This window comes from Sphingobacterium rhinopitheci (genome assembly GCF_022627575.1).
Classification (GTDB): Bacteria; Bacteroidota; Bacteroidia; order Sphingobacteriales; family Sphingobacteriaceae; genus Sphingobacterium; species Sphingobacterium rhinopitheci.
On sequence record NZ_JADEYQ010000008.1, the window covers coordinates 57,672 to 115,342 of the forward strand.

61 protein-coding genes (1 of these 61 only partly in view) are annotated in these 57,671 nt (G+C 35.1%); 34 read left to right on the top strand and 27 right to left on the bottom strand.

Annotation, left to right across the window (positions count from 1 at the left end):
- Positions 1 to 107: 107 nt before the first annotated feature.
- The 13 genes from mraZ (at position 108) to ftsZ (ending at position 15,817) form a co-directional block, all read left to right on the top strand.
- Positions 108 to 581, top strand: a complete 474-nt coding sequence (mraZ, locus tag IP023_RS09775) for a division/cell wall cluster transcriptional repressor MraZ (protein ID WP_241790094.1) — start codon at positions 108 to 110, stop codon at positions 579 to 581.
- Positions 574 to 1,494 carry a 16S rRNA (cytosine(1402)-N(4))-methyltransferase RsmH gene (gene rsmH, locus IP023_RS09780; RefSeq protein ID WP_241790095.1) on the top strand — a complete coding sequence of 307 codons (921 nt, stop codon included), beginning with the start codon at positions 574 to 576 and terminating at the stop codon, positions 1,492 to 1,494. The genes mraZ and rsmH overlap by 8 nt, the downstream gene beginning before the upstream one ends.
- 10 nt (positions 1,495 to 1,504) lie before the next feature.
- Positions 1,505 to 1,912, top strand: a complete 408-nt coding sequence (locus tag IP023_RS09785) for an FtsL-like putative cell division protein (protein ID WP_241790096.1) — start codon at positions 1,505 to 1,507, stop codon at positions 1,910 to 1,912.
- 19 nt (positions 1,913 to 1,931) lie between these two features.
- Positions 1,932 to 4,043, top strand: a complete 2,112-nt coding sequence (locus tag IP023_RS09790; protein WP_241790097.1) for a penicillin-binding protein — start codon at positions 1,932 to 1,934, stop codon at positions 4,041 to 4,043.
- Positions 4,044 to 4,045: 2 nt separating this feature from the next.
- A complete protein-coding gene (locus tag IP023_RS09795; RefSeq protein ID WP_241790098.1) occupies positions 4,046 to 5,500 on the top strand; it encodes a UDP-N-acetylmuramoyl-L-alanyl-D-glutamate--2,6-diaminopimelate ligase in 1,455 nt (484 codons plus the stop codon).
- 5 nt (positions 5,501 to 5,505) lie between these two features.
- Entirely contained in the window at positions 5,506 to 6,750 is a 1,245-nt protein-coding gene (gene mraY / locus IP023_RS09800; protein WP_241790099.1) for a phospho-N-acetylmuramoyl-pentapeptide-transferase, read from the top strand.
- Positions 6,750 to 8,123 carry a UDP-N-acetylmuramoyl-L-alanine--D-glutamate ligase gene (murD, locus tag IP023_RS09805; RefSeq protein WP_241790100.1) on the top strand — a complete coding sequence of 458 codons (1,374 nt, stop codon included), beginning with the start codon at positions 6,750 to 6,752 and terminating at the stop codon, positions 8,121 to 8,123. Before mraY ends, murD begins: the two co-directional genes overlap by 1 nt.
- A 13-nt stretch (positions 8,124 to 8,136) precedes the next feature.
- Complete coding sequence (locus IP023_RS09810; protein ID WP_241790101.1) at positions 8,137 to 9,342, top strand: FtsW/RodA/SpoVE family cell cycle protein; 1,206 nt, start codon at positions 8,137 to 8,139, stop codon at positions 9,340 to 9,342.
- A 12-nt stretch (positions 9,343 to 9,354) separates the two neighbouring features.
- Positions 9,355 to 10,455 (top strand): undecaprenyldiphospho-muramoylpentapeptide beta-N-acetylglucosaminyltransferase, encoded by a 1,101-nt coding sequence (murG, locus tag IP023_RS09815; protein ID WP_241790102.1) that lies wholly within the window; start codon positions 9,355 to 9,357, stop codon positions 10,453 to 10,455.
- 1 nt (position 10,456) lies between these two features.
- On the top strand, positions 10,457 to 11,809 hold the full coding sequence (gene murC, locus IP023_RS09820) for a UDP-N-acetylmuramate--L-alanine ligase (RefSeq protein WP_241790103.1): 1,353 nt from the start codon (positions 10,457 to 10,459) through the stop codon (positions 11,807 to 11,809).
- A 1-nt stretch (position 11,810) separates the two neighbouring features.
- Positions 11,811 to 12,629 (top strand): cell division protein FtsQ/DivIB, encoded by an 819-nt coding sequence (locus IP023_RS09825; RefSeq protein WP_241790104.1) that lies wholly within the window; start codon positions 11,811 to 11,813, stop codon positions 12,627 to 12,629.
- A gap of 22 nt (positions 12,630 to 12,651) precedes the next feature.
- Positions 12,652 to 14,016, top strand: a complete 1,365-nt coding sequence (ftsA, locus tag IP023_RS09830; RefSeq protein ID WP_241790105.1) for a cell division protein FtsA — start codon at positions 12,652 to 12,654, stop codon at positions 14,014 to 14,016.
- Positions 14,017 to 14,152: 136 nt separating this feature from the next.
- Entirely contained in the window at positions 14,153 to 15,817 is a 1,665-nt protein-coding gene (gene ftsZ, locus IP023_RS09835; RefSeq protein ID WP_241790106.1) for a cell division protein FtsZ, read from the top strand.
- Between the two features lie 60 nt (positions 15,818 to 15,877).
- On the opposite strand, the gene IP023_RS09840 is transcribed toward ftsZ, so the two are convergent.
- On the bottom strand, positions 15,878 to 16,522 hold the full coding sequence (locus tag IP023_RS09840) for a response regulator (protein WP_241790107.1): 645 nt from the start codon (positions 16,520 to 16,522) through the stop codon (positions 15,878 to 15,880).
- A 174-nt stretch (positions 16,523 to 16,696) separates the two neighbouring features.
- Here IP023_RS09840 and mscL point away from each other — a divergent pair, with 174 nt between their 5' ends.
- From mscL to tsaB, 5 genes are all read left to right on the top strand, one after another.
- Entirely contained in the window at positions 16,697 to 17,104 is a 408-nt protein-coding gene (gene mscL / locus IP023_RS09845) for a large-conductance mechanosensitive channel protein MscL (RefSeq protein WP_241790108.1), read from the top strand.
- Positions 17,105 to 17,251: 147 nt separating this feature from the next.
- Positions 17,252 to 17,410 (top strand): 50S ribosomal protein L34, encoded by a 159-nt coding sequence (gene rpmH / locus IP023_RS09850; protein WP_241790109.1) that lies wholly within the window; start codon positions 17,252 to 17,254, stop codon positions 17,408 to 17,410.
- Positions 17,411 to 17,466: 56 nt separating this feature from the next.
- Entirely contained in the window at positions 17,467 to 17,850 is a 384-nt protein-coding gene (rnpA, locus tag IP023_RS09855; protein WP_241790110.1) for a ribonuclease P protein component, read from the top strand.
- Positions 17,843 to 18,085 carry a membrane protein insertion efficiency factor YidD gene (gene yidD, locus IP023_RS09860; RefSeq protein WP_241790111.1) on the top strand — a complete coding sequence of 81 codons (243 nt, stop codon included), beginning with the start codon at positions 17,843 to 17,845 and terminating at the stop codon, positions 18,083 to 18,085. Before rnpA ends, yidD begins: the two co-directional genes overlap by 8 nt.
- Positions 18,086 to 18,099: 14 nt before the next feature.
- Positions 18,100 to 18,786, top strand: coding sequence for a tRNA (adenosine(37)-N6)-threonylcarbamoyltransferase complex dimerization subunit type 1 TsaB (gene tsaB, locus IP023_RS09865; RefSeq protein WP_241790112.1), 687 nt, complete (start codon positions 18,100 to 18,102; stop codon positions 18,784 to 18,786).
- A 4-nt stretch (positions 18,787 to 18,790) separates the two neighbouring features.
- Here tsaB and IP023_RS09870 read toward each other — a convergent pair whose 3' ends face one another.
- On the bottom strand, positions 18,791 to 19,696 hold the full coding sequence (locus tag IP023_RS09870; RefSeq protein ID WP_241790113.1) for a CorA family divalent cation transporter: 906 nt from the start codon (positions 19,694 to 19,696) through the stop codon (positions 18,791 to 18,793).
- 88 nt (positions 19,697 to 19,784) lie between these two features.
- Positions 19,785 to 20,408 (bottom strand): OmpH family outer membrane protein, encoded by a 624-nt coding sequence (locus IP023_RS09875; RefSeq protein ID WP_241790114.1) that lies wholly within the window; start codon positions 20,406 to 20,408, stop codon positions 19,785 to 19,787.
- 183 nt (positions 20,409 to 20,591) lie between these two features.
- Here IP023_RS09875 and gyrB point away from each other — a divergent pair, with 183 nt between their 5' ends.
- From gyrB to ffh, 7 genes are all read left to right on the top strand, one after another.
- Positions 20,592 to 22,550, top strand: coding sequence for a DNA topoisomerase (ATP-hydrolyzing) subunit B (gene gyrB, locus IP023_RS09880; protein ID WP_241790115.1), 1,959 nt, complete (start codon positions 20,592 to 20,594; stop codon positions 22,548 to 22,550).
- 130 nt (positions 22,551 to 22,680) lie between these two features.
- A complete protein-coding gene (locus IP023_RS09885; protein ID WP_241790116.1) occupies positions 22,681 to 23,481 on the top strand; it encodes a PorV/PorQ family protein in 801 nt (266 codons plus the stop codon).
- Complete coding sequence (locus IP023_RS09890; protein ID WP_241790117.1) at positions 23,471 to 25,525, top strand: helix-hairpin-helix domain-containing protein; 2,055 nt, start codon at positions 23,471 to 23,473, stop codon at positions 25,523 to 25,525. The genes IP023_RS09885 and IP023_RS09890 overlap by 11 nt, the downstream gene beginning before the upstream one ends.
- Positions 25,519 to 27,609 (top strand): ComEC/Rec2 family competence protein, encoded by a 2,091-nt coding sequence (locus tag IP023_RS09895; protein ID WP_241790118.1) that lies wholly within the window; start codon positions 25,519 to 25,521, stop codon positions 27,607 to 27,609. The genes IP023_RS09890 and IP023_RS09895 overlap by 7 nt, the downstream gene beginning before the upstream one ends.
- Before the next feature lie 5 nt (positions 27,610 to 27,614).
- Positions 27,615 to 29,510, top strand: a complete 1,896-nt coding sequence (locus IP023_RS09900) for a RecQ family ATP-dependent DNA helicase (protein WP_241790119.1) — start codon at positions 27,615 to 27,617, stop codon at positions 29,508 to 29,510.
- Between the two features lie 163 nt (positions 29,511 to 29,673).
- Positions 29,674 to 30,360, top strand: a complete 687-nt coding sequence (locus IP023_RS09905) for a zinc metallopeptidase (RefSeq protein WP_241790120.1) — start codon at positions 29,674 to 29,676, stop codon at positions 30,358 to 30,360.
- A gap of 824 nt (positions 30,361 to 31,184) precedes the next feature.
- Entirely contained in the window at positions 31,185 to 32,534 is a 1,350-nt protein-coding gene (ffh, locus tag IP023_RS09910) for a signal recognition particle protein (protein ID WP_241790121.1), read from the top strand.
- A 571-nt stretch (positions 32,535 to 33,105) separates the two neighbouring features.
- Here ffh and IP023_RS09915 read toward each other — a convergent pair.
- On the bottom strand, positions 33,106 to 33,453 hold the full coding sequence (locus IP023_RS09915; protein ID WP_241790122.1) for a hypothetical protein: 348 nt from the start codon (positions 33,451 to 33,453) through the stop codon (positions 33,106 to 33,108).
- Between the two features lie 94 nt (positions 33,454 to 33,547).
- Positions 33,548 to 33,973 carry a hypothetical protein gene (locus IP023_RS09920; protein ID WP_241790123.1) on the bottom strand — a complete coding sequence of 142 codons (426 nt, stop codon included), beginning with the start codon at positions 33,971 to 33,973 and terminating at the stop codon, positions 33,548 to 33,550.
- A 367-nt stretch (positions 33,974 to 34,340) separates the two neighbouring features.
- Between IP023_RS09920 and IP023_RS09925 the strand changes: the two genes are divergently transcribed.
- The 4 genes from IP023_RS09925 to purE are packed head-to-tail and all read left to right on the top strand — an operon-like array spanning position 34,341 to position 37,104.
- On the top strand, positions 34,341 to 34,928 hold the full coding sequence (locus IP023_RS09925) for an NADH-quinone oxidoreductase subunit A (protein WP_241790124.1): 588 nt from the start codon (positions 34,341 to 34,343) through the stop codon (positions 34,926 to 34,928).
- A 2-nt stretch (positions 34,929 to 34,930) separates the two neighbouring features.
- Complete coding sequence (locus tag IP023_RS09930; protein WP_241790125.1) at positions 34,931 to 35,434, top strand: NADH-quinone oxidoreductase subunit B; 504 nt, start codon at positions 34,931 to 34,933, stop codon at positions 35,432 to 35,434.
- 14 nt (positions 35,435 to 35,448) lie between these two features.
- The gene (locus IP023_RS09935; RefSeq protein ID WP_241790126.1) at positions 35,449 to 36,591 is read left to right on the top strand and encodes a 5-(carboxyamino)imidazole ribonucleotide synthase; all 1,143 of its coding nucleotides are present in this window, start codon (positions 35,449 to 35,451) and stop codon (positions 36,589 to 36,591) included.
- Between the two features lie 6 nt (positions 36,592 to 36,597).
- Positions 36,598 to 37,104, top strand: a complete 507-nt coding sequence (gene purE / locus IP023_RS09940; protein WP_241790127.1) for a 5-(carboxyamino)imidazole ribonucleotide mutase — start codon at positions 36,598 to 36,600, stop codon at positions 37,102 to 37,104.
- A 66-nt stretch (positions 37,105 to 37,170) separates the two neighbouring features.
- Here purE and IP023_RS09945 read toward each other — a convergent pair whose 3' ends face one another.
- The 6 genes from IP023_RS09945 to bshA all read right to left on the bottom strand — a co-directional run bounded on the left by IP023_RS09945 (position 37,171) and on the right by bshA (position 42,029).
- Positions 37,171 to 37,596 carry a hypothetical protein gene (locus IP023_RS09945; protein WP_241790128.1) on the bottom strand — a complete coding sequence of 142 codons (426 nt, stop codon included), beginning with the start codon at positions 37,594 to 37,596 and terminating at the stop codon, positions 37,171 to 37,173.
- A complete protein-coding gene (locus tag IP023_RS09950) occupies positions 37,587 to 38,141 on the bottom strand; it encodes a hypothetical protein (RefSeq protein WP_241790129.1) in 555 nt (184 codons plus the stop codon). The genes IP023_RS09945 and IP023_RS09950 overlap by 10 nt, the downstream gene beginning before the upstream one ends.
- Before the next feature lie 132 nt (positions 38,142 to 38,273).
- Positions 38,274 to 39,257 (bottom strand): sugar phosphate isomerase/epimerase family protein, encoded by a 984-nt coding sequence (locus IP023_RS09955; protein WP_241790130.1) that lies wholly within the window; start codon positions 39,255 to 39,257, stop codon positions 38,274 to 38,276.
- A gap of 266 nt (positions 39,258 to 39,523) precedes the next feature.
- Positions 39,524 to 40,087 carry a ribosome recycling factor gene (gene frr / locus IP023_RS09960; protein ID WP_241790131.1) on the bottom strand — a complete coding sequence of 188 codons (564 nt, stop codon included), beginning with the start codon at positions 40,085 to 40,087 and terminating at the stop codon, positions 39,524 to 39,526.
- Between the two features lie 23 nt (positions 40,088 to 40,110).
- Positions 40,111 to 40,815: a UMP kinase gene (gene pyrH / locus IP023_RS09965; protein ID WP_241790132.1), complete on the bottom strand. Its 705-nt coding sequence runs from the start codon at positions 40,813 to 40,815 to the stop codon at positions 40,111 to 40,113.
- 71 nt (positions 40,816 to 40,886) lie between these two features.
- Complete coding sequence (gene bshA, locus IP023_RS09970; protein WP_241790133.1) at positions 40,887 to 42,029, bottom strand: N-acetyl-alpha-D-glucosaminyl L-malate synthase BshA; 1,143 nt, start codon at positions 42,027 to 42,029, stop codon at positions 40,887 to 40,889.
- Between the two features lie 83 nt (positions 42,030 to 42,112).
- On the opposite strand from bshA, the gene arfB reads away from it, so the two are divergent.
- The 5 genes from arfB (at position 42,113) to IP023_RS09995 (ending at position 45,565) form a co-directional block, all read left to right on the top strand.
- A complete protein-coding gene (gene arfB / locus IP023_RS09975) occupies positions 42,113 to 42,520 on the top strand; it encodes an alternative ribosome rescue aminoacyl-tRNA hydrolase ArfB (RefSeq protein WP_241790134.1) in 408 nt (135 codons plus the stop codon).
- 123 nt (positions 42,521 to 42,643) lie between these two features.
- Positions 42,644 to 43,012 (top strand): BlaI/MecI/CopY family transcriptional regulator, encoded by a 369-nt coding sequence (locus tag IP023_RS09980; RefSeq protein WP_241790135.1) that lies wholly within the window; start codon positions 42,644 to 42,646, stop codon positions 43,010 to 43,012.
- 33 nt (positions 43,013 to 43,045) lie between these two features.
- A complete protein-coding gene (locus IP023_RS09985; protein WP_241790136.1) occupies positions 43,046 to 44,344 on the top strand; it encodes an energy transducer TonB in 1,299 nt (432 codons plus the stop codon).
- Positions 44,345 to 44,490: 146 nt separating this feature from the next.
- Complete coding sequence (locus IP023_RS09990) at positions 44,491 to 44,730, top strand: hypothetical protein (protein ID WP_241790137.1); 240 nt, start codon at positions 44,491 to 44,493, stop codon at positions 44,728 to 44,730.
- Between the two features lie 7 nt (positions 44,731 to 44,737).
- Positions 44,738 to 45,565 carry a hypothetical protein gene (locus IP023_RS09995; RefSeq protein WP_241790138.1) on the top strand — a complete coding sequence of 276 codons (828 nt, stop codon included), beginning with the start codon at positions 44,738 to 44,740 and terminating at the stop codon, positions 45,563 to 45,565.
- A 2-nt stretch (positions 45,566 to 45,567) separates the two neighbouring features.
- On the opposite strand, the gene IP023_RS10000 is transcribed toward IP023_RS09995, so the two are convergent.
- The 16 genes from IP023_RS10000 to IP023_RS10075 all read right to left on the bottom strand — a co-directional run.
- Entirely contained in the window at positions 45,568 to 45,840 is a 273-nt protein-coding gene (locus IP023_RS10000) for a chaperone modulator CbpM (protein WP_241790139.1), read from the bottom strand.
- 4 nt (positions 45,841 to 45,844) lie between these two features.
- On the bottom strand, positions 45,845 to 46,747 hold the full coding sequence (locus IP023_RS10005; protein WP_241790140.1) for a DnaJ C-terminal domain-containing protein: 903 nt from the start codon (positions 46,745 to 46,747) through the stop codon (positions 45,845 to 45,847).
- Between the two features lie 83 nt (positions 46,748 to 46,830).
- The gene (locus tag IP023_RS10010; RefSeq protein ID WP_241790141.1) at positions 46,831 to 47,631 is read right to left on the bottom strand and encodes a hypothetical protein; all 801 of its coding nucleotides are present in this window, start codon (positions 47,629 to 47,631) and stop codon (positions 46,831 to 46,833) included.
- Position 47,632: 1 nt separating this feature from the next.
- Positions 47,633 to 47,986, bottom strand: a complete 354-nt coding sequence (locus IP023_RS10015; RefSeq protein ID WP_241790142.1) for a GntR family transcriptional regulator — start codon at positions 47,984 to 47,986, stop codon at positions 47,633 to 47,635.
- Between the two features lies 1 nt (position 47,987).
- On the bottom strand, positions 47,988 to 48,824 hold the full coding sequence (locus IP023_RS10020) for a hypothetical protein (protein ID WP_241790143.1): 837 nt from the start codon (positions 48,822 to 48,824) through the stop codon (positions 47,988 to 47,990).
- A gap of 2 nt (positions 48,825 to 48,826) precedes the next feature.
- Complete coding sequence (locus IP023_RS10025; RefSeq protein ID WP_241790144.1) at positions 48,827 to 49,636, bottom strand: ATP-binding cassette domain-containing protein; 810 nt, start codon at positions 49,634 to 49,636, stop codon at positions 48,827 to 48,829.
- A 201-nt stretch (positions 49,637 to 49,837) separates the two neighbouring features.
- Positions 49,838 to 50,926 (bottom strand): peptide-methionine (R)-S-oxide reductase MsrB, encoded by a 1,089-nt coding sequence (gene msrB, locus IP023_RS16015; RefSeq protein ID WP_241790145.1) that lies wholly within the window; start codon positions 50,924 to 50,926, stop codon positions 49,838 to 49,840.
- 4 nt (positions 50,927 to 50,930) lie between these two features.
- Positions 50,931 to 51,353 (bottom strand): DUF417 family protein, encoded by a 423-nt coding sequence (locus IP023_RS10035; RefSeq protein WP_241790146.1) that lies wholly within the window; start codon positions 51,351 to 51,353, stop codon positions 50,931 to 50,933.
- Between the two features lie 109 nt (positions 51,354 to 51,462).
- The gene (locus IP023_RS10040; protein WP_241790147.1) at positions 51,463 to 51,735 is read right to left on the bottom strand and encodes a hypothetical protein; all 273 of its coding nucleotides are present in this window, start codon (positions 51,733 to 51,735) and stop codon (positions 51,463 to 51,465) included.
- A gap of 14 nt (positions 51,736 to 51,749) precedes the next feature.
- Positions 51,750 to 52,295 carry a sigma-70 family RNA polymerase sigma factor gene (locus IP023_RS10045; protein ID WP_241790148.1) on the bottom strand — a complete coding sequence of 182 codons (546 nt, stop codon included), beginning with the start codon at positions 52,293 to 52,295 and terminating at the stop codon, positions 51,750 to 51,752.
- 151 nt (positions 52,296 to 52,446) lie between these two features.
- A complete protein-coding gene (locus IP023_RS10050) occupies positions 52,447 to 54,036 on the bottom strand; it encodes a M28 family peptidase (protein WP_241790149.1) in 1,590 nt (529 codons plus the stop codon).
- Between the two features lie 22 nt (positions 54,037 to 54,058).
- A complete protein-coding gene (rpiB, locus tag IP023_RS10055; RefSeq protein WP_241790150.1) occupies positions 54,059 to 54,490 on the bottom strand; it encodes a ribose 5-phosphate isomerase B in 432 nt (143 codons plus the stop codon).
- A 10-nt stretch (positions 54,491 to 54,500) separates the two neighbouring features.
- Positions 54,501 to 55,367 (bottom strand): twin-arginine translocase subunit TatC, encoded by an 867-nt coding sequence (gene tatC / locus IP023_RS10060; protein ID WP_241790151.1) that lies wholly within the window; start codon positions 55,365 to 55,367, stop codon positions 54,501 to 54,503.
- A gap of 80 nt (positions 55,368 to 55,447) precedes the next feature.
- Positions 55,448 to 56,806: an acetyl-CoA carboxylase biotin carboxylase subunit gene (gene accC / locus IP023_RS10065; protein WP_241790152.1), complete on the bottom strand. Its 1,359-nt coding sequence runs from the start codon at positions 56,804 to 56,806 to the stop codon at positions 55,448 to 55,450.
- Between the two features lie 83 nt (positions 56,807 to 56,889).
- Positions 56,890 to 57,357, bottom strand: a complete 468-nt coding sequence (gene accB / locus IP023_RS10070; protein ID WP_241790153.1) for an acetyl-CoA carboxylase biotin carboxyl carrier protein — start codon at positions 57,355 to 57,357, stop codon at positions 56,890 to 56,892.
- Positions 57,358 to 57,425: 68 nt separating this feature from the next.
- A protein-coding gene (locus IP023_RS10075) for a beta-ketoacyl-ACP synthase III (protein WP_241790154.1) crosses the window boundary here: on the bottom strand, positions 57,426 to 57,671 show its 3' portion. The gene runs 744 nt beyond the window's last position; only the last 246 of its 990 coding nucleotides appear in the window; the start codon falls outside the window, past its right edge — the gene reads right to left on this strand; the stop codon is at positions 57,426 to 57,428.

Consider the following 57,671-nt stretch of genomic DNA (forward strand, 5'->3'; position numbering starts at 1 on the left):
TTTTAGTGGCGATTTTGTTATGTGGAAAACTTTTTTGTGGGAGTTTGTGGGAGTATGTGGGGGAAAGTGGTTACTTTTACATTAGTTTTATTAGGAGTATAGACTAAATGATTTATTTAATCGGAGAATACGAATGCAAGTTGGACACCAAAGGTAGAATGGTGGTTCCTGCAGCGCTAAAACGTCAGTTGCCTGATGTTGAGCGTGAAGGGCTTGTCGTGAATCGTGGATTCGATGGTAATTTGGTCATCTATACCCGAAATGAATGGAATAAAATATTGACACAGCTATCACGTTTGAATCAATTTCAAGCTAAGAATAGAGATTTTGTTCGCAAGTTTACTAGTGGCGCTACCGAATTGATGCTGGATTCAGCAGGTAGAGTGCTATTGCCAAGAGTGTTGTTGGATTATGCCCAGGTGGCAAACGAATTAGTATTGGTGTGTAATTTGAGTAAAGTAGAGTTATGGTCCAAAGCTAAGTATGAAGAGAAGATGGCTTCCATTTCGGAAGAAGATTTTTCGGACTTAGCGGAATCCGTAATGGGTGATTTTGATTTAGAAGGAGGTTTAGATGTCTGAAGATAGTGTGTATCACGTTCCTGTGATGCTTCAAGAGTGTATTGAGGCTATGGATATTAAGCCGGATGGCGTTTATGTGGATGTTACTTTTGGTGGTGGTGGTCATTCGCGTGAGATAATTAAGCATTTGGGGCCTCAGGGAAGATTGATTGCTTTTGATCAAGATCCTGATGCGTTGAATAATGTTATTGATGATCCTCGTTTTGTATTGGTTCACCAAAATTTTCGTTTTATTAAAAATTTTCTGCGTATCGAGGGTGTTAAGCAAGTGGATGGCATTCTGGGTGATCTTGGTGTTTCTTCTCATCAATTTGATGATGCAGAGCGTGGTTTTTCGATTCGTTTTGATGCCGATCTAGATATGCGCATGGATCAGGTTTCTGATTTGGATGCAAAGAAGGTTTTGAATACGTATAATGAAGAAGATTTGCACAGAATTTTCGGGATGTACGGTGAAGTGCAAAATGCTAAATCTCTAGCCAAAACTATTGTTACTGCTCGATTAACAAAAGAAATTCAAACGGTAGCAGAATTGAAAGAGGTTATCAAGAAGTTGGTTCCTCGTGGCAAAGAACATAAGTATCATGCGCAAGTGTTTCAGGCATTGCGTATCGAGGTGAATAAAGAATTGGATGCTTTGCAGGAGTTTTTGTTGCAAACTATTCCTGTTTTGAAAGAAGGAGGAAGATTGGTTATTATGTCATATCATTCTTTGGAAGATCGATTGGTTAAAAATTTCATGTTGAAAGGAAAATTTCGCGGCGATGTAGAGAAGGATTTCTTTGGTAATGAAATTAAGCCATTTAAAGTGTTAACAAGGAAAGCAATCACGGCAACAGCTGAAGAGTTAGCTCTCAATAATCGTTCTCGTAGTGCAAAATTACGTGTCGCTGAAAGAAATAATACAGTGTAATTGAGGTTGTATGTCTAGACGAAACACCATACGTGATAAGGAGTTAAGCGAAGATATTCAAGAAGAAATGTCAGAAGCGGTAGAAGAAAAGGTTGAGGAAACGCAAAATTTCATTAAAACTATTTTTTCGACAAATAAAATCTCAACTTATTTAGTAACGAAGAATTTTCCATTTGTTGCTTTTTTGTTGTTTTTGACGCTGCTATATATATCAAATAGGCATTTAGCGGAGCGCACAGTCCGTAAGATTGATCGTTTAGGAAAGGATGTTAAAGAGCTTAGCTGGGATTATAAATCTTTGTCAGCGGAGTTGATGAAATTGACTACACAGACGGAGATTGCGAAGAGAGCGGATACATTGGGATTGAAAGAGCGTTTGGAGCCGCCAATTAAGTTAGAAGTAATTAAAAAACAATAATAGTATTCGATATAATTAAATGAATATTAGAAAGTCCATATTGATGCGGGTGTACCTAGCTTTCGGCTTGATGGTACTTGGCGCTTTTGCAGTTTTTGCAAAAATGCTTCACTTGCAATATGTGGATGGTGGTGAATGGAGAGCAATAGCGGATAGCTTGACTATTCAAGAGCGTATAGTAGAAGCTGCGCGTGGTAATATCTATTCAAATGATGGTAGTTTGTTGGCTACCTCAGTGCCGGAATACGAGTTACGTTTTGATGCTATGTCAATTCCTGTTGAGCATAATGATGTATTTAATTCAAAGGTGGACTCTTTAGCGATAAAGATGGCTTCTTTTTTTAAAGATAAATCATCACGTCAATATTTGAATATGTTAAAGCAGGCAAGGGCAAAGAAACAGCGGTATGTGTTGCTTAAACGTGCAGTGTCACATCAAGATTTGAAAATAGTAAAATCTTTCCCTTTGATGAGTGTATTTCGTGAAGGGAAAACTCGTTTTCCGGGAAGTTTAGTTTCGGTACGTCAAAATAAAAGGATTCTTCCATTTACAAATTTGGCAGCTCGTACTATAGGTTATAAAAATGATCAATTTCGTGTAGGCCTTGAAGGAGCTTATGGTGATTATATCGAAGGACAGAGTGGTGCGCAAATGATGCAACGTATAGCTGGTGGTGTTTGGGTGCCCTTGAGTAGAGAAGTGGAAGTAGCGCCTATCGACGGTTCTGATATCATCGCAACCATAGATGTGAATATGCAGGATATGGCACAACGTGCATTACAAAAGCAGATGAAGATTTCAAATGCTGATGAAGGCTGTGTCGTTTTGATGGAAGTAGCTACTGGCGAAGTGAGAGCTATAGCTAATTTTACGAAAGATAAAGACGGTGAATACAGAGAGAAATATAATTACGCAATAGCACAGGGTGCAGATCCAGGGTCGACATTTAAGCTGGCTTCTTATTTAGCGGCATTGGATGATGGCTTGATTGATACTAATACAATAGTAGATATTGGTAATGGGACATATAAAGTACCATCACATACTATTCGTGATTCGCATGCGCCAAAGAAGTCTATTATAACTGCAAAAAAAGGATTTGAGGAGTCTTCTAATGTGGCGATCACTAAGTTGATACATAATCATTATGGATCTAATCCAAGTAAGTATACGTCAAAATTACATAGTTGGGGGTTGAATGATCCATTAGGTTTACAGATTCCGGGTGAAGCAATACCATTGGTGAAAACACCAAAAAATAAAAGTTGGAGTAAATTATCTTTAATTCAGATGTCTTATGGTTATGAGTTAAAGTTGACACCATTACAAACTTTGGTTTTGTATAATGGAGTCGCAAATGGGGGGAAGATTCTTGCTCCTTTATTTGTGAAAGAAATTAGGCATTTAGGTAATACCGTTCAAAAGTTTGATGCTAGAGTGATTAATAAGAAAATGGCATCTGATGAAGCTATTACAAAAATGCAAGCCATGTTAAAAGGGGTTATGGTCGAAGGAACAGGTAAAAATTTGGCAAGTCCATTATATACTTCAGCAGGAAAAACGGGTACTGCACAGATGGCAGATGGTCGTCGCGGATATGGTGCACGACGTTACCAGTCTTCTTTTGCAGGGTATTTTCCGGCAGAGAACCCAAAGTATTCTATGATAGTTGTCATTCGTAATCCAAGAAATGGATACTATGGTGGTGCTGTTGCTGGTCCAGTCTTTAAGGAGTTAGCAGATATGGTTTATGCAAATGACTTGAATTTACAAGGTGTGTTTGCCAAGAAAGAAGTTAATATGGCGGGTGCAAAAATACCCGTTTCCTTAAGAGGCTCTAAAGAAGCTTCTGCAAAAGTATACGAGGCATTGGGGTTTAATACAGCAAACTTAATTCCTGTTGTACAAACTGTAGATACATCGAATAAGGAAGTTCCATTTGTAGATGTTATAATTAAAGAAGGCATAGTGCCTAATGTGATTGGAATGGGATTAGCAGATGCTATGTATACAATGGAAAATGCGGGTTTTAAAGCTAGTATTATGGGTAGGGGTAAAGTTACTACTCAATCTTTAGCACCTGGCAATAAATTAAAAATGGGTACTCACGTTTCAATTCAATTGAATTAGATATGGATTTAAAGGAGTTATTACATGCTATTCCTGTTATTCAGGTTGAGGGTTCGATAGAAGTCGAAGTAGATTTGATATGCTTTGATTCAAGAAAAGCCACCAATGGATCGCTGTTTGTTGCGGTAAAGGGGGTTCATACGGATGGACATTTATATGTCTCTCAAGTCATTGAGCAAGGAGTAGCTGTAGTGGTATTGGAAACGATGCCTGAGGTGATTGATCAATCTGTGACGTATGTGCTTGTTAATGATAGTGCATATGTATTAGGATTAATAGCGGCCAATTTCTACGGTAATCCTTCTCAAGATATTAAGTTGGTTGGCGTTACGGGTACAAATGGTAAAACGACTGTTGCTACATTATTATTCAATTTATTCACTCAGTTAGGATATCAAGTAGGTTTATTGTCTACGGTAGAAAATAAAATTGGAGCGCGTATAATTCCAGCTACGCATACTACTCCTGATCCTATAGCTCTAAATGCGTTGTTGCGTGATATGGTAGAGGAAGGCTGTGATTATTGTTTCATGGAAGTAAGCTCTCATGCTGTGGTACAGCAGCGTATTGCTGGTTTAAGGTTTGCAGGTGGAATATTTACAAATATTACCCACGATCATCTTGATTTTCATGGAACTTTTGATAATTATATCAAGGCTAAAAAGAAATTTTTTGATGACTTGGATGGTTACGCTTTCGCACTTACGAATGCCGATGACAAAAATGGCGCTATAATGTTACAGAATACTTTCGGACACCGCAAAACGTATGGTCTTCATAATGTAGCAGATTTTAAAGCACGTATCGTTGAAAGTCATTTTGATGGTATGTTACTTCAGATTGATGGTCATGAAGTATGGGTGAAATTGGTTGGCGGATTCAATGCTTATAATATATTGGCAGTCTACGGTGCAGCAATTTTACTAGAACAAGAGACATTAAAAGTGTTAACCGCTTTAAGTGAGATATCTGGGGCTGAAGGACGTTTTGAAACTATTCGCTCACCAAAAGGTGTATTTGCAATCGTTGATTATGCACATACGCCAGATGCAGTTGATAATGTGTTGACAACTATTAAAGGCTTAAAAGGCGCTGGTCAGCAGGTTATTACAGTGTTGGGCTGTGGTGGGGATAGAGATAAAACGAAAAGACCAGAGATGGCTAAAGTGGCATTGAGATATAGTGATAAGTTGATAATAACGTCTGATAATCCTAGAACTGAAGATCCTTTGCAAATTATTAGGGATATGGAAGCTGGGGTAGCAGTAGATAAAAAGAAAAATTGTTTTAGTATTTCTGATAGAAAAGAGGCTATTCGAGCTGCTTGTCACCTTGCAGCACCTGGTGATATTGTACTAGTAGCTGGTAAGGGGCATGAAAAATATCAGGAAATACAGGGGATACGTCATCATTTTGATGATAGAGAAGAATTAGAAAAAACATTTAACGAAGAGTAATAAGGATGTTATATTATTTATTCAATTGGTTGCAAGAGCATTTTTATATTCCAGGAGCTGGATTAATGCAATATATTTCTTTCCGTACAGCAATGGCTGTGATTGTTTCATTAATCATTACTACTGTTTATGGAGGTCGATTAATTCAATTGTTGCATAAAAAGCAAGTTGGTGAAACTATACGTGATTTAGGTTTAGAAGGCGAAAAGGAAAAGAAAGGAACACCTACGATGGGTGGTTTAATTATCATTGCTGGTATTCTGATTCCTACATTTTTGTTCGCAAAATTAAGTAATATATATATTATCATTATGATTGTTACCACTTTGTGGATGGGGGCAATCGGCTTTTTGGATGATTATATCAAAGTATTCCGCAAGAATAAAGAAGGTTTAGCGGGTAGATTTAAGATCGTTGGGCAAGTGGGTTTAGGTACTTTGATTGCTATCACGATGTATTTTCACCCTGATATTGTGGTGCGTGAGCAAGTAACAAGTCCTACGTCGTCTATCCCTGTAGAGGTTATTATAAACCCGCAAACTGGTGAACATACATATGCTGAAAATGTAAAATCTACGAAGACAAATATTCCTTTTTATAAGAATAATGAGTTTGATTATTCAAAAGTATTGGATGTTTTTGGTTTGGAAGGAAAATGGATAACATTTGGATTGTTTTTAGTAGTTGTCGTATTTATTGTTACCGCAGTTTCTAATGGAGCAAATATTACGGATGGTATTGATGGACTCGCAACGGGAACTTCTGCTATTATCGGTATTACTTTGGCTATTCTTGCCTACGTATCGGGTAATATTGTATTCTCTGATTATTTGAATATCATGTACATTCCAAATTCAGGGGAGTTAGTGATTTTTGCCGGTGCTTTTATTGGTGCATGTACAGGTTTCTTGTGGTACAATGCCTATCCTGCTCAAGTATTTATGGGAGATACTGGTTCATTGACTATAGGTGGTATTATAGCAGCATTTGCTATTTTAATTCGTAAAGAGTTATTGATTCCTATTTTGTGTGGTGTATTTCTTATTGAGAATATTTCGGTACTCATGCAGGTTTCTTATTTTAAGTATACGAAGAAAAAATTGGGTGAAGGAAAACGTATTTTCTTGATGGCTCCTTTGCATCATCATTATCAGAAAAAGGGATACCATGAAGCGAAGATTGTTACGCGTTTTGTAATTATAGGAGTAATACTGGCTATTTTGACAATTGTTACTTTAAAAATACGATAATGGGAAATATTGCACATACATATTATCCACAACAAGGTCGACTAGTAATTTTAGGTGCTGGTGAAAGTGGCGTTGGAGCAGCTATCCTTGGTAAAGATAAAGGCTTTGATGTTTTTGTTTCGGATATGGGTAACATAGCGGATAGTTATAAAAATAAGCTAGATCAAGAAAATATACAATTTGAATCGGGTAAGCATACGCATGATTTAATTATCAATGCGGCACTTGTAGTCAAAAGCCCTGGAATTCCAGAAAAAGCGCCATTGATAGTAGAACTTCGTTCTCTAGGCATTCCTGTGATCTCTGAAATTGAATTTGCAGCACAATATACAGATGCTAAATTAATTTGTATTACAGGATCTAATGGTAAATCCACCACCACAATGTTGACATACTATATGTTAAAAAATGGAGGTTTGAATGTGGGTTTAGCAGGGAATATAGGAAAGAGTTTTGCGTATCAGGTAGCTAGAGAAAATTTTGATACATATGTGCTGGAGATTTCCAGTTTTATGTTGGATGATATGTATCATTTTCGTGCCGACGTAGCTGTTATTTTGAATATCACACCTGATCATTTGGATAGATACGATTATAACATGGACAACTATGTTAATTCTAAATTTAGAATGATACAGAACCAAACGGAGGCTGATTATTTTATTTATTTGGCAGATGATGAAGAGACGGTTAAGGCTTTACAGAGATTTTATATAAAGGCTCTGCAACTGCCTATGTCTCAAGAAAAAGAAGTAGTGCCAGGTGCATTTTTGAATAAGGAGAATAATATTATTATTAACATACCTAAGAGGGAGATTTTTGCGATGAATATTGAAGAGTTATCATTACAAGGTAGACATAATGTCTACAATAGTATGGCGTCAGGTTTAATTGCAAAAGTGCAAGATCTTCGTAACCAAATAGTAAAAGATAGCATGGGTTCTTATGTTAATATAGCCCATCGCTTAGAGCATATTGGGTATATCGGTGGTGTTAATTATATTAATGATTCTAAAGCAACAAATGTTAATTCTGTATGGTATGCTTTAGAAAGCTTCTCAACGGATATTGTTTTATTATTAGGTGGTGTTGATAAAGGAAATGATTACGAGATGCTACGTGATCTAGTGAAAGATAAAGTAAAAGCTATCGTGTGTATTGGTAAGGATACTTCACGTATTCATGATGCCTTTGAAGATGATGTTGAAATAATTGTAAACAGTTCTTCGATGAAGGATGCCGTTCAAATTGCCTCTCATTTAGCTTCTAAAGGTGATACAGTATTATTATCTCCTGCTTGTGCAAGTTTTGACTGGTTCAAAAATTATGAAGATAGAGGTGATAAATTTAAAGAAGCAGTAATGGCTTTGTAATATATAGCTCCATATGGAACACGTATTTTCAAAATTAAAAGGCGATAAATGGATTTGGATCATTGTGATAATATTATCAGGATGGTCTTTGCTTGCGGTATATAGTTCGGTGGGTACTTTGGCATATAAAGAGGGCAAAGGAACAGAATTGTATTTGGTAAAGCATTTTGCTATTATCGCTGTTGGTTTAGGATTGATGTATTTGTCTCATAAATTGGATTATAAGTGGTACGCAGGTATTTCTAAAATATTGATGATTATTACCATTCCTTTGTTGTTTTATACTTTGGTATTCGGTAATACGGTAAATGATGCTTCTCGTTGGGTTACTATACCTGTGATAAATCAAACTTTTCAAACTTCAGATTTAGCTAAGCTGGCATTGATTACTTTTTTAGCACGTATGCTTTCTCGCAAACAAGAAGATATAAAAGATGTTAAGAAATCTTTTATACCTATTATGGGGGCTGTTTTTATGGTGTTTGTTTTAATCGCATTAGCTAATCTTTCGACTGCTTTAATGCTTTTCGGAACCAGTGTGTTGTTATTAATTATAGGGCGTGTAGATATCAAGCAAATCGGTATTGTATGTATTGGAGGTGCTATACTACTTTCTTTAGTTATGTTATTAGGACCACGACGTGCAACATATTTAAGCCGTATTAAAGGGTATTTTGACACGGAAGCTGTAACGAAATCTAATATCCCATTTCAAGAAGATAAAAATTTCCAAGCAAATAACGCAAAGATAGCAATTGCTACAGGTGGATTGTTTGGTAAAGGGCCTGGAAATAGCGTGCAGCGTAATGTTCTTCCACATCCTTATTCCGATTTTATATTTGCGATTATAATTGAAGAGTATGGAACGATTGGGGGCGCTATCTTATTGGCTTTATATTTGGCCTTGATGTATAGATGTATTCGAATAGTAACGATGAGTCCTCGAGCATTTGGTGCTTTCTTAGCTGCAGGATTAGGATTTAGTTTGACGATACAAGCGTTGGCAAATATGGCAGTAGCTGTAGGATTGGGGCCCGTAACTGGGGTTCCTTTACCATTAGTCAGTATGGGAGGTACTTCTATATTATTTACTTCTGTAGCGTTAGGTATTATATTATCTGTAAGTAGAAATATCGAAGAGTTAAAAAGTAACGAGGAATTACAAGAAGACGTAAAACCAATAAGAAGCCCTAAAAAGGTGGTAGTTGGTTCTATATAATATTAATTAAAGATGGCGAACAAAGTAATCATTAGTGGAGGTGGTACAGGAGGACATATTTTTCCTGCGATTGCGATAGCGAATGCGTTACGTCGTATCCAACCGGATATTGAAATACTATTTGTAGGTGCTAATGGTAAGATGGAAATGGAAAAAGTTCCTGCTGCCGGTTACCAAATTGTTGGTTTAGATATTCAGGGATTAAATAGGAAGTCATTAATTAAAAATTTGGCTTTGCCGCTAAAGATGTTAAAGAGTTTAGTGAAGGCAAGACAAATCATTAAAGATTTTGAAGCAGACGTGGCAGTAGGTGTTGGTGGTTATGCTTCTGGACCATTATTGATGATGGCCAATATGATTGGTTTGCCAACGCTTATTCAAGAACAAAATTCTTTCGCAGGAAAGACAAATAAAAGTCTTGGCCGCAAGGCTAAAAAAGTATGTGTCGCTTACGATGGGATGGATAAGTTTTTTTCAGCGGATAAAGTAATGTTAACAGGAAACCCTATTCGTCGTACTTCGGTAGATATTCAGGGTAAACGATCGGAGGCATTGAGGAGTTTCGGATTTGCAGAAGATAAAAAAACTATTCTTGTGACAGGAGGTAGTTTAGGTGCTGGTACATTGAATGACTGTGTAAAGCAAAATATTCAAACCTTAGTAGATGCTGATATTCAAGTAATATGGCAATGTGGTGGATATTATTATGATACATTACAAGCGGAGTTAGGAAATAAGTTGCCTAATACTATTAAGTTAATGCCTTTCTTACAAAGAATGGATTATGCATACGCTGCTGCTGATTTAATCGTCGCTAGGGCGGGTGCAGGCACTATTTCTGAGTTGTGTGTTGTAGGTAAGCCTATAATATTAGTGCCTTCGCCAAATGTAGCAGAAGATCATCAAACCAAGAATGCAATGGCCTTGGTAAATAAGGAAGCTGCTATTATGGTAAAAGATATAGAAGCTAAGGACGTGTTAATAGGTAAGGCAATAGCATTGCTTAATAATGAGTCTCAATGTGTACAGTTAAGTGATAATATCAAAAAATTAGCCTTATTGGATGCTGATGAGGTTATCGCTTTAGAAGTTTTGAAATTGATAAATAAATAATATGAATATCGATAAAGTAAAACAAGTCTATTTATTAGGAGTCGGTGGTATCGGCATGAGTGGGCTTGCACGCTATTTTCATCAGTTGGGATGTGCCGTTTTTGGATATGACAAAACAGAAACTGAATTGACGGAAACATTAGTACGTGAGGGTATTTCAGTTATTTATGAAGATAATATAAGTCTTATACCAGAAGCATTTTTAAAACCTTCTAATGAGGCTTTAGTAATTTTTACTCCTGCCGTTCCTAAGGATCTAAAAATTAAAAATGAGTTATTAGTAAGAGGCTTTGAGTTATTTAAGCGTTCGCAAGTATTAGGTTTTATAAGTGCTAGCCGTTTTACGATTGGTGTTGCGGGAACGCATGGCAAGACTACTACTTCTACGATGATAGCACATATTCTCAAAGATACAGGCTATGATTGTTCTGCTTTTTTAGGAGGTATTAGTTCTAATTATAATACCAATGTATTATTCGGGGATAATAATGTTGTCGTTGTAGAAGCGGATGAATATGATCGTTCTTTTTTGACATTACATCCAAATATTGCTGTGGTTACTTCTGCAGATGCGGATCACTTAGATATCTATGGTGATGCTTCAAGTTTGATTGATTCATTCAAAATGTATCTTGACCGTGTGGTAGATGGAGGTACGCGTATTGTAAAATCAGGCTTACCATTTGCAGGTGATATTTCATATACACGCGAAGGTGAAGCGGATGCACACGGTGCAAATGTTCAAGTGATAGATGGCGAGTTTCACTTTGATTATATCAAAGAAGATATTGTTATCCCTAATATTAGACTAGGGATCCCAGGATTACATAATGTTGAAAATGCGGTAGCAGCTATTACGGTAGCTTTATTATTAGGTATTGATCAAGATAAGATTGTTACTGCTTTAGGAAATTTTAAAGGGGCTAAACGTCGTTTTGAATATGTAGTGAGAACTGCAGATCATGTTTATATCGATGATTATGCCCATCACCCGGAGGAATTAAGAGCTTTTTTAAGTTCTATGCGTAAACTATATCCAACCAAAAAATTAACCGTGGTATTTCAACCTCATTTATTCACTAGAACACGTGATTTTAGTGATGGCTTTGCTGAAGTACTAGGGATGGCGGATGAGTTATTATTAATGGATATTTACCCTGCACGTGAATTACCTATTGAAGGTGTTACTTCATTATGGTTGTTAGATAAGGTAAATTTAGATAAGAAGAGAATTGTTTCCCCTACTGATATTTTACAATTTGTAGCGGATGAAAATCCCGAATTAATTGTAACAGTAGGTGCAGGTGATATAGATCGTTTGGTGAAACCAATCAAGGCTATTTTAGAAAAGTAGTATGAAGAATATCAGATGGAGCATAGTTTTTTACACTTTCTTGGGCATATCGACGCTTGGTGGATTGGCTATGTTGATGAGTCTGGTAGCTGACAAGGATGCGTCTCAAAAGTGTGTTTCCTTACGTGTATCTGTCGAAGGAGGAGAAACATTTATTGATCAAAATGATATTTCTAAAATGATTAATAATCAATTTGGAGCTGTGGTCGATAAAAATCTTAATGCCATTAAGATGGAGCAAATTGAACGTGAAATTGAGAAACTGCCTTACGTCTCTAAAGCTGAAGTACATGCAGATATGGATGGTATACTTAATGTGACTGTACAGCAACGTGAAGTGGTACTAAGAGTGATTAATAAGACGGGCCGTGAATTCTATGTTGATGGAAAAGGGAATAAGGTCCCCGTAACATTGAAGTATGTGCCGCACGTGTTAGTAGCTAATGGTAATATTCAAGAAGGGTATAGTAAAGCGTTAGAATCTGTCGAATCTAATACAGTAAAGGATCTCATAAAGGTGGTGAATCGTGTTAAAGGGGATGTATTATGGGAAAACCAGATTGTGCAAATATATGTCAATGATCAAAAGGATATAGAATTGATACCAAGAGTAGGGAGTGAAACACTCGTAATTGGGTCAGCAGATTCTTTGGATGATAAATTAAGACGTTTGGAGATTTATTACAAGAATATTTTACCAAAAGTTGGGACTGAAGCATATGGCAAGGTCAATGTAAAATATGGAGGACAAATTATTTGCGAAAGAAAAGATAACTGGGTTATGGATAGTTTGCAAATGAAAATTAATACGAAAAATTAAAATACAGCATAAAGTACAGCATATGAAACCAAGAATTACAGAAATTGAAAAAGATGGCCCAATTGTCGTAGGATTGGACATCGGGACAACAAAAATTTGCGTTACTGTTGGACGTCGTAGTGGTTCGAATAAAATAGAGTTATTAGGCGTAGGAAAAGCGGAGTCTGCAGGTGTAAACCGTGGAGTAGTCGCTAATATTCATAAAACAGTGCAAAGTATTCGCGAAGCCGTCTCTTTAGCTGAGGGACAATCAAATGTGGATATTAAAGTTGTAAATATAGGTATTGCTGGCCAACATATTAAGAGTATTCAACACAGAGGTATATTAACAAAAAGTGACGATGAAGAGATTGGACGCATTGATGTTGAGCGTTTGATATCAGATATGTACAAGTTGGTTTTGCCTCCTGGTGAAGAGATTATTCATGTATTGCCGCAGGAGTTTACCATAGATAATGAACCTGGTATTAAGGAACCAATCGGTATGGCGGGACGTCGTATGGAAGCTAATTTTCATATCATTTCTGGCCGTGTAACCGATATAAAAAATATAAAAAAATGTGTGGACAATTCTGATTTAGAAGTGTCTGAGTTAGTATTAGAACCTCTTGCCTCATCTGAAGCTGTACTAGATCAAGAAGAGAAAATGGCAGGTGTTGTTTTAGTAGATATTGGTGGAGGTACTACTGATGTCGCTATTTTCCACGAAGGAATTATTCGTCATACTGCTGTAATTCCATTAGGAGGTAATATTGTTACGGAAGATATTCGTCAAGGCTGTGCTGTATTGAGGAATCAAGCCGAACAATTGAAAGTAAGATATGGCTCTGCTTTAGCGGATGAAAATAAAGAAAACGAAGTAATATGTGTACCAGGTATTCGTGGTCGCGATGCCAAAGAGATTTCTGTGAAAAATTTGGCTTATATTATTCAAGCTCGTATGGAAGAAATCATCGAGCATGTATATTATGAAATTAAATCTTCAGGATATGAAGATAAATTGATCGCTGGTATTGTGATTACTGGTGGTGGTGCGCAGTTGAAGCATTTAGTACAGTTAGTTGAATATATTACAGGTATAGACTGTCGTATTGGATATCCTAACGAATATTTAGCAAAAACGGATATGCTCAACAAACAGACTTTCGAAGAAATGAAAAGCCCAATGTACGCTACGAGTGTAGGTCTTTTGATTAAAGGAATTTTATCTGTAGAAGAAGAAGAAGCAATATCTAGAGAGCGTGGCGTCAAGAAAACAGAAAAAGTACCGGTGAAAGAAATTGCTGATAAACAAAGTAAAAAAGAGAGTTGGTTTACAAAAATTATCTCTGAATTTATTAAGGATAATCAAGAAATTGATGATGATTCTTTCATTGGTAAAAAATAATTTTCAACATTAACAATACTTTTCCACATTTAAAGAAATGTGGAAAAGTATTGTTAATATATTTGGTATTATTACATTAGAATTGTTGAGTTTGGGACGTATTTTAAGACTTAACAATTCGTAAAAATAGGATATTATGTCGATACAATTTGAAATGTTAAAGGAACAGTCCTCTATAATTAAAGTTATAGGGGTCGGTGGTGGCGGCGGTAATGCCGTTAACCACATGTACAAGCAAGGGATAAGTGGGGTGGATTTTATCGTGTGTAACACAGATGCGCAAGCTTTAGAGTTAAGTCCGATTCCCAATAAAGTACAATTAGGAGCTAGCCTTACGGAAGGTATGGGGGCTGGTGCTGATCCTGATGTAGGTGAAAATTCCGCAATCGAAAGTATCGATGACATAAAAAGAATGTTAGGTACTAACACCAAGATGTTGTTTATAACAGCTGGTATGGGAGGTGGTACTGGAACTGGTGCAAGTCCTGTCTTAGCTAAAGCAGCTAAAGAAATGGGAATTTTGACCGTAGCTATTATTACAACTCCTTTTGCGTTTGAGGGTAAAAAACGTCGCTCTCAAGCTGAAGAAGGTTTGAATGAGCTTCGCAAATATGTTGATTCTTATCTTGTAATTTCTAATGATCGCCTACGCGAGATATTTGGAAATCTTACGATGACAGCTGCTTTTGCTAAAGCGGATGATATATTAACTACTGCCGCAAAAGGTATAGCGGAAATTATTACTATCCCGGGGTATGTAAACGTCGATTTTAAAGATGTGCGTACCGTTATGAATGATAGCGGTGTAGCTATCATGGGTAATCATATCGCAGTAGGCGAAGATAGAGCTATTCAAGCCGTAACGGGTGCATTGGCTTCACCATTATTGAAAGATAATGAAATTGAAGGTGCGCGTTATATTTTATTGAATATTACTTCTGGTACTAAAGAAGTAACAATGGATGAGGTGGCTATTGTTACAGATTATATTCAAGAAAAAGCTGGCCTTACAGCTGATTTAATTTGGGGTAACTGTATTGACGAAACTTATGATGAAGAGTTGTCAGTAACAATTATTGCAACAGGTTTTCAAACATCTGAAGAGCGTGTAAAAGAGAAAGAAAAAGAAAAAGTTGCTTTGCCTTTATCCCCTGAGCCTTCTATTTCATATGTGAAACCTATGGTTCAGAATCAATTTGTAGAAAGACCTGTTAATAATGTTGAGGATGTATACGTAAAGCCCGTTACGACTTCTAATACAATAGCTAATTCTTCAACTGATTTGTTTACTTCTCCTAAATCTAATACCTTAGTAGAGGCACAAGTTGTTCGTCATACATTGGATTTAACGGATGAAATTGCTGAAGAGCCTACTCAGACAGAGTCTAATGGTTTTGAATTGAAAACTAGTCCTTCTATGTTTGAATTCAAATTGCCAACAGTATTTGATGCATACGATGAAAAAGTAAATGAAGAGATCGTGAGCGAAGTGTCAACGATCGTTGATGCGAATGCTGCAGCGGCTTCTACAACGCAAGCAAACGAGCCTGTAAATTTTGAAGATCAATTACTTAAAACCAAAGAACGTATTTTACGTTTGAAAGAATTGAGTATGAAACTAAAGTCTTCTAATGGCTTACAAGAATTAGAAACTGAGCCTGCTTACAAAAGGAAACAAAAAACATTAGATGATGTTCCACATTCATCTGATTCACAAGTGTCCAGATTTACCTTGTCTTTTGATGAAGGTGTTACGGAGATACGTAGCAACAATTCATTCCTACATGATAATGTAGATTAATAAGTATAGCTAGACATAATAAACAAAGGGTGGAAATATAATATTTCCACCCTTTGTTTATTATGATTCTTTCTCATTTAATTTGAATAATTCTATTAGCTCCGGTATATTGTTTACTGCAAGCTTTTCAAAAATTCTACTCTTGTATGTCGAGACCGTTGAAGAGCTTAATTTTAAGAGGTTAGAGACCTCTAGTATACCATGACCTTCTATCAGGTGCTTTGCGACATCCATCTCCCTGTTAGATAGCTTAAACAACGGGTTAGCTTTGTCTAATGTAGATTTATTTGTTGTTAGTTTTTGTACATATAAATCTTTGATAGCATCAGACATATATCTGCCACGATCTTGTATGCTTTGTATAGCATTTGCTAATTCTTCCATTGCTGTATTTTTATTTAAAAATCCAGCAGCGCCAGCCTCAATATAACGTAAAGCATAAATATTTTCATCGTATGATGAAAATATAAGAATCTTTAAATCGCTCTGTAAATCTAACATCTCCTTCACTACTTTAATATTGTTGCCTCCGGGCATATTAATATCAAGTAATAATAGATCAAATTTTGAATCGCGGAGGTTATTATAGACTTCTTCGATTGTAGTAGCATTAATTATTTCAGTATTCTTAAACTTTTCATTTATGATTATTGAAGCACCTAGTCGAACTATGCTGTGGTCATCTGCAATTAGTATTTTCTTCATGAATTTGACGATCTAATATGGATCTACAATTTATAATTTTTACTAGTCTTAATGTACAAAGATAAAAAAATGATTGAATTATAGAATTTTGATTCGCAATAAATATCGAAAATATTTATCATTAAATGATAATATTATTTATTTTTGAAAAATCTATATTAAAACATAAATCAAATGGGAATTATTAAAGAATTTAAAGATTTTGCAATGCGCGGGAGCGTTATTGATTTGGCTGTCGGTGTTGTTATTGGTGGTTCTTTTGGGAAAATAGTAACTTCATTAGTTGATGATATTATTATGCCACCATTAGGATTTTTGACAGGTGGTGTTGATTTTAGTCAATTGAAATATGTTATTACGGAAGCGAATGCAACCGCGGGAGTGGAAGAAGTAGCGATCAAGTATGGCAATTTTATTAATGTTATTATTCAATTTACTATTATAGCGTTCTGTATTTTCTTGGTTATTAAAGCGTTGAATACACTTAAGAAAACAGAGGATGCTGTGCCTGCTCCTGCACCAGCGCCCACGAAAGAAGAAGTATTACTAACAGAGATTCGTGATCTTTTGAAAAATAAATAGGATACGCAATACGCTAAATAGTTTCTATCATTTACATTCTTATTTTTTTTATTTAAAATCTTGTAATTTTAGAAATAATAGAGTACTTTTGCATTCCTCTTAGAGGTAATTAATTGGTAGAAAATATATAAAATATAAATAAGCGTCATGAAAAGAACATTTCAGCCTTCGCAAAGAAAAAGAAGAAATAAGCATGGTTTTAGAGAGCGTATGAGCTCTGCTAATGGTAGAAGAGTAATAGCTTCTCGTAGAGCTAAAGGTAGAAAACGTCTTACAGTTTCTGACGAATATCGTCATAAAGGTTAATTCTTTTTTATCGCCGGTGACTAATAATGCCTTTCCGGCTAATTGAAGTCATCTCTATGAAAAAAACATTTAAAAAAGAAGAACGACTATGTAGTAAAAGTGATATTGATGCGCTTTTTCATAGTAGTTCTTCTTTTGTCGTTTACCCTTATAGGGTAGTCTACACATATCTACCAGCTGATATAGCTGCAGCTAAAGTAATTATATCAGTTTCTAAACGTAGATTTAAAAAAGCACATGATCGCAATAGGATCAAAAGACTCATGCGCGAGGCTTATCGTTTGCAAAAGGGGGATCTTCTATATCCTTTTATCCAGGAGAAAGTCTTAAATTTGCATTTCGCGATTCAATACATTGCCAAAGAGGAATTGCCTTTTAAAGTAATGGAAGAGAAGATGATTAAAATGTTAAATCAACTTAAAGAGATTTGTTGTGCGTAAGATTTTTGGTTTTTTCGGATTCTTAGTACAACAGTTGTTTTTGTTAATAATCCGTTTTTATCAAATTTTTATATCACCTTTATTAGGAGCAAATTGTAGATATACGCCCACTTGCTCACAATATGGGAAAGAAGCTATAATTAAATATGGCCCTTTCAAAGGTGGTTGGATGGCTATCAAGAGAATATTAAGTTGTAATCCTTGGGGTGGGCATGGTCATGATCCAGTTCCATAAATTGTTATAATACGATGCGTAATTACATTTTACAGTTGGATACTGCTACGGAGATTTGCTCTGTTTCTATTAGTTTAGAAGGGAAAACTATCGGTCAAGTAGAGGCTACCGAACCCAATTTGCATGCCTCCAAATTGACGGTTTTTATCGATCAATTATTAAGTTCCTTGCATCTTCAATATTCCGAATTAGCAGCTGTTTGTGTGAGTAAAGGTCCGGGCTCTTACACAGGGCTACGTATTGGCGTTTCTACAGCCAAAGGTTTAGCGTATGCATTAGATATACCGTTATTAGCTATTAATACCTTAGCGATGATGTATGCGGGGTATAACAAGCCTCGTACTGATAATACACTGTTCATCCCTATGTTGGATGCTCGACGTATGGAGGTATATCTGGAAGTATATAATAGTAAAGGGGATTTATTAGTTCCTACAGAAGCACGTATTATTGATGAGCATTCTTTTGATGCTTACCAAAATAACGATATTGTTCTTTTTGGTTCTGGTGCAGCAAAGCTGAATGACTTGTTTGCAAACAAACCTAACATTCATGTAGACGCATCATATGTACATTCTTCTGCGTATATGAGTGAGATAGCATTTGAGAAATTTCAACATGGAGATGTTGAAGATCTCATATATTTCGAACCTTTTTATCTTAAGGAGTTTATCGCTATTTTACCCAAAAAATTAATCTAGCGTATTACAACCATCTTTTTTTCTTGAATAAATATAATATCAATACAGATATGCATAGCATAATTCCTACTGTGCTGATATAACCATATGGTGATTTTAAACCCGGCATATTTTCAAAATTCATCCCATACAAACCGGTTACGAATGTCAGCGGCATGAAGAATACAGAGATTATGGTCAATAGACGCATGATTTCGTTGGTATGGTTTGATTCTATATTGAAGTAAATTGAAAGTAATTGCGCAGTGTTTTCGGATGAATTTTTATATAAAGCTAAGCTTCTTGAAAATGAATCTTTCAAATCTTGGGTATAAATATTCTTATATTCGGGCATATGAAAATAATCAACGATATCCTTATAGAAAGTCAATATACTACGGATAAGATCTATTTGCCTTTTTAAGTAATACATCTTTTTTAGGGATGTCTTTCTACTTTGTCTTAAAAAGACAACTTCTTCATAATGATCTAATCGTGTTGCAATATTGTGGATGGCAAATTCCTCAAATGTCTTTAATGCTTCTGACACGATTGCATTTATAAAAGCTTTGCTAGATTGTAATTTCTTATTGGTAGGATCGGTATTAATTAGTCGCTCTAAATAGTCAATCTTGTTTCTATGGGAAGTAATCACAAAATTTTTGCCGTAGAATATGGATATTCTATCCGTTATTTCCGTCAGTGCATCTGAATCTTCGGAGATCGTATTAGCGACTGATCGTATGATTAGAAAATGATAATCTTCAAATTCTTCAATCTTTGGTAAATGACCGATCTCAAGTGCATCTCTGATGGAGGCGCCGCTAATGTTAAATCTATTCTCTAATTCGTAAAAATCTGCTGCCGTCGGATTATAAATATCAACCCATGCAAACGAAGATTGGTTTTCTTGAAGTACATGATTTATCATTTGACTAATTATTAATTCATAAAAAAAATCGCTTAATCAAAAAAAAAAGGCTCCATATGCTGAAGCCTTTTTTAATCTTTAATACTAATTATTTCTTGTCAGAAGCTTTTTTATTGGTATACTCTTTATTCAAGCCTTCAACAACTTCTTTCGTGATGTCTAACTTGGAATCAGCATAGATGACAGAAGGATTAGTTTTCGAATACGTCAGTACATATTGATATCCTTTTTCTTCAGCATGTTTCTTCAAGTAATCACTGATAGTAGTGTAAACAGCATTAATCTCTGTATTCTCATCTTGTGCTAATGAATTAGAAGCATTTTGATTCAATTGAGCTAATTCTTGTTGTTTACGTGCTAATCTTTCTTGAACTGCTTGACGCTCTGAAGCGCTCATCGTCGCTACTTTTTGCTCTGCTTCAGCTACTTCTCGTTGGAAGGCTTGACCTTTGGATTGAAGATCATTTTGTGCCTTCTTAGCTTTAGCCTCTAATCGATCTCTGATATCTTTGAAATAAACGAATTTTTCAGAAAGACTATCTGAATTTACATAAACGATTTTCTCTACTTTGTTATCAGTGGATACACTTGTGCTTGTACTATCATTACTAGTAGCATCTGTTTTTTTTACTTCGTTGTTACAAGATGTGATTACTAAAGCTAAGGATAATCCTACTGCAGCTGTAGATAATGTTGTTGTCAATTTATTCATGCTTAAAGGTAAAATTTCTTTTTGTAAGACAAACCTACCATAAAAAAATTAATTTTCCATTTTTTTGATTATTTAGTGTTTTTTATACCGCATTTTACACTTCTTTTGGCTGAAAAACACTTGTTTAACTGGCTTATTTTTGTTAACTTTGAGAGTTAAAAAAATTCTTATTTCAATAATTTCATGAGCGAAGAAAAAAATAATCCTAACACGTATTCTGCGGATAATATTCAAGTATTAGAGGGATTAGAAGCTGTGCGTAAGCGCCCTTCAATGTATATTGGTGATACCGGGCCTAAAGGTTTACATCATTTGGTGTATGAGGTTGTCGACAACTCTATTGACGAAGCGGTTGCGGGTTATTGTGATACAATCTTAGTCACTATACACAAAGATAATTCAATTTCTGTTCAAGATAACGGACGTGGTATTCCAACAGGAATCAACAAAAAGGAAGGTAAGTCTGCTTTGGAGTTGGTCATGACAATATTGCACGCCGGTGGTAAATTTGATAAGGATACCTACAAAGTATCAGGTGGTCTACATGGTGTAGGGGTTTCTTGTGTGAATGCCTTATCTACCCATTTGAAAGCCGAAGTACATAGAGAGGGTAAGATTTTCAATCAGGAATATCAAAAAGGTAAACCGATGTACGATGTCAAAGAAGTAGGTGTTTCTGACATGAATGGTACTATCGTGACTTTTTCACCAGATCCAGAGATCTTTACACAGACATTAGTTTATAATTACGATACATTAGCGAATCGTCTTCGTGAATTAGCTTTCTTAAACAAGGGTATTGTATTAACAATAGTCGATGAGCGTGAGCTTAATGATGACGGTACGTTTAGAACGGATAGATTTTTATCACAAGGTGGTTTACAAGAGTTTGTAAAATTCTTAGATGGAAATAGAACAGCTTTGATACCAGAACCTATTTACTTAGAAGGTATCAAACAAGGAATCCCTGTTGAATTATCATTTCAATATAATGATACCTATTCCGAAAATGTACACTCTTATGTTAATAATATTAATACGATAGAGGGTGGTTCACATGTGGCGGGATTCCGTAGAGGTTTAACGCGTATATTGAAAAAATATGCCGATGAATCTGGTCTATTGAAAAATTCTAAAGTTGACGTTACTGGTGATGACTTCCGAGAAGGACTAACGGCTGTTATCTCTGTTAAAGTAGCTGAGCCTCAGTTTGAAGGTCAGACGAAAACTAAACTTGGAAATACCGAAGTAATGGGCGCGGTAGATGTTGCTGTCGGTGAGATTCTAGGTAAATATTTAGAAGAGAACCCACGTGAAGCAAAAATTATCGTTCAAAAAGTTATTATTGCAGCACAAGCGAGAGCAGCAGCACGTAAAGCGCGTGAATTAGTACAGCGTAAAACGGTAATGAGTGGCTCTGGTCTTCCGGGTAAGTTAGCAGATTGTTCGAGCAAAGATCCTTCTTTGTGCGAGATATTCTTTGTCGAGGGTGACTCGGCGGGTGGTACTGCCAAACAAGGTCGTGATCGTAATTACCAAGCGATTATGCCACTCCGTGGTAAAATCCTTAACGTAGAAAAAGCGATGGAACATAAGATCTATGAGAATGAAGAGATCAAAAATATGTTTACTGCTATTGGTGTTTCTGTCGGTACCGAAGAAGATCCTAAAGCCTTGAATATTGCTAAGCTTCGTTACCACAAAATCATAATCATGACCGATGCCGATGTGGATGGTAGCCACATTGCAACATTGATTCTTACGTTCTACTTCCGATATATGCGTGAGTTAATCGAAAGAGGTTATATTTATATTGCTACTCCTCCTTTATATTTAGTAAAGAAAGGTAAAGATTTTGAGTATGCTTGGAATGAAGATCAGCGTTTAGCTGCGATCCAACGTCTTAAAGGCAGCGGTAAAGAAGATTCTGTACATGTACAACGTTATAAAGGTCTTGGTGAGATGAACGCAGAGCAACTGTGGGATACAACAATGAATCCTGAGCACCGTACTTTACGTCAAGTAACAATTGATAATGCTGCTGAATGTGACCGCGTATTCTCTATGTTAATGGGGGATGAAGTAGCTCCTCGTCGCGAGTTTATCGAGAAAAATGCAAAATATGCTAAGATTGACGTGTAGTTAATTCTTATAAAATATAAAAATGCCAGATTATCTCTGGCATTTTTTATGTTCTGAATATTAATTTTAAAGATAATTTAAATTTTTAAAGTTAAAATCGTTAGATTTATGTAATCAATAATCTAAAGATATGATTTTTAGGGTAATCTTATTATTACTCTTGTGCTCGGGTAGTTTTGCACAATCTTTTAATGCTGCTCCCTATCAGGGAATTGGAAATTCTGGTATAGCCTTAAAATCTTTATATAGTATTACAAATAATCCTGCAGGTTTAGTGGGATTGAGAGGTATAGAAGCGGCCTTAGCATTTCAATCCAATTTTGTATCATCCGAGCTAAGTACGCAAGCTCTTTATATAGGGATGCCTATCAAGAAAGAAGGTGCCGTTGGTATATCTATCCATAGATATGGATTAGCTGGAGTATCCTCACTAATGACATTGTCATCGGTATATGCACGCTCATTTGACGATTTCTTTTCTACATCGTTATCTTTCAATTACCATAGTTATAGTATTACCAACTACGGCAATGACAATTTTTTTTCATTAGATCTGGGTTTTCAAGTATTAATTATAGATCAGCTGACATTAGGGTTAATAATAAATAATATTTCTCAACAACTATTTGCTGAAGATATAGATTATTACCTTCCTCGAGAAATAGCGATAGGTATAAAGTATGATATCGCGCCTGCTATTTTTATATCCTCGGATGTGTATTATCATCCATTACAAAAAGTAAATATTCGTACAGGCATATCTTATGAAATCGATAATGTTATTTTTTTTCGTACAGGTGTCGCTAGTGGGCCTCTTCAATATTATGCTGGAATAGGATTAAAGCTTAATAACTTTCGTATAGACTGTGCTACTTCATTTCATCCACAATTAGGAAGCTCTCCGCAAATAGCAATAAGCTATGCTTTTTAGGAAATTCTTAATTATAAGTATTTCTATGTTTTTGAATAGTACTATTTCTAGTGCCCAAGTAGAAGATACTTCTATAGAAGAGCTCTTGTTGGAACAATTGTCCGAAGAGTTAGGAGATGATATTGATGTATCAGAGATACTAGAACGATTGAGTTACTATACCAAAAATCCCTTAAACCTTAATACAGCGACTGAAGCAGACTTGTCTAATCTAATATTTCTGTCGCCTCAGCAGATTGAAAATATCATTTATCACAAAAAAGTATCGGGGGATTTTATAAGCATCTTAGAATTGCAAGGGATAACGGGATTATCATTGCAAACGATTCTTTTGCTCCGCAATTTTGTAACTGTAAATCAAGTTATGAATCTAAAAAATCTAACACTTAAAGAGATAATCGCAAACGATGAGCAGATATTGATGGTACGTTATGGTAGAATATTAGAGAAACAACGTGGATATGAGATTAAAGACGCGCTACTCTCTCGTTATCTTGGGGATCCAAATCGATATGCGCTACGCTATCGTTGGAATTATGACAACAAAATCAAAGTATCGGTCAATATGAAAAAAGATGCTGGTGAACCTTTTTTTTATAATAAACAGCGTTATGGTTTTGATTTCTATTCTGCACATATCGAGTTTAATAAATTGAATAAAAGTGTCAGTAAACTCGTAATAGGAGATTATGCGTTACAATTTGGACAAGGATTGGTCGTGTGGAATGGTTTGAGTTTTGGTAAAGGGGTATGGATAGGCGCTGTCGCACGGCAAGGAGCCGGCTTGAAAGGATATTCCTCCCTCAATGAGAATAATTACCAACGTGGAATATCTGCCGAAATAGAATTAGGTAAATGGAAATGGACTCCTTTTATCGCCTATAATAGCTTGTCTGGGAATCTCCAAAAATCGGATACTACTGAAAATACAATCACTACTATTTCTTCAACAGGATTACATCGAACTCCAACGGAGTTGTCCTATCGTAATCAAATAAAGCAAATCATCTATGGTTCCAATATCAGTTATCGATACAAGCGATGGAAGTTAGGGATTACTTATATGGGTTTACAATTTAACGGACGTAAATTAAAGGCTACTAATGTTAGAAATATATTTGATTTCGAGGGCAAATCATTGCATCAGTTGGGTGTTTCTTATCAAACGACATACCGCAATTATTATATTTTTGGAGAAACGGCCTATAGCTTTAATGGTGCTTATGCTACTATCAATGGCATTATAGCAAGTTTACATCCTACATTATCTCTATTTACCACTTATAGAAATTATGCGCGTGATTACCATAGCTTTTATGCACAGTCGTTAAGTGAAGGGTCAACGGTAGCAAATGAAAGTGGTATATACGCCGGATTCGTTTTACATCCTAATAGAAAGATTGAATGGGTAAATTATGTCGATATATTTAGATTTCCATGGTTAAAATTCAGAGTTGATGCACCTAGTCAGGGAACTGATTTTCTTAGTCAATTGACATACTCTTGGTATAAAAAAGGAAAGATAGCTATTCGTTATAGACATCGATTACGTCAAGAAAATATAAACCTACCCCAATTTAATACCAATGTATTAGGTGATATTAATCGTAATCAATTGCGATTTGATTATCAATATAGATGGAATGATACTTGGAATATGCGTTCACGTATTGAACTAGCCTTGTTTAACAAAGAAGCTAATGACCCAAGCAAAGGATTATTAGTCTATCAAGATATCTTTTGGAAAGGTTTAAGAAAGCTACAACTTAATACGCGAGTGGCATATTTTAATACTACCGATTTTAATAGTAGGATATTTGCCTTTGAAAATGATGTGTTATACGCTTCTTCCTTCCCAATATATTATGATAAAGGCTATCGAACGTATCTCAATATACGTTGGCGAATCGCAAAAGCGCTTGATTTTTGGACTCGGTATGCTTTAACTTATTATATAAATAGAGAATCTGTAGGATCTGGTTTGGATGTATCCAATGGAAATATAAGATCTGATATCAAATTTCAAATGCGTTGGCAATGGTGAAGACGGATATACTTCAGCTGAGCTTTTCCAAAGTGCCACTTTTCAAACCTGTGCTAGCATTAGCAATTGGGATTGTCTTTGGTAAATGGTATGATCTAATACATATAGCTTATTTACCTTGTGTAATTGTATGTTGCTTCATCTTGCTTATTGTTTCGCAATTCAAAATCTGTAGTAACTTTAGAAAACAATTGTTTAGCATCGGGTTTTATATACTGATGTTTGTGTTAGGGATGTGGCTAATATCTATAAATAAGCCTACTACGGATCCTTCGCATTTTGCGAACAGTAATGCGTCTCAACTTATTGGAGTGGTAGATGATGAGCCTGTGTTCAAAGAGAAGACAATCCGCTTTCCGCTGCGTATGATACATGCTGTAGATAGTAATAATACAAGTAAACCTGTCAATGGACGATTGTTAGTTATGCTTCTTAGAGATTCTTTATTTGATCAGGTTTTGGGTTATGGGGATGTCATTGTATTTCAAAATAAAATTACGGACACTTCGGCTCCTCTTAATCCATATGAATTTGATTATCGAAGTTACCTAACAAATAAGCAGATATGGTATCAATGCATTCTTAACGTTACAGGATATAAAAAAATAGCCGAAGGGAAAGGGAATTTTTTGATCGATAAATCATTGGAGCTTCGTAAGAAACTAATGGCTCGTTTTAAACAATACCTCCATAATGAAGAAGCATTTCAGATTGCTATAGCGCTAATATTTGGTTATCGCTCAGAGGTTGAGGTTAGCACGATGGATGCTTTCCGTAATACAGGAACCATACATGTATTGAGTGTTTCTGGTTTGCACGTTAGTTTGGTATTTTTATTATTGTCTTATTTATTGAAAATACTTGATAGAATTAAGTATGGAAAGTTAATCCGGTGCGTACTAATCTTTATTGTTATTTGGGGATATGTGATTCTAACGGGCATGAGCCCTCCCATAATGAGGGCAGGGATTATGATATCTTTCTTTATCGTATCTATTATTTCTAAAAGAAGACAAATAGCAGTAAATACTCTTTTAGCATCTGCTTTATTAATATTGCTGCTTTCTCCTCAATATTTGTTTGATGTTGGTTTTCAACTTTCTTATGCGGCTATTTTAGGGATTCTTTTATTATTTCCCATATTGAAAGATCTTTGGTGCCCTTCGAATAGATGGTTGAAATTGCCCGTAGAATATTGTTATGTATCTATTGCTGCTCAATTATTTACCTTACCTTTTGCATTATATTATTTTGGACAATTCCCGCTATATTTCCTATTTGCCAATTTGTTTATAGCACTCCCAAGTACGATAATAATGTATCTAGGTATTTTATTAGCTGCTATTCCAATTGATATATTAAGCGTTATTTTAGGATATCTTTTGGATCCGATAATTCTTTTTTCGGTCGATGGTTTACGGTTTATTGCACAGTTACCGATGTCCGTTTTCCATGGTATCATATGGGATGCTGTGCAATCTATAACCTTGTCGTTAATTTTACTTTTTCTAATATTAGCTTTCAACTATGGCAATAAGAGAATGCTCGTAATGATGATGATATGCTTGTTTTTTTTATCGAGTTATTCTGTGGCTATAAGGTTATTTTTAAATAATTATAAAGGCTATCGCATATATAATGTTAGATCTTCTATTGCACTAGCAAATATCAAACAAGGGAAAGCTATTTTATGGACGACATTTGATTCTATTAATCATCCTACCCTCAAATATGCTGTATTACCCGATTTGACACGTTATGTACGGCAAGAAGATGTTGAATTTGTAAATATTTTATCTGTTGATAAAAGGATGAACCTAGAAATACAAATTGGAGAAAAACGTTTTTTAATCTTGGAAGATATTATCAATATGGATTCGCTAAGCCATTATAATTGTGTTATTTTTCGAAAAAATAATAAGAATGAAATAACACATTTATTAAAATATTTTAAGCATGCTACGATTATTATCGATGGCTCAAATTCTCAAAGAATTATCGATATGGTGGAGAAAGACTTCTTAAATACCAATTCTATCTATCTCCTGAAAAATAATTTTGCTTATGTTTGGGATGGAGATTAATGAATATGCAAAGCAGTCTTTCAGTTTTAAAGCAGTATTGGGGGTATGACCAATTTCGTCCTTTGCAGGATGAGATTGTTGATGCTGTCCTACAAGGGAGAGATACATTGGCATTGATGCCGACGGGAGGAGGTAAATCAATCTGTTTTCAAGTTCCTGCGATGATGCAAGAGGGCATATGTATTGTGATCAGTCCTTTGATCGCTTTGATGAAAGATCAGATTCAAAATCTACGGGCCAAAGGAATAGATGCGATAGCTATTTATTCGGGGATGTCGTATCGTGAGATTGATATTGCTTTAGATAATTGCATCTTTGGTAAGATTAAGTTTCTTTATATTGCACCTGAGCGCTTGTATGCTGAGCTGGTACAAGAGAGAATCCGTTATATGAAAGTGAATCTTTTTGCTATAGACGAGGCGCACTGTATATCACAATGGGGATATGATTTCCGCCCCTCTTACCTTAACCTTGCTAAACTCAGAGAGATTCATCCCAAAGTTCCTTTTCTGGCACTGACGGCTACAGCAACTCCTCGGGTTGTCGAGGATATTCAAGAACAACTGTTATTCAAAACGAAAAATGTTCTCCAGAAAAGTTTTGCTAGGCTAAATTTAGGCTATATGGCATTATTTGAAGAGAATAAGATGAATAGATTGCTTCGGATAGTCCATAAAACGGGGGGATGCGGTGTTGTGTATGTACGAAATAGAAGAGAGACTCAAGAGGTAGCTCGTTTCTTAGTGAATAATGGTGTTTCTGCTGATTTTTATCATGCAGGAATAGCCCTGAAGGAAAGAGAATTGAAACAAGATGCCTGGACAAAAGGCCGTACACGTGTGATCGTTGCTACCAATGCTTTTGGAATGGGGATCGATAAAGCTGATGTACGCTTTGTTGTACATTTGGATATCCCTGATTCATTGGAAGCCTATTACCAAGAAGCAGGGCGCGCAGGTCGAGATGATAAAAAGGCATTCCCTGTGTTATTATACCAACAGCAGGATAGAGTTAGGTTGTCAAATAATTATGAGGCAAGTTTTCCTTCTGTTCTATTTATACAACAGGTTTATCATCATTTAGCCAATCATTACCAAATTGCATATGGTGCAGGTGCAGGTTTGATATTTGATTTTGATATCATTGAATTTGCAAAGAAGTACAATTTGGAGGTAATGCCTACTATCAGCGCATTAAAGTTTTTGGAGCGTGATGGATGGTTGTCCTTATCGGAGGCTGTATTTATTCCCTCAAGATTCAAATTTGAGATTGATTTTCAGGAGTTGTACAAATTTCAGGTGCAAGCTGTAAAATATGATGGTTTGATAAAAGTAATATTACGTTCTTATGGCGGTGTATTTGATTTTTTTGTCGCTATCAATGAGTATGAATTTGCCAAAAAATTGGGATTGCCTTATGATGTAATCGTTGGCCTTCTTGAGGGATTACAAAAACAACAGATTGCCTCGTATATTAAAAGTACTGATAAACCTCAGTTACAATTTTTGCAAAGTAGGGTGGATTATAAAAATCTGTATATTGATACTGATTTTATACGGGAGCGCAAACAGATTAAAGGAGAGCAAATAGAGGCTATTTTCGGATATTTGGATACCAAGGAATGTCGCAGTAAAGCTTTGCTTACCTACTTTGGAGAAATGGAAGCTGAATTATGTGGTGCTTGTGATCTTTGTCTGATGCGTATTCATAAAAGAAATATGCATCAAAATATTGAGCAGCAGGTGCGTATTCTATTGCTGGATCAGGATAGGGAATTGCATGCTTTGATAGATTCCATAACGATTGGGAGTGATGAAATTAAACTTGAGGTGGTACGCCATTTAATTGATGATGCCAAAATAAAGTTTGTAGATGGGAACTATAAATGGGTAGCACATTAACCGTAATAGTGTCATTATATGTTGTTTTTGTGTCAAACTGTCATTATTTAATGCTATAAATAATCTTAAAGACGTAGTTTTTGTTATTTTAGAAGTAATATATAATTGTGGAATTATTATTGATATTGGGTAAATTGTAAAATAGAAATTAAAAATATAAGATATGGGTATTTGGATTTTATTAATTGGTATAGGTATTATTAGTTGGTTGGTACAGAGTCGTTTTAAAAGTAAATTTAAAAAATATTCTGAAATGCCACTTTCTTCGGGTATGTCTGGAGCAGAGATCGCTCAAAAAATGCTTCATGATAATAATATATACGATGTCAAAATCATTTCCGTTGAAGGTCAATTGACGGACCATTATAATCCTGCGGATAGAACTGTAAATCTTAGTCCTGAGGTGTATCATGGACGTAGTATTGCAGCAGCAGCAGTAGCTTCTCACGAATGTGGGCACGCTGTGCAGCATGCAACAGCTTACTCTTGGTTAACATTTCGCTCTTCGATGGTACCTATGGTGAATATTGCATCTAAAATAGTGTCATTTACGTTAATGATCGGTGTTATGTTGGTGATTTTCTCCGAATCATACCTTTTATTACAGATAGGTGTTGCCGCATTAGCAATTACTACAATATTTACTTTTGTAACATTACCTGTCGAGTTTGATGCTTCAAAAAGAGCATTAGCATGGTTAGATACCGCACATATAACTCATAGTAGTCAAGAACATGACGGTGCAAAAGACGCCTTAAAGTGGGCTGCAATGACTTATGTAGTTGCTGCATTATCAGCATTAGTGACTTTATTATATTATGCTAGTTTATTAGCTGGAAGAAGAGATTAATCTTCATTTATAGGATTTTGAAAAGGAGATAATTCGTTTTATCTCCTTTTTTTGTGTTTTATCTGTCATGTTGAACATCGTGAAACATCTACACAGCATGAAACCTACGTTTAGATCCTTCCTGTCGACAGAATTACAACATAAGTTTTTTTTGTGTTTAGACTGTCATGTTGAACATCGTGAAACATCTACACAGCATGAAACCTATGTTTAGATTATTCCTGTCGTCAGAATGGTAAGTAATATTTTTTGTTTTCTGTCATGTTGAACATCGTGAAACATCTATACAATATGAAAGCTACGTTTAGATCCTTCCTGCGATCAGGATGACAACATAAGGTTATTTTTTGTGAGTTTAGGCTGTCCTGTTGAACATCGTGAAACATCTATACAGCATGAAACCTATGTTTAGATCCTTCCTGCGTTTAGGATGACAACATAAGGTTATTTTTTGTGTTTAGGCTGTCATGTTGAATATCGTGAAACATCTATACAGCATGAAACCTGTGTTTAGATTTTTCCTGTCGTCAGAATGGCAAGTAAGGTTGTTGTGCTTTATCTGTCATGTTGAACATCGTGAAACATCTATACAGCATGAAACCTATGTTTAGATCCTTCCTTCGATCATGATGACAAGTTAAGGTTGTTGTGCTTTATCTGTCATGTTGAATATTGTGAAACATCTATACAGCATGAAACCTATGTTTAGATTATTCCTGTCTCAATTCTAATTTATCTCCATTCTTTTTATGAATTCGATAGATATCCTTTCGATGCAATTTCGTAACTTTGGACTTTAGCATAAGAATTTCAAAAGATTAACTATGTTTTCAAATCTTCAGGATAAGTTAGATAGAGCCTTTAAGGTATTAAAAGGACAAGGAAATATTACAGAAATCAACGTCGCGGAGACGATGAAAGAAATTCGCAAAGCATTATTAGATGCCGATGTGAATTACAAAACTGCCAAAACATTTACAGATGATGTAAAACAAAAGGCTTTAGGGGAAAACGTATTAACGAGTATTTCGCCGGGGCAATTGTTAACAAAAATCATGAATGATGAGTTGACAGAATTGATGGGTGGTTCGGTAACGGAGTTGGATTTATCCAAAAACCCAACAGTAATTCTTATCGCTGGTCTAAATGGTGCTGGTAAAACTACCTTCACAGGGAAATTAGCGAACTACTTAAAAGAAACCAAGGGCAAGAAACCTTTATTGGTAGCTGGTGACGTATATCGTCCTGCTGCGATCGATCAACTCGAAATATTAGGTAGCCAAGTAGGTGTTCCTGTATTTACAGATCGTGTTTCTACTGATCCTATAGCTATTGCGAAAGCGGGGGTAGAAGAAGGCAAGCGTAATGGTAATAATGTAATCATCATCGATACAGCTGGTCGTCTTGCGATTGACGAAGCATTGATGCAGGAGATATCTGCTGTTAAAGATGCTACACAACCACAAGAGATCTTGTTTGTAGTAGATGCAATGACAGGTCAAGATGCGGTAAATACGGCAAAAGCATTTAACGATAGATTAGATTTTACAGGTGTTGTATTGACAAAATTAGATGGTGATACACGTGGTGGTGCCGCTTTATCTATTAAATCTGTCGTAAATAAACCTATCAAATTTATCGGTACTGGTGAGAAGATGGAAGCATTAGATGTTTTCTATCCAGAGCGTATGGCTTCTCGTATTTTGGGGATGGGTGACGTTGTATCTTTGGTAGAACGCGCGCAACAACAATTTGATGAGAAACAAGCCGCAGAACTTCAAAAGAAAATTCGTAAGAATAAATTTGATTTCAACGACTTTAAATCTCAAATTCAACAAATCAAGAAAATGGGTAACATGAAAGATTTGATTGGTATGATTCCAGGTGCTGGTAAAGCATTGAAGGACGTGGAGATTGAAGATGATGCTTTCAAACCTATTGAGGCAATTATAGATTCTATGACGCCATTTGAGCGTGAGAATCCTGATGTTATTGATTTGAAGCGTAGAAACCGTATCGCTAAAGGTTCGGGTACTAACATTGATGAGGTAAATAAATTGATCAAACAGTTTATGGACATGCGTAAGGTAATGAAGCAAATGTCTAACCCAGCGATGGCTGCTAAAATGATGAAAAATATGCCTAAAATGCCAGGAGGAGGAAGACCTTTCTAAGTATTTATGAATAATAAAATAAAAAAGAGGCTGTATCAAAACAAAAAAGCTGAACGTAAAAACAGAATTAAATTCTGACTGCTTCTTTTTAAATTAAGAAATCTAGTAAAAACGGCAATTATCAAATCGATAATTGCCGTTTTTTGGGTTAAGAGACTATATGTATTGAAATTTAATTTGGTCGTACTTGACCAAAAATGACTTATGATACAGCCTCTTTTTTGTTGTCTAAAGATGATTTTCTTTAGAATTTCTGCTTGATAAGCTAAATTATATAAAGAGCTAGCCTTATTCTGAACTGGCTTTTACAAAGAACTTTCCTTGCTCTGATTTGATTACTGATTTTGTTGTATTATGAGTAATTATTATAGTCATAATATTATCTGCGTCGTTAGATGTTGCCGTAAATGAAAATCCATTTTTAACTTTATAAGGTATGTTATTTGCATTTTCTGTTATTTCAAAATCAAACTTTCCTTCATCAGTATTTGAGGTTATTTTTACTGGTATACCTTTCTTTATAACAGCAATATGATGAAGTATTTCAGTATGAGAAGGCTTAGGCTCGGCGTTATCCTTGTTTTTTGAACAAGATATTGTTAGTATTAGTGTTGCGATTAGAATTAACTATTTCAAATTGAAATTCATAAGCTCCTTTAGTCCACATTCTATCAATAAGCTCGTCAGTAGTAAAACTATATTTTCTTCTAGTTACTTCTCTTTCTTTGATATTTGGATTTCCTTTCTTATCCGCGTCTAAAGAAAATTTAAAATAGACTCTTGAGTCAACTTCAATATAATTTAAGTAATCTTTTAGATTTTGATTTATATAACCTTTGTCATCTTTTGATTTTAAGCTATAATAAATATAATCTCTTTGATATGCTTTTAATTTAGTAATATCAAGTAACAGTATCACTATAAAAGTAATTATAAGACTCAAGGACTATCGGGTGGATATTGTTGTTCTCATTGTTATTTATGTTATCATATTCTGGGGGTAGAAACCGGATCTATTTTTCTAAATTTGGTACTTGTGAGGCAGCTATATTAATTATTTTATTATATGAGATCGAAGTCGGATCTACTCTGTTATTTTCTCTAACTACCAGAACATGGAAATCAGGGATTTCTCCTTTGGGAACTATCATCTCCATTTTGCCATTTAGATAAAGATAGGTGCCGTTTTCTTTTTTTACAGCAACTGGAATTTCATTATCTTTTATTTCCAAGTTTTCTGCTTTAATATTAAACAATGCGATCTCAGGAATGAGAATATTTAACAAATGGACATTGTTTTCAATTTGGCTTATTTGTTCTTCTGAAGATGTTTCGACCAGTAATTCTCTAAAAGTTTTTTCTTTGATTTTACGATCTTTTACAAGGTAATAAAGAACATTATAATTTTTATCAAATTTCTTAATAGCTTCCTCTTTCAATAACTTTCTTACCTCTTTATTTTCATAAGCGAGTTTAGATAATATTTTAGTAAAATTTGAAATATACTGATCTTTAGATAAATTTTGTGAAGGAATTTCTAGAGTAGAACTTTCGTTGTAATCTTTTTTACAAGAGCTTACTATTAAGCTTAGTTCTAATGAAAGTGCAGCTAGTGTCTTTAATTTTGAAACACTGTACCCTTATATCGTATTTTATACAATCTAATCTAATTCTAATGTAGCTCTAATCTTGGAAAAATAATTAGCGGCTCCTATATTCAATAGATTAGAATTTTTCTAAAATTCTGAATTTTAAAAAATCTTGCTTATTTTTAGAACTAAAAGAATTAATTGTTATTTTTGTAATATGGACGATTACCCCACGCAGTTATCCGCCTATGGTTCTATTCTCCTAATGGGAATAATGGGAGCTGTATTGGTCTGTGCAACTATATTTTTATCAAAAGTCATCTCGCCCAATAAACCAAATCCTATCAAATTAAGTACATATGAATGTGGTGAAGAATCAATAGGTACTTCATGGGGACAGTTTAATCCTCGCTTTTATGTTATCGCATTGGTCTTTCTATTATTTGATGTAGAATTAATATTTATATTCCCGTGGGCTACGGTCTTTGGTAATGCTGAATTTATCACTGCAGATGCAAGATGGGGATGGTTTACATTAATTGAAATGTGCCTATTTCTTGGTGTTCTAATATTGGGATTATTATATGTATGGAAGAGAGGTGATTTGAATTGGATTAAACCAACACATACTACCCCAGTAGTAAACGTTAATATACCTAGATCCGCCTATGATAGTATTAATAATAGAGTTTACGAAGTGAAAGATTATAAAATACAGGAAACTATAGTATCGGGGGTAGCAGACGAAAACGTAGCTAAGGCACCGAGTACTGTAGGTTTTAAACCTAGATTCAAGAAATCATAATTATGAGTATTGAGCAGCAGTTAAAATCTGACGGTGTAGTTATTGCAAAAATGGATGACCTGCTTAATTGGGCAAGATTATCCTCCATGTGGCCTGTGAGTTTTGGTATTGCTTGTTGCGCTATTGAAATGATGGGTGCTATGGCATCCACTTATGATTTAGATAGATTGGGCGTATTTCCACGTCCTTCACCTCGTCAATCTGATGTTATGATTATTGCAGGTACGGTTACTTACAAAATGGCTGATCGTATCAAGAGATTGTATGAGCAGATGCCGGAGCCTAGATATGTAATATCCATGGGCTCGTGTTCCAATTGTGGAGGCCCATATTGGCAACATGGCTATCATGTGGTAAAAGGAGTAGACAAAATTATTCCTGTTGATGTATATGTACAGGGCTGTCCTCCAAGACCTGAAGCATTGATAGGTGCATTTTTAGAATTACAAAAAACAATAGAGAAAGAACATATTCTTCATGAAAAATATTTTGAAGAAACAGTTTAAGTATAAATAAAATTATGGCAAAAGATTTTTATGGTGAGTTGCAATTAGGTATTCTTGGGGGCGGTCAATTAGGACGTATGGTTATCCAAGAAGCCATTAATTACAATGTAAATGTACATATTTTGGACCCGGACAAGAATGCTCCATGTCGCAAATTATGTAATCATTTTGAGTGTGGCTCACTGAGTGATTATGATACAGTATACAATTTCGGTAAGAATTTGGATATGATCACAATCGAGATAGAGAAAGTTAATGTAGATGCTTTAGAAGCATTAGAAAATGAAGGAGTAGTTGTATACCCTCAATCTCGCATTATCCGTTTGATTCAAGATAAAGGAATGCAAAAGCAATTCTTTAAGCAAAACGATATTCCTACATCGGCTTTCCAATTGATATCCAACAAAGAAGCTTTAACTTCGGCTAATATCCCGCTTCCTTACGTTCAAAAATTGCGTAAAGATGGTTATGATGGTAAAGGGGTAAAGATGATTCGTACCCAGGAGGATCTTTTGACAGCATTTGAAGAACCCAGTATCATTGAGGAAATAGTAGAATTTGAAAAAGAAATAGCTGTTATCGTGGCGCGCAATGATAATGGACAAATTGTAACTTTCCCAATGGTAGAAATGGAATTCAATTCTCAAGCTAATTTGGTAGAGTTCTTGATTTCTCCTTCCACATACAGTGAAGAAATTCAAACTAAGGCGAAAGAATTGGCTATTAAGATAGCAGATAACTTACAGATTGTAGGCTTATTGGCTGTAGAGATGTTCTTGACAAAGGATGGAGAGATATTAGTAAATGAATTAGCTCCGCGTCCACACAATTCAGGTCATCAAACTATTGAAGGTAATTATACCTCGCAATTTGCACAGCACCTGAGAGCGATTTTTAATCTTCCATTAGGAAATACAGATACGATCAACACTGCAGTGATGATAAATGTATTGGGTGAAGAAGGATACGAAGGATTAGCAAAATATGAAGGTGTGGAAGATATATTAGCCATGGACGGTGTCTATGTTCACCTTTACGGTAAAAAATACACCAAACCTTTTCGTAAGATGGGGCACGTATGTATCGTAAATGCTGATCGTGAATTGGCGATTAGTAATGCTAGAAAAGTACAAAAAATATTAAAAGTAAAAGCTTAAAAATATATGAGTTCAGAAACTATTCAAGTAGGGATTATAATGGGAAGTAAATCTGACCTTCCTGTTATGCAAGATGCTGTAGATGTATTGAAAGAATTAGGTGTTAGTTTTGAAGTAACTATTGTTTCGGCACACCGCACACCACACCGTATGTTTGAGTATGCAGAGCGTGCTGCAGAAAGAGGATTGAAAGTAATCATCGCTGGTGCTGGTGGTGCTGCACATTTACCAGGAATGGTAGCATCAATTACACATTTGCCTGTGATTGGTGTTCCTGTAAAGTCATCTAATTCTATAGATGGATGGGATTCTGTTTTATCAATATTGCAAATGCCTAATGGTATCCCTGTAGCTACTGTAGCGCTCAATGCAGCAAAAAATGCGGGTATATTAGCGGCACAGATTATTGGCACTAATGATAACCAAATCGGAACTAATTTATTAGCTTTTAAGAAAGGCTTAAAAGAGAAGGTAGAAGAAACGGCTACAGAAGTCGAGAATATGAAATTTTAATACCTGATATTTATAAGACATAAAAAAAACAGCATAGTAAATATGCTGTTTTTTTTATGTCTTATATTATTGAATTCGTTTCTTTCGAATGTAATGTTTAGAGCGTATTAAAAGTTTGCTACTAGTAATAACTATTAATACGGATATACAAGCTGACAAGCCTAAAGCACCACCATAGCCCTGAAAAAACTGACTAGACTTAAAGTATATTAAACTAAAAAATAAACTTGCTAGGCTAATATTAAGTATTGTTTTTGTTTTTTTGCGTGTACTCATGCCAATAAATGATCCTCCGATAAATACATAAGGTATTTGATCGGTAGGTACTCCATTGGAAGGGGTAAAGTTATGACATATTAATGTAATCACTAATGTCAATGAAGCAGATGCAAGTACAGGGCTTACCTTATCATACTTGTTGTGAAATAGATAGGTTCCTATAGCTGCTATTAGAGCCGAAAGCGTAAGCGAAAGATAGTATGTTAGATCCATTCGACGATATAATATAATAAATAAGCTAATACAACGCCGATAAATGCTAAAGTTCCTAGCTTGCCGCCAATACCATTCATTATCGTTTTTGCTAATATATAGGCAAAGAAGCAGAAGCAGGATGCTAATAGTACAAATACATATCCTTTTTGGATATTTGTCATAGCGATAAATGCACCACAATAAATTGCCGCAGGCAATGCAGCGATATATTTGTTGTCTCTAAATATAAGTGGTAATAGTCCGGCCAAAACTCCAGTTATTGCGGTAGCGAGTACAGCATCTAAGTACAAATGATGGCGTAGGATCCAAACCATAGTAGCACCACCGAAAATCCATATTCCACTTTGCCAAGAGTCATATTGAATATGATATTCTCGGATATAACTATGGAAATATGAGGCAAATAAGAAGATAAATAATATTATAAATGGTAACACATAAAAGTGCTGTTGCTGTTCGTATATTATCCCTCCTATAAATAGACATTGCAGTGCCGCGATTAAGAATAGCAGACTATAGAGGAGCGTTTTTCTTACTTTCATGAATGGCGCAAAGCTAAATGAATATTCTTGAAAAGGCAAATTTATGCTTTTATGCAATGACATATACCTACAAAAAAAGTCGCTTTCATATAGTATGATAGCGACTTTGTAGCGGTAATATTATCTATTTATTTATTTAGCTAGGTATTTTTGTACATAATCATAGCTTTTTTGAATACTCTCAAATTTGTTGGGGATGTAAATGTCATCTTGTTCCACAAAAGCTAATTTTAAACCCGATTCTTTTTCGCTATCTTTTAATAGTGTATAATCTATAGCACCAGTTCCTACTTCTGTGTATTTGATTTTGCCGAAGATAGAATCAAGTGGCAATTTGTCATAATCTTTACCAACAATTGTTTCTGTATAAGCTTTACTCATATCTTTGATATGCCACATGGCAAATCTTCCAGGGTATTTTTTGAAATAGGATTGTGCTGTTAAACCAGATTTTTCAATCCAATACATATCCAACTCAAAAGTTACTAGCTCAGGGTCTGTAAAGGCTAACAGTATATCTAATCCTCTAGTGCCGTTTGCAAATTCTCTAAATTCCCAAAAATGATTGTGATAGCCAATAGTTTTACCTGTTTTTTTTGCTAGTTCCCCTGCTTTATTTAGTTGTTCTGCTGCATATTTATAATCATCTACTTGAAGATTATTCAAATCATGCATCGGTGTTACTGGGGCAATGATATAGGTTTGACCCAATTCGCCCGCTATATCTATATATTTCTCTATACTTTCTTTCTCTGTACTGTTGCGATCTAGATACTTGCTCATATCATAGTGGCCACTATGCGTTGCTAGATTGATATCTGCTAAATATTTTTTTAACTCAGGAACTTTCATTCCCCAAAAAGAATTATTCACCACATCTACACCAAAGGTCTCGATATGAGAATACCCTATTTTAGCAATCGTTTCTAAGGTAAGTTTTGTGTCTTGTACTAAGAGGTCACGTAAAGAATATGCCTGTAATCCGATATTAGCAAATGGGCCATTTCCTTTAGAAATGTTGGTATTAGCACATGAGGACAAAAAGGAAGATCCTACATATGCTCCTATAAGGCCGATACCTGTTTGTTTAATAAAATTTCTTCTTGAGTTTGACATCTGTTTAATTTAATTAGGTTTCTATTAGGGGAAATTAATATTTCCTTTATACTGATTTAGCTTCTGTCTATAATGTTATCCCAAACAAATTCTACGTATATATAGGTTGATTAAACTTATATTAGCAGCACCTTTTATTAAAAATTAAAGAAAATATAGGTTCGTTATCATAGATTTATTTAAGGTATACTTAAAGATATAAAATCTATTTCATAAAAAAAGGCTTCTGAATTTTCAGAAGCCTTTTTTATACGTTTTAAACTGAATTATACAGTCATGATATCTTTTTCTTTCAATTCTGCTAATTGATCAACTTTAACGATGTATGCATCTGTTAATTTTTGAACTTCAGCTTCACCTACTTTGATCTCATCTTCAGAAGCACCATCATTTTTCAATTTCTTGATAGATTCGTTAGCATCTTTACGGATGTTACGGATAGCAACACGACCTTTCTCTGTTTCTTCTTTAGCTTTTTTCACTAGATCGCGTCTTCTCTCTTCCGTAAGAGGAGGAACATTTAAGCGAATTATAGAACCGTCATTTTGAGGGTTTAAGCCTATGTTTGAGTCGATAATCGCTTTCTCGATTGCGACTAACATGCTTTTTTCCCATGGTTGTATTACGATTGTACGTGCATCTGTAGTGTTCACATTCGCAACTTGTGCCAATGGAGTTGCAGAGCCGTAGTAATCTACATGGATACCATCTAACATAGATGGACTAGCTTTACCAGCACGAATTTTAGTCAGTTCAGACTCCGTATGACCAACTGCTTTAGTCATTTTCTCTTTGCAGTCGTCCAATTCGATGGATATCAGTTCGTTCATATGTTTTGTGTTTTTATTCTAAATTAACTAACAACAGTACCGATATGCTCACCATCAGCTAATTTTTTCAAATTACCAGGTTTGTTCATATCAAATACGATGATTGGTAAATTGTTCTCTTGACACAATGTAAAGGCTGTCATATCCATTACATTTAATCCTTTGGCATATACTTCTGTAAACGAGATATTTTCATATTTCGTAGCGTTAGGATCTTTCTCCGGATCTGCAGTATATATACCATCTACACGTGTACCTTTCAATACTGCGTCAGCATTGATCTCGATCGCACGCAATGAAGCTGCGGTATCTGTCGTGAAGTAAGGGTTACCTGTACCAGCACCGAAGATTACAATTCTACCTTTTTCTAAGTGTCTAACAGCTCTTCTACGGATAAATGGTTCACATATTTGTTCCATTTTTATAGCTGTCAATAAACGCGTTTTTAGTCCTACTTTTTCTAAAGCATCTTGCAATGCCATACTATTGATTACGGTAGCTAGCATGCCCATATAATCTGCTTGTACACGGTCCATGCCCGATTTTTCGGCACTTAACCCTCTGTATATATTGCCACCACCGATGACGATTGCTATTTCAAGTCCTTGGCTATGAATTTCTTTAATATCATTCGCATATTGAGCTACACGATTAATGTCAATACCATATTGTTGCTCACCCATTAAGGATTCACCGCTAAGTTTTAGTAGGATACGTTTATATTTCATCTTAGATATTTTTGGAGTTTTTCCAAAAGCCAAAGATAGGACTTTTTTTTAACCCTTTATTCCTCTAATATTTATTTATTGTATTTTTTTACGCGTTCGATTATAGATTCATAGTACTCTTCGTAATCAGGCAATATTTTCTTGATATCAAATGTTTTGGCATGTTGATATGCAGCCTCCTTAAATTGCTCTATGCGGGTACAATCTTCCAATATATAAGTTGCATTTTTGGCCATATCCGCTACGTCACCTACATTACTCAAAAATCCTGTGACAGCATTTACATTGAGCTCGGGTAAGCCTCCTGTATTAGATGATATAACAGGGACACGGCACGCCATGGCTTCCAATGCTGCTAAGCCAAAGCTTTCGGATGAAGATGGCATTAAGAACAAGTCCGAAACGGATAATATCTCTTCTATAGCATCTTGCTTACCTAGGAATCGTATACAATTGGAAACACCCAATTGTCTAGATAGCTCTTCAGCATTGCTACGTTCGGGGCCATCACCCACCATCAATAGCTTACTAGGGATTTTTTGATTTACTTGATGAAAGATACGTACCACATCTCCTGTATTTTTTACCTTTCTAAAATTGGAAGTATGTACCATGATGCGTTCATTGCCGGGGGCAATAGCTTTCTTGAAGTGTTCTCTATTTTTATTAGCAAATCTATTGAGATCAATAAAATTGGGGATTACTTTTATGTCAGTAGTTATATCAAAAGATTCTAAAGTCTGTTGCTTTAAGCTTTCGGATACCGTCGTAACACCATCAGATTGATTTATCGAAAAGGTAACAACAGGCTTAAAGCTTTTGTCTTTACCTACCAATGTTATATCTGTACCATGTAGTGTTGTCACCACAGGGATATCTATACCATATGTTTTCAAAATCTGCTTTGCCAAGTAAGCAGCAGAAGCATGGGGGATAGCATAGTGAACATGCAATAGGTCCAATTTTTCAAAACGTACCACATCTACGAGCTTACTCGCTAAAGCGGACTCATACGGCGGGAAATCGAATAAGGGGTATTGCGATATCGCTACTTCATGATAAAATAAATTCTCCGAAAAGAAATCTAAACGCGCAGGCTGATTATAGGTTATAAAGTGAACCTGATGCCCTTTGGATGCAAGGCCTTTTCCTAATTCTGTAGCGACTACACCAGAGCCACCAAAAGTGGGATAACAAACGATACCTATTTTCATGAAGAATGTTTATATATTTAAAACAATCAAAAGTAAGTAAGGTTTTAGTATGATTTTGCAATAAATACGTAAAAGTTTTAAATATGTTCATTAATAGAGAAGATTTGCACCGTGAAGTGAGGTTTAAGACATCGCGATCGGGTGGAGCAGGGGGACAAAATGTAAATAAAGTAGAAACTAAAGTAACGCTGCTTTGGGATTTTTATGCCGCCAATAGCATCAATATATACCAAAAGGAATGTATTGCTCGTAAATTGGCTAATCGTATTCAGGCGGATGGACTGCTATATCTGGATTCTTCGGAAAGCAGAAGCCAATTGGAAAATAAAGAAATAGCGCTCGATAGATTAGTGAACTTGTTGAATACCGCTTTAATGCCTTCCAAGAAAAGAATAGCAACACGTATACCTCGATCAAAAGTATTGGCGCGATTGGAAGGAAAAGCAAAACATGCCAATAAGAAATCCAACCGCCGTTGGCGAATGGATTAATACATATTTTAACAATATTTCTCTGAAAACTAAAAAAATAGTTGTAAAACTAAAACTTTAGTTTTAACTTAGTCTTGTAATCGATTATAGGCAGACGTGCCCTTATTATTAAATAATAGAGTTATGGACGAAATTAAAGAATTAACAAAGGCAGAGGAGCAGATCATGCAAGAGCTGTGGGATATGGAAGGAGGCTTCGTCAAAGAAGTGATCGACCGATTACCCGAACCCAAGCCTGCTTATAATACAGTGTCTACTATTGTACGGATCTTAGAGACCAAGGGTTTTGTAGATCATGAAGCATTCGGCAAAAGTCATCGTTATATTCCAAAGATTCAAAAGGACGTGTATAAAAAGGTGATTGCAGACAAATTGTTAAACGGTTATTTTGACAATTCACCCAAGCATATGCTATCTTTCTTTTTGGAGGAGAACAAATTAGATGTCAAAGAGCTAGATGAGTTATTGGCTTTGATAAATAAACACAAGTAGTCGGCTACGGCTACTTTATAAACTTAGAGAATTATGATTTACTTACTTATTGTGACTCTTGCTTTGGCAATAGGCTATGTGCTATATCTAATAAGTTTTAGAAACCTTACTTTTTTTCAATGGAATAGGTTTTACTTATTAGGGATGGTGCTCGTCTCTTTATTGATACCAATAGGATTATTTATCGACCTATCTATGTATTTTTCAGTAGCAGAAAACCTTCCTACGATTCATTTTACGTCAGTAATAGATGATGTTGTGGTTATAGGTAATAATACTTCGCAGGCAATCTATTTGATAGATTTCATCTTTTGGTTTTATTGGATTGGGGTAGGCTTGTGTAGTATACTGTTGCTATTGAAGATTGGGAAGCTAAGAAGTGCTTTCCTACAACGTCCTACATACAGTAGTTTTTCTTTTTTCAATAAGATCGTATTAGGGGCCAATGTGCAAGATATCCAAGAGATCAATGATCATGAAAAAGTCCATGTACAACAGGGACATTCTTATGATATTGTATTGCTCGAGATAGTAGGTATTTTCAACTGGTTTAATCCTATTGTTTATTATATCAAGAAAGAGCTAAAATTTCAACATGAATGCATCGCAGATGAGATCTGTTCTACGGATAAGGTTTCGTATGCAGAGTTACTATTAGCGCATGCCATGCATACAGATGTAAATCTATTGCGGCATGAGTTTTCAAATCATTCATTTTTAAAGAAAAGAATTATGATGTTATTCAAGAATAAATCAACAAACAATAAAAAGCTATTTTACTTATTTACGCTTCCGCTCGTGGGGGTATTGGTCTTATCGACCTTAGTATTCAACACGTCCAAAGCGCGTGAATTCGTACAGGTCGTAGAAAATAAAGTAGAAGATGTATCATTGCCATCCCCAAAAATAGAGGATATCAGCAAAGGGATTGCGGATCAGTCGATCGAGGAATTACAACCTGTAAAAATAATAGATACCACAAAAAGGAAACTACTAGAAGGAGGGGACGAGCTATTTGTAACAACAGAAATAAACCCTGAGCCACCAGGTGAGATTGAAGCATTTCGGAAATGGATAGGGGAGAATTATCAATTTCCACAAGAGGCTATTGATGCTGGACTTACAGGTACATTGGAAGTTAATTTTATTGTGGAAAAAGATGGGGTACTAAGTGATATTCACATTACCAAAGACTTGGGCTTTGGAACAGGTGAGGCAGCAGTAGCGCTAATGAAGAAATCTCCCAAATGGTCTCCTGCGATACAAAATGGACAAGCAGTTCGTACTGCATATACATTGCCTATTCGACTAGATTTGTCAGCCATGGATTAAGATCGTGATATTGGAGCCTCTTTTTAAGAACGAGTAGAGGTAATGGCTGAGCCAAAAGGGGGGATTTCAACTTTTAGAAAATATATTGGTGATCATTTGGAATATCCAAAGCGTATCAAGGATATAAGGAATTAGGGAAGATTGAAATGTATTTTGAAATTGATAGCAACGGAAAACCTACTAATTTTAGGGTAATCCGTGAAACGGATAGCAACTTAGGAATTTCACTAAAGACGTTAATTGAAAAATATGGCGATTGGGCTCCTGCACTAATTAATGGACGTAAAGTCGGATATAGATATAGTATTGAGGTGGTATTGAAGTATGTAAATAGTGTAGGAACCATAGAAGTGATGGGGCTAAAAAGTGGTGATTTCATAAGTTAATCTACATATGTCTAGGATTAAAGTATTTTTTTATAGTTGTTTATTACTATGCTGTAGTTGCAGTTCTTATCGCTTTGCTAAGGATGGCATATTTGTCAACGATGTAGACGAGTACTTTAATCCTAAAGAGGAAATCAATGTATGGTTGTATTCCAATTTCTATCCTTATCGCGGACTTGATAAGGGCTTACGTATCGGTAGTCTATATGATTCGGACAAGGCAGTATTAAAAAAAATAGGCTGGAGCGGTAAGCATGCTAAGTTATTGTTCTCAGCTATTCCGGAGTCAGGTCCAATATATCATATCATCGCTATTCAACATTTGCGACAAAATTTGAATCTAGAGGATATGGACAGGCTAGCAGTAGATTCTTCCTTTTTTTACCAAAGAGATTATAAGATGGAACAATTAGATATCAGGCATGTGTATATACCGTATGGGCGAGATAGAGCATTGAGCTTGGTATACTATAGCAGTGCAGCGCAGTATGACGCTTGCCCATTTTGCAAATTGGATTACTTAGCCCGTATCAATGCCAATGCGTTGCAACATCAAAAATCTTCTGCCCTTTCTTGGCAGATAAATGAATGTGCCGATGCGGAAGTTGAGGGAACACGAATTGCGGTAAATGTCGACTTTATAAAAAAATATAAGTATTTATTTTTAAAAGTTTACGCAGATTATGGTACATCAACAGGGATCCAATATTTTCAAATTCTTAATAGCAAATCTATCCCAGCGCTAAAATTGAAACTCTGTCCAGATCGCTATATTGTAGAATGGACAGATAGCAAGCACTATATTCTTCAAGTTGATACCCTTGTGGTGAAGTAAGGTTACTGATTATTCAGTAATCTTACTTTCTCTTGTAGATCATTGATTTTAACCAGCAATTGCTGTACTACATCCAATGCTGGGAAGTTCAATTCCAGTTCATGATGCCAGGTATAGTATTTTTCTACCTGTGGCAATTGTTCTTCATGGAGGTATTCTTGACTTTCTATATATTGGATTTCTATCAAACCATGTACATGCAACTCATGTATAAATGTCGTTTCAATCTTGTAGGATTGGCAAATATCATTGATTTTATATAGTTGATTTTCCATGTGATTAGTTATTTAGGGTAGATACTTTTTGTAATAATTCCAATTGTTCTTCCGTCAATGAAGTCGGTATTTTGATGTTTATCTCTGCATAATAGTCGCCAAAAGCATTTTCCTTTTTATAAACAGGAAATCCTTTGCCCTTCAGGCGTATCTTAGCGCCATTTTGAGTATATGGTTTTATCTTTACTTTTACTGGACCTTGAAAGGTGTCTATCACAGCATCCCCACCTAATATTGCCGTAAATACATCGACATCAGTCTTGGAATAGATATCATTGCCTTTGCGGTCATATTTGGAATCTTGCTGTATATGAAAAGTGATATATATATCACCATTAGGACCGCCATTTTGCCCTTGACCTCCTTGTCCAGCAAGTTTTATCTTCTGCCCATTTTCTATTCCTGCCGGGACAGTGATCCGTATGTTGCGACCATTGGCGGTAAATGTTTGTTGGTGCGTGGTTGCTGCTTGCTGTAGGGTAAGCTGTACATCGGCGGTATAATCTTGGCCTCTAAAGTTTGTTTGTCTGCCTCCCCCGCGTCGTGAGCCAAACATCTGCTCAAAGAAGTCAGAGTATTCGCCCGCATCATAGTTGCCATTATAGCCAAATCCATCAAATGGATTTTGTCCTCCTCCAGTGTTACGTCCATATTGTTGCTGTGCACGTTGTTGCTCATCACCATGCTTCCAATTTTCACCATATTGGTCGTATTTTTTTCTTTTCTCAGGATCCGATAATACCTCATTGGCTTCATTAAGCTCCTGAAATTTCTTCTTAGCTTCCTCGTCACCAGGATTTACATCGGGGTGATATTTGCGTGCCATCTTGCGGTATGCCTTTTTTATCGCATCCGTTGTTGCAGTCTTTTCTATTCCTAATACTTTATAATAATCTAAAAATGCCATACTTTGCTATTTATTTAAAAACAATGAAAGATAAGATTTGTTTACGAAAACAACATAAGGCTTTGGTTTCCCAAAGCCTTATGTTATTTGTTTAAGTTGTAATAGCTGAGATTGCCAGTAGGATAGATATTAACATACATTTGCTGTTTTTCTTTTTCAAGTTGTAACGATTCAAAATTATTATCTACATAATTGCTTGTTTGCTTTTGTCTCTTGATATTTGATTTTCCTATTAGCGATGCACGGAGGCTATCGATAGCATTTAATGGGTCTACATATACCATGCTATTATATATCTTCATATCAATGTTTGGTACTATGCAATGCGTAAGAGTTAATGTTGATCTATCTTTTACAGTTATATTCTTTAGGCTAAATTGATGTTCTCCTGAAAGGATAATATCTGATTTATTTTCTATCGCTAATTCTAATGATGGTTTATCGGTAGGTAGTAACTTTACGATACCAATATTGTTTAGCACTATATTATTTGTGTTGGAACTTAGTTCTAAAGCTATTGATGGATTAAAATACCCTTCTTTGATCTTTACTAGGAGTGTATCTTTATTCGTTGTGAACAGAAGGTGGTCCAGTTCGAAAGAGCTGATTTTTGGGTGCTGATTATTAGCTGATATATTCATTGTTGAATAGCCAAATAAATAATTGTTATTTCCTGTTATCTTAATGACTTTTGTACCCGTAGGAATTGAATAACTTTGTTTTTCTATAGGTTTTTCAAACTTCAATATTATTGCCGATAGCCAATCAGTAGGTATTTTTTCCTTTTTATTGTTAACAAATACTGTAGCCGTTAGCTGCGGTATAGCAATTAGCAGTATTGTTAGTGCGATGGAAGCACTTATGAGAATTGTATATATTTTCATGTTATGCATGTTTATAAAGGGTTACTATTTCTTGTTCACTAATACCAAGCAGTTTTGCAGTATGCAATGCTTGTACTAGTTCATTTGCCTTGAAAGATTCTACACGGAGCTTTTTGATAAGTATAGATGCATCTTTTACCACAAAAAAACCTATCCCTCGTTTGTTGTAGATAATATTATCGTTTTGCAGCTTTTCATAGGAACGCATTACCGTATTAGGATTGACCTCTAACTCTGCTCCCAAATCTCTGACGGATAGTATTTTCGTATCTTCTGGCCATTCTTGTTGTAGAATACGCTCATATACATATTCTACAATTTGTAGATATATCGGTTTGTCGGTATTAAAATCCATATTAGTTTTCTTTTTGTTTAAGTAGAAAATAAAAGGACATTATTAAACAGATAAACATAATGGGGAAGTATATATAGTAGACCGTTTCATAAGCATATGATGTTACTTCTAATGCCATATTGTGATTCATTTTGATAAGGCTATTTCTTAAGTAAAAAGCTATAAATAAAACAGAGACGATCAATGATATTCCTTTTATGATACTATATTTTTGAAACAATAGAATAAAATTAATAATTAGCGTATTACACACTAAACTTAGGATTAATATACTTGATAGATGCTTGGTGCTATTAAGAAAAGGACTGTAGTCAACTGAAAATAGATAGCCATTTCTGGTTCTATATTTGTATAGTTCACCTATACTTTCTTGTAATGTTAATACTTCATTGAAATATTTTGATCTTAAATATTGTTTGATAGCAAAATCTAGTAGCGTTGTAATAAAGATGCTTATAATGGTACATCCTATAATAATCACTAGAAAGGATATTACTTTATCTTTTGCTGCTATAGGTAGTATTCTATTTAGTGTATTTGACTTGAGCTGATTTGTTGGATTTACCAATAGTATAATGGTACATAGAATAGGAATTATTATTGTCAACTCATTATTAAAATTAAGAGATTCTAAAAATATTAAATACTCTGTATTTGATGCAAATGCATTTTTATTTAGTGTACCGATTAGTAAAGGTATGATTTGTTTATTTGCGAAAAATAGGGAGAGTACATATAATAATAATGTAATAAGAGTGATAGACAACAAGCTAATGTATCCTGAGCCATGGCATATCTCACGTATGCTGTAATAGTGTTTTTTTAATGTATTCCTCATTTTTATAGTTTTTGGTCCTGAATTGCATTAAATAATAATTCGATGTCTATCGCTGTCTCTCTATTATCTTGGTTGTGTCGTATAGTTTTGTAATTGGCAATAGATTTTTCGGAATATAGTATGTCATCTGTAAGCATCGACGTATAACCAAAAGAATATAGTTGTAATATAGCATTGATATTACTATCCAATACCAGTAGGCCCTCTTTGATAATCAATACATGATCTATTAGATTTTCGATGTCATGGACGAGGTGTGTAGATATAATTATGATCTTCTCGTCATCCGTCACTTTGGCTAATAATTTGCGAAATATTGCTTTACTAGGTATATCTAGGCCATTCGTTGGTTCATCCAATAGGAGCAATTTGGTATTTGTCGCCAAAGCAAAGGCTAAATGGAATTTCTTTTGTTGCCCAAATGATAATGATTTTATTTTGCTTTTTGGTGCTATATTAAAAGCGATGAGTGCTTCCTCAAACAACTGATGTGAAAAATCTTTGTAAAAGATGCTATATATCTTTATAAATTCTGGAATATGAAGTGCTGAGCTAGTAGGTTGATCTGGAACCATGTAGAGCTGCTCAAAATATTCTTTTGATCTTTCGGTAGAGGGAAACTTGTTGTCAATAGTAATTACTCCCGTTTTAGGAAATAGTAGTCCTGCTAATAATTTTAGCAAGGTGGTTTTTCCTTCTCCGTTTAAGCCTAATAGCCCATATATTTTTCCGGATTGTAGTTGTGTTGAAATACTTTTTACTATTGGTTTCTCTTTCTTGTAGTAAAAGCCAAGATTGTTAATAGTTATCATAAGTTTATAATTTAGTAGTGTACTAGTTTGCTAATACACTACTAAGGTATATTATTATTTTTATAATATCAATAGTATTTATCAATTTGTGTGATTAGAGGTTTAGTAGGATAAGCTGCGGTTGCCTTGTATAGTATAAACAAGATAAGGCTTTGGTTTCCCAAAGCCTTATCTTGTTCTATATAATAAAAAAAGTACGATCTATTTTTTAGTATCTACGAGTTTGATATAATCACCATATCCTTTAGCTTTCATTTCTTCCAAAGGGATAAATTTCAATGAAGCACTATTTATACAGTATCTCAATCCTCCTTTGTCAGCAGGTCCATCATTGAAAACATGGCCTAGATGTGCATCACCAGTTTTGCTACGTACTTCTGTTCTTCTCATACCAAGTGTATTGTCCGAAATCTCATCTACCAATTTGTCACTGATAGGTTTAGAGAAACTAGGCCATCCACAACCAGAGTCAAACTTGTCGGATGACACGAACAATGGTTCTCCTGTTGTAATATCTACATATATACCTGCTCTAAATTCATCATCATAGGCATTTGCAAAAGGACGTTCAGTAGCTGCATTTTGTGTTACTTCATATTGCAATGGCGTAAGCATTTTTTTTAATGTTTCTTTATCTGCTTTCTTGTAAACAGGAGCAGGTTTTTCAGGATTTGCTTCACGTGCCATTTTAAATAATCCAGGTTCTATATGACAGTATCCACCAGGGTTTTTATCTAAATAATCTTGGTGATACTCTTCTGCAGTATAGAAGTTTTTGATCGGCTCTACCTCAATTACAATTTTTGAACTATATCCAATAGCCAGTTCTGCAATTTTTTGTTCTATCAATTCTTTCTGTGCATCATTGGTATAATATATACCTGTACGGTATTGAGTACCTCTATCATTGCCCTGTTTATTGAGACTCGTAGGATCTATAGTTTTGAAGTATAAATCTATTAAAAGACCTAATTCTACCACATTTGGATCATATATAACTTTTACTGTTTCCGCAAAACCTGTTGCACCAGTTGTGACTTGATGATAGGTAGGATCAGCTATATTGCCATTGGCATAACCTACTGCTGTAGAGTCGACGCCTCTTACTTGTTGAAAGAAGTATTCTGTTCCCCAAAAACATCCTCCAGCAAAATAAATTGTATTATCATTTCCGTTGTTCATCGTTATATCCTCCATTTTTGTTTTTTCTTTGCTATTATTTTTAGTGCCGCAGTTTGCGAATAGTATACCTTGTACCACTATCACTGCTAATATTACTATCTTCTTCATACTATTAACTGTTTGAATATTGAAAAAATGTAACCCCAAATCCTAAATACATGATATCTTTCAACATAAAGAAATTTGTAATAGGCACGCCATCCACATGTTTCCATGTTCCTGGAGTGGTAAATAAATAGCTTATGGTCATCAGAAACATTACTATCACTGCTAAAGATGCTATTTTAGCTATTATTTTATACTTCAATCCTACGAGAATTAAGATCGCGGTTGTGATTTCAAAAATACCTATAAAATTAGAAACTACCTGTGTACTCATGATATTATACATCCAATAGGTTAGCGGATGATTACTTACCAATGGCTGTATTGCTGCAGCTTCTGTAGGCGTAAATTTGTAGTATCCTACCCATAAAAGGATTAATACGGTACCTGTTAATGAAATATAAAAGCCTAAATTCTGTTTGTTGTTCATAGTCATAATATTTAGTATTTACTTTCTTCTATAGTCGTCGTCTTCTTGCTATCCTGACAAAAAATAATTTTATTATCCGCTATTTATTTTATACATCAGTTTTATTCTTTTACTTATTAGCAGATAGGCTGCGGTTTATTTTCTCTTTTAATCGTTCTATTGTTGCCTGATTATCTATCGCCTCATCGTGTATTTTATCTTCAAAGTATTTGTTTATAACGTAACTCTTTTGTTTATATATTCTACATATGCTGCATATGGTCAAGTGAAGACTTAGACGTATATTTTGGAATACGCTTATCTGATTAGCTCCTTTCAATTCGAGGAGTAATGTAGCTTCTTGACACGATAATAATAGTTTATGTATAATTCGTTTTATCATAATCTGCTTTCCTACTATTTGTTAAACCAATTTTGTTCTAAGCATTCTTTCAATTGTAAACGCCCACGTTGGAGTATTTTCCATATATTGGTCGTTGATAATCCTAATTCCTGACTAAGTAGATCAGTTTTTTTATTATCTAAGTAATACATCTTGAATGGAATACTCCATTTGGCTGGTAATCTGTCTATGCAATGGTCAAATATTCTTTTAAAATCTAGATCATCAAATAAAGATTTTTCGTCATCACGCCATTCTTTAAGCGCATGGTCTTGCTTCCAAGTGCCATCTTCATCAAAAAAATGTGATAAGCTAATGGAGGTTCCTTGTTTGTACTTTTTGCGGTAGTAGTCAGCTACTTTATTTTTTAGAATTCCCATTAGCCATGTTTTTGTATTGGATCGCCCTTGATAATTATCAAATCCTTGATAAGCACTCAAGAATACGTCTTGTACGATATCCTCCGCCTCATCACTATCTTGGAGTAGATAATTTGCTCTATTGTATAGAATGGCTGTGTATTGGTTTACTATATCCTTAAAGATCTCGTCTTTTTTCATTGAAAAGTAGTAGGTGCTAAATTCTATTTAATACTTTGTAAGCTCTTGTAGTATTGGGTGCAGATGCCTATGGTATAAGAACAAAAAAAGTCCAGTTATGTTTATAACTGGACTTTACTATTTTTATTTAATCAATATTACTAAATTGTAACTATCTACCTGAACCTTTAGCATCCTCAAGTGATAAGTCTACTTTTGGTTTATTAGGTCTATTTGCTAGTTCCCAAATGGTATTGAATATTAGTTTTTCTCTTTTCACCATCATCGGGAAGTCTATTTTGTCTACAGTATCTTCTGGTGTATGGTAGTGAGGGTGTAAGCCCGAGAAGAAGAATAATGAAGGAATACCTTTTTTAGCAAAGTTATAATGATCAGAGCGGTAGTATAATCGCATAGGCTCATTGGGATCATTGTAGTCGTAATCCAATTTTGTCTTGATATCTTTATTCGCTTTCTCAACGATAGGCTTCAGATCTGTACTTAATTTGTTCACGCCAATCACATGTATATAATTGTGATCACCATTCAAATGTTTGTCGTCGATACGACCTATCATATCGATATTGATACAAGCGACTGTATTTGCTAAAGGTAAGATAGGGTGTTCCACATAATAGTCCGAACCTAACAATCCTTTTTCTTCAGCGGCAAGACCTATGAAAAGAATACTTCTTTTCGGTCCTTTACCTTCTTTTTTAGCTTGCGAAAATGCTCTAGCTAGCTCTATTACCGCTACGGTTCCTGACCCATTATCATCAGCACCAGGGAAGAATGTACCATCTGGGAGGATACCATCATGATCATAGTGACCAGATACAACGACTACTTCATCTTTCTTAGTACTTCCTTCTAATAATCCTAAAACATTAGGCACTTCAATTTTCTCTTCTTTTAATCCCATCTGTGCATCGAATGCCAAAGGAATAGTTTGTGAAGCTTGTATTTTAGTTGCTGCTTGTGCTTTATAAGTACTTACTGATGTGTTTAAAGAAGCAAGGATAGTGTTTGCTACTTCTTCTGTAATATTTACTACAGGAGCGCTTTGCTCTTTAGCACTTGTAGTTGTACCATTATCGATTTTGAACCTACTACCTGTTAGTCGACCTTTAGCACGCGTAATTAATTCTGCTACTTGGCTACTTGTTGACAAGATAACTTTAGGTTGTAGTTTAATTAACTCTTGAATACGCTGAAATCTATTGGTAGTCCACGTTGATTTGGTTGCAGTACCCGATATCAATGAGTTACCATTACTATCTGTAGGCTCACCATCATTGATGATAAGAACAACCTTACCTTTGATATCGATTCCTTTGAGCTCATTGTATTTATCATCTTGAATACCATAACCTACAAAGAGGATATCATTGGCCTTAAAATTTTGAAATTGATTATCCCCTTGTACATAGAAATCTTTTCCATAGACATACTGTTGTGTACCTATCGCAAAATTAGCTACATCATAGCCTGTTTTCAACAATTTTACTTGTTGAAAATAACTATTGCCATCAACTACAGGTTTTAAGCCGTATGTCTTAAATTGTTCAGCAATATAGTTTGCTGCTTTAAGGCCTCCTTCTTGACCGGTACCTCTACCCGCGTATTCTCTACTCGCTAGTATCGTCAAATGTTTTTCTGACGATTCTTCAGTGATTAAATTAGAATATTTTGATGGTACTTGTGCAAATGAGCAACTATAGGCAATGGGTAATAATAATAGAATTGAAAATAATTTCTTCATGAGATGTAAATAATAGTTTTGATTAGTTACAAGCAATTTTGTTTACTCTATTAGCATGTCTACCACCTTCGAATTCAGTAGATATGAAAGTAGCAGCAATTTTTTTAGCCAAATCTAAATCTATAAATCTTGCAGGTATACAAATGATATTGGCATCATTATGTTGACGTGCTAAAGCTGCAATTTCTTCCAACCATGCGATAGCAGCTCTGATACCTTGATGTTTATTTGCTGTGATAGCTACACCATTTGCTGAGCCACAAATTAAAATACCTAATGTATTTTCACCATTTTCAACAGATGAAGCAACAGGGTGAGCAAAATCAGGATAATCTACAGAGTCTGTATTTGCAGGACCAAAATCTTGTAATTCATGACCTAATGTTTCAATGAAAGTGATTAATTCTGCTTTGTAATCTACTCCAGCATGATCACTTCCGATAGCGATTTTCATAATATTTATTCTATTTATTGTAAAATTCTTTTTCTTTAATATCTTTCTTTTTTTTCACATTTGCAGATACCATAATACTTATCTCATATAAAATAAACATTGGTGCTGCTACTGTTAACATCGTAATTATATCTGCTGATGGAGTAATTACTGCGGCTAATATCAAAATTATTACAGCAGCATATGAACGACTTGCTTTAAGGAATGCAGGTGTCATTAATCCCAATTTCGATAGAATAAAAATCAAAATTGGTAATAAAAATACAATACCACAGCCTATTGTTAATGTCGCTATTGTTGATAGATAATTGTCAATTGTAATTTGATTTACAATCTCTATGTTAAGGGATACATTTGCTAAGAAGTTAATAGATAATGGTACCACAATATAGTAACCAAATAGTGCACCTAAAGCAAATAATAATGTAGCGTAAAAAACAAAGCCTCGGGCAGATTTGCGCTCTATCTCAGATAATGCAGGTTTAATAAATAACCATATCTCAAACAGAAGGTAGGGGAAGCCCATCGCTAATGCTAATAATAGGCAAGAATTTATCTGTAACATAAATTGTCCTGTTAACTCTGTACTGATTAAGTTAAATGGAATTTTTGTTACACAAAAATCATTTATATTAAGTATTTCACCAGCTTTGCACATCATGCGATAGGTCCAAAAGTCTAAATTCTTTGGTCCCATTATAATGACATCAAATACAAAATCATAAAATGAAAATGCTAATATGGCGAACACAATAATAGCGAGCACTGAACGGATAATATGCCACCTAAGAATTTCTAGATGTTCAAAGAATGACATTTCTGCCTCTAAGCTTTTCCCTTTATCTTTTATTGCTTTAATTAGTTTTTGACTAGACATATAATTATAAGGATATAGTAAACAAAAATACCATTCTTATAGATAAGAATGGTATTTTTTATACAATGTAAACAAAAATTTTACGCTTCCTCTCCTGGATATTCCGAAAGGTCAAAAGTTTCCATAAATTTTGTTGTAAAATTACCTGCTCTAAAGTTTGGATCACGCATTAAACGTATGTGTAAAGGTATAGTTGTTTTTACACCTTCAATCACAAATTCACTTAAAGCACGGTCCATCGTATTGATAGCTTCTTCACGAGTTTGAGCTGTACAAATTAATTTCGCTATCATAGAGTCATAATTTGAAGGAATTGTATATCCCGCATATACGTGTGTATCTACACGTACACCATGGCCTCCTGGAGAATGGAAATTCGTGATTTTTCCTGGTGAAGGACGGAAGTTATTGAACGGATCCTCTGCATTGATACGACATTCGATGGCGTGCATCGTAGGTTCGTAGCTTTTGCCTGATATAGGAATTCCTGCAGCAACTTTAATCTGTTCTTTAATTAAATCAAAATTAATTACTTCTTCTGTAACAGGGTGCTCCACTTGGATACGTGTATTCATCTCCATGAAGTAGAAATTACGATGCTTGTCAACTAAAAATTCAATTGTTCCAGCTCCTTCATAATTTACTGCTGAAGCTCCTTTGATAGCAGCCTCACCCATTTTGGCACGCAATTCAGGCGTGATAAATGGTGATGGAGCTTCTTCAATAAGCTTTTGATGACGACGTTGGATTGAACAATCACGCTCAGATAAGTGACATACCTTTCCATATTGATCACCTATTACTTGGATTTCAATGTGACGAGGTTCTTCGACATATTTCTCTAAGTAGATACCATCGTTCCCAAAGGCTGCAGCAGATTCTTGACGTGCTGAATCCCAATTTGACTCGAATTCTTCATCTTTCCAGATAATACGCATTCCTCTACCACCACCGCCGGCAGTAGCTTTAATAATTACCGGATAACCGATTTCTTTAGCTAAAGCAATACCAGTTTTTACATCAGGTATTAACCCTTGTGATCCTGGAACAGTAGGTACACCGGCTTTTTTCATCGTTTCCTTAGCAGAAGCTTTATCACCCATTCTTTCAATCTGATCTGCTGTAGCACCAATAAATTTGATGCCATATTCTGCACATATTGCCGAAAATTTAGCGTTTTCTGATAAAAAGCCATATCCTGGGTGTATGGCATCAGCATTTGTTAATTCTGCTGCCGCAATTATATTAGGGATATTTAAATAAGAATCTTTACTTGCTGGAGGACCTATGCAAACAGCTTCGTCTGCAAAACGTACATGCAAACTATCTCTATCTGCAGTAGAGTAAACTGCTACACTCTTAATGCCCATCTCGCGACAGGTGCGGATGATACGTAGAGCGATCTCTCCTCTATTAGCTATTAATATTTTTTTGAACATAATGAATGACTTGATTAACCTATTGTGCAATTGTAATAAACTGCTGTTTATAAACTCAAATAGCTGCCTTAGGCAGCTAGAGATTATCTTGGATCAACTAAGAATAATGGTTGATCGTACTCAACAGGTTGAGCGTCGTTCACTAACATTTTAACGATTTTACCTGATACTTCAGATTCGATTTCGTTAAATAATTTCATTGCCTCAACGATACAAATTACTTTACCTGGTGTTACATCGTCACCAACATTTACGAAAGATGCTTTATCTGGACCTGGTGAACGGTAGAATGTACCGATCATTGGTGATTTGATTGTAATCAAATGTGACTCATCATTTTCTACAGCAACTGGTGCAGCTGGTGTTGACGCTGCTGGCGCAGCAACAGGAGCAGCGATAGGTGCTACAGCAGGAATAGCAGCTGTAACATATGTAGGCTCTTGTGTTTTTATTGTTATTTTAAAATCTTTTTCTTCAATTGAGACTTCATTCACACCTGATTTAGAAACAAACTTAATCAAGTCTTGAATTTGTTTAATGTCCATACTCATCGTAGTAGGTTTTAAAGTTTGAAAATATGTTATTATAAATCGTGGTTAATATACAAAAATTGAACGTATTAGTAAGCCCATTTTAAGTATACAGAACCCCAAGTAAATCCGCCACCAAAAGCTGCTAATATTAAATTATCGCCTTTTTTAAGTTGATTTTCCCACTCCCACAAACACATCGGAATTGTGGCACTTGTTGTGTTACCATATTTATGGATATTTACCATTACCTTTTCTTCAGGTACACCAGCTCTTTCTGCTGTAGCATCAATAATTCGCTTGTTCGCTTGATGAGGAACCAACCATGTAACGTC

What these genes read in the sequence shown, in the direction of transcription:
- gyrB (WP_241790115.1), top strand. Translation starts at nt 20,592, where the DNA reads ATGAGCGAAGAAAAAAATAATCCTAACACGTATTCTGCGGATAATATT.
- IP023_RS09990 (WP_241790137.1), top strand. Translation starts at nt 44,491, where the DNA reads ATGTATTTTGAAATTGATAGCAACGGAAAACCTACTAATTTTAGGGTA.
- murC (WP_241790103.1), top strand. Translation starts at nt 10,457, where the DNA reads ATGAATATCGATAAAGTAAAACAAGTCTATTTATTAGGAGTCGGTGGT.
- IP023_RS09795 (WP_241790098.1), top strand. Translation starts at nt 4,046, where the DNA reads ATGGATTTAAAGGAGTTATTACATGCTATTCCTGTTATTCAGGTTGAG.
- IP023_RS09890 (WP_241790117.1), top strand. Translation starts at nt 23,471, where the DNA reads ATGCTTTTTAGGAAATTCTTAATTATAAGTATTTCTATGTTTTTGAAT.
- IP023_RS10015 (WP_241790142.1), bottom strand. Translation starts at nt 47,986, where the DNA reads ATGGATTTTAATACCGACAAACCGATATATCTACAAATTGTAGAATAT.
- accB (WP_241790153.1), bottom strand. Translation starts at nt 57,357, where the DNA reads ATGAGTATGGACATTAAACAAATTCAAGACTTGATTAAGTTTGTTTCT.
- IP023_RS10040 (WP_241790147.1), bottom strand. Translation starts at nt 51,735, where the DNA reads ATGATAAAACGAATTATACATAAACTATTATTATCGTGTCAAGAAGCT.
- IP023_RS10050 (WP_241790149.1), bottom strand. Translation starts at nt 54,036, where the DNA reads ATGAAGAAATTATTTTCAATTCTATTATTATTACCCATTGCCTATAGT.
- msrB (WP_241790145.1), bottom strand. Translation starts at nt 50,926, where the DNA reads ATGAAGAAGATAGTAATATTAGCAGTGATAGTGGTACAAGGTATACTA.
- IP023_RS09875 (WP_241790114.1), bottom strand. Translation starts at nt 20,408, where the DNA reads ATGAATAAATTGACAACAACATTATCTACAGCTGCAGTAGGATTATCC.
- rpiB (WP_241790150.1), bottom strand. Translation starts at nt 54,490, where the DNA reads ATGAAAATCGCTATCGGAAGTGATCATGCTGGAGTAGATTACAAAGCA.
- IP023_RS09885 (WP_241790116.1), top strand. Translation starts at nt 22,681, where the DNA reads ATGATTTTTAGGGTAATCTTATTATTACTCTTGTGCTCGGGTAGTTTT.
- IP023_RS09985 (WP_241790136.1), top strand. Translation starts at nt 43,046, where the DNA reads ATGATTTACTTACTTATTGTGACTCTTGCTTTGGCAATAGGCTATGTG.
- mraZ (WP_241790094.1), top strand. Translation starts at nt 108, where the DNA reads ATGATTTATTTAATCGGAGAATACGAATGCAAGTTGGACACCAAAGGT.
- IP023_RS09870 (WP_241790113.1), bottom strand. Translation starts at nt 19,696, where the DNA reads ATGATAAATCATGTACTTCAAGAAAACCAATCTTCGTTTGCATGGGTT.
- IP023_RS10025 (WP_241790144.1), bottom strand. Translation starts at nt 49,636, where the DNA reads ATGATAACTATTAACAATCTTGGCTTTTACTACAAGAAAGAGAAACCA.
- IP023_RS10045 (WP_241790148.1), bottom strand. Translation starts at nt 52,295, where the DNA reads ATGAAAAAAGACGAGATCTTTAAGGATATAGTAAACCAATACACAGCC.
- IP023_RS09945 (WP_241790128.1), bottom strand. Translation starts at nt 37,596, where the DNA reads ATGGATCTAACATACTATCTTTCGCTTACGCTTTCGGCTCTAATAGCA.
- ftsA (WP_241790105.1), top strand. Translation starts at nt 12,652, where the DNA reads ATGAAACCAAGAATTACAGAAATTGAAAAAGATGGCCCAATTGTCGTA.
- IP023_RS09930 (WP_241790125.1), top strand. Translation starts at nt 34,931, where the DNA reads ATGAGTATTGAGCAGCAGTTAAAATCTGACGGTGTAGTTATTGCAAAA.
- rpmH (WP_241790109.1), top strand. Translation starts at nt 17,252, where the DNA reads ATGAAAAGAACATTTCAGCCTTCGCAAAGAAAAAGAAGAAATAAGCAT.
- ffh (WP_241790121.1), top strand. Translation starts at nt 31,185, where the DNA reads ATGTTTTCAAATCTTCAGGATAAGTTAGATAGAGCCTTTAAGGTATTA.
- IP023_RS10035 (WP_241790146.1), bottom strand. Translation starts at nt 51,353, where the DNA reads ATGAACAACAAACAGAATTTAGGCTTTTATATTTCATTAACAGGTACC.
- IP023_RS09995 (WP_241790138.1), top strand. Translation starts at nt 44,738, where the DNA reads ATGTCTAGGATTAAAGTATTTTTTTATAGTTGTTTATTACTATGCTGT.
- IP023_RS09895 (WP_241790118.1), top strand. Translation starts at nt 25,519, where the DNA reads ATGGTGAAGACGGATATACTTCAGCTGAGCTTTTCCAAAGTGCCACTT.
- IP023_RS10005 (WP_241790140.1), bottom strand. Translation starts at nt 46,747, where the DNA reads ATGGCATTTTTAGATTATTATAAAGTATTAGGAATAGAAAAGACTGCA.
- IP023_RS09980 (WP_241790135.1), top strand. Translation starts at nt 42,644, where the DNA reads ATGGACGAAATTAAAGAATTAACAAAGGCAGAGGAGCAGATCATGCAA.
- bshA (WP_241790133.1), bottom strand. Translation starts at nt 42,029, where the DNA reads ATGAAAATAGGTATCGTTTGTTATCCCACTTTTGGTGGCTCTGGTGTA.
- IP023_RS09925 (WP_241790124.1), top strand. Translation starts at nt 34,341, where the DNA reads ATGGACGATTACCCCACGCAGTTATCCGCCTATGGTTCTATTCTCCTA.
- arfB (WP_241790134.1), top strand. Translation starts at nt 42,113, where the DNA reads ATGTTCATTAATAGAGAAGATTTGCACCGTGAAGTGAGGTTTAAGACA.
- IP023_RS10010 (WP_241790141.1), bottom strand. Translation starts at nt 47,631, where the DNA reads ATGAAAATATATACAATTCTCATAAGTGCTTCCATCGCACTAACAATA.
- IP023_RS09785 (WP_241790096.1), top strand. Translation starts at nt 1,505, where the DNA reads ATGTCTAGACGAAACACCATACGTGATAAGGAGTTAAGCGAAGATATT.
- IP023_RS09790 (WP_241790097.1), top strand. Translation starts at nt 1,932, where the DNA reads ATGAATATTAGAAAGTCCATATTGATGCGGGTGTACCTAGCTTTCGGC.
- IP023_RS10000 (WP_241790139.1), bottom strand. Translation starts at nt 45,840, where the DNA reads ATGGAAAATCAACTATATAAAATCAATGATATTTGCCAATCCTACAAG.
- mscL (WP_241790108.1), top strand. Translation starts at nt 16,697, where the DNA reads ATGGGAATTATTAAAGAATTTAAAGATTTTGCAATGCGCGGGAGCGTT.
- IP023_RS09935 (WP_241790126.1), top strand. Translation starts at nt 35,449, where the DNA reads ATGGCAAAAGATTTTTATGGTGAGTTGCAATTAGGTATTCTTGGGGGC.
- IP023_RS09900 (WP_241790119.1), top strand. Translation starts at nt 27,615, where the DNA reads ATGCAAAGCAGTCTTTCAGTTTTAAAGCAGTATTGGGGGTATGACCAA.
- IP023_RS09955 (WP_241790130.1), bottom strand. Translation starts at nt 39,257, where the DNA reads ATGTCAAACTCAAGAAGAAATTTTATTAAACAAACAGGTATCGGCCTT.
- IP023_RS10020 (WP_241790143.1), bottom strand. Translation starts at nt 48,824, where the DNA reads ATGAGGAATACATTAAAAAAACACTATTACAGCATACGTGAGATATGC.
- rsmH (WP_241790095.1), top strand. Translation starts at nt 574, where the DNA reads ATGTCTGAAGATAGTGTGTATCACGTTCCTGTGATGCTTCAAGAGTGT.
- accC (WP_241790152.1), bottom strand. Translation starts at nt 56,806, where the DNA reads ATGTTCAAAAAAATATTAATAGCTAATAGAGGAGAGATCGCTCTACGT.
- IP023_RS09905 (WP_241790120.1), top strand. Translation starts at nt 29,674, where the DNA reads ATGGGTATTTGGATTTTATTAATTGGTATAGGTATTATTAGTTGGTTG.
- mraY (WP_241790099.1), top strand. Translation starts at nt 5,506, where the DNA reads ATGTTATATTATTTATTCAATTGGTTGCAAGAGCATTTTTATATTCCA.
- murD (WP_241790100.1), top strand. Translation starts at nt 6,750, where the DNA reads ATGGGAAATATTGCACATACATATTATCCACAACAAGGTCGACTAGTA.
- frr (WP_241790131.1), bottom strand. Translation starts at nt 40,087, where the DNA reads ATGAACGAACTGATATCCATCGAATTGGACGACTGCAAAGAGAAAATG.
- IP023_RS09810 (WP_241790101.1), top strand. Translation starts at nt 8,137, where the DNA reads ATGGAACACGTATTTTCAAAATTAAAAGGCGATAAATGGATTTGGATC.
- pyrH (WP_241790132.1), bottom strand. Translation starts at nt 40,815, where the DNA reads ATGAAATATAAACGTATCCTACTAAAACTTAGCGGTGAATCCTTAATG.
- IP023_RS09950 (WP_241790129.1), bottom strand. Translation starts at nt 38,141, where the DNA reads ATGAAAGTAAGAAAAACGCTCCTCTATAGTCTGCTATTCTTAATCGCG.
- purE (WP_241790127.1), top strand. Translation starts at nt 36,598, where the DNA reads ATGAGTTCAGAAACTATTCAAGTAGGGATTATAATGGGAAGTAAATCT.
- IP023_RS09825 (WP_241790104.1), top strand. Translation starts at nt 11,811, where the DNA reads ATGAAGAATATCAGATGGAGCATAGTTTTTTACACTTTCTTGGGCATA.
- rnpA (WP_241790110.1), top strand. Translation starts at nt 17,467, where the DNA reads ATGAAAAAAACATTTAAAAAAGAAGAACGACTATGTAGTAAAAGTGAT.
- tatC (WP_241790151.1), bottom strand. Translation starts at nt 55,367, where the DNA reads ATGTCTAGTCAAAAACTAATTAAAGCAATAAAAGATAAAGGGAAAAGC.
- ftsZ (WP_241790106.1), top strand. Translation starts at nt 14,153, where the DNA reads ATGTCGATACAATTTGAAATGTTAAAGGAACAGTCCTCTATAATTAAA.
- IP023_RS09840 (WP_241790107.1), bottom strand. Translation starts at nt 16,522, where the DNA reads ATGAAGAAAATACTAATTGCAGATGACCACAGCATAGTTCGACTAGGT.
- murG (WP_241790102.1), top strand. Translation starts at nt 9,355, where the DNA reads ATGGCGAACAAAGTAATCATTAGTGGAGGTGGTACAGGAGGACATATT.
- tsaB (WP_241790112.1), top strand. Translation starts at nt 18,100, where the DNA reads ATGCGTAATTACATTTTACAGTTGGATACTGCTACGGAGATTTGCTCT.